Source organism: Mycoplasmopsis lipofaciens ATCC 35015 (genome assembly GCF_000686585.1).
GTDB classification, from domain to species: Bacteria; Bacillota_I; Bacilli_A; order Mycoplasmatales; family Metamycoplasmataceae; genus Mycoplasmopsis; species Mycoplasmopsis lipofaciens.
Genome location: NZ_JMKY01000005.1, coordinates 1 through 57,671 on the forward strand (window position 1 = coordinate 1; position 57,671 = coordinate 57,671).

Here is a 57,671-nt window from a genome sequence, read left to right on the forward strand (position 1 = left end):
GCATCATAGTTTTCGCCGATAATCAATGTATTTTGATCTTCAACATTTGCAAGGTTATCATTAAAACTTAATTTTTCATCTTTTTTTAGTAAAACAACTTGCTTTGAATTTACTTCGGGAGCAATATCAAAAACAAATCCCGTTTTTACTCTTCTCAATAATAGTTGATACACTGATTGCAAATCTTCGTCATCAACTTTATTTAATATTTTTTTAGCTAATTCTTTTTGATCTTTGTTAAATTCAACATCTTGAACTAGGTCAAGTTTAGCTAAATATGTTTCTTTTAATTTACTCATTATTTCTCCTTATAATTTTGAATATACTAATATTTTATAATATTAGAAAATATTTGGAGATATTCAATTGTTTTTATTCATTAATTCTTATCAAATTTGTTAAGTAACATTCCTGTGCCTTTCAATCATAAATGTTTATCAATTTTTTTATATGTGTTATTTGGAAATTTGCTTTTTATATATTTGTCAAATTGATCTTTAAAACAACAATAATTGTTCAAATTATTTGCCTTTATATTATCATTATTATGTTTAATTATTGTTAATAATATACTGTGAATAATAGAATCTTTTATTGGATATTTATCAGGTTGATGTCATGAACAATATTTGCTTGCAAACGATAAACAATTTATTGTTTTATTTTCATTTATTTTTAAACTAGCAATTTTATTAACTAAACAGGTGTTTCCTAATTTGAGATCTTTATCAATATTTAAAGATTCAATATATTTAGCCATTTTATAGTGATTTTTTAAATGAGTATTATACAAGGCATCTAGAGTAATGACTTTTACAAATATTTCATTAAAATTTGTATTATTTTTATATTTGTTTTGAAATAAATCTCGAAGGAAAGATTCTTCAGAAACAAGATTTTCTCTTTTTTCTCATTCGTTTAAACTTTTTATCAATTCTTTTTCATTTAGTCACTCTTTTATATCTTCAATTTTAAATTTCATATTTGTTCCTTTAAGTTTTTTTATTAAATAAATTTTAATTGATTACTTTTTTACAATTAAAAAAATAAAAAACTCTTGCCGAAGCAAGAGTAGCATCTATAAGCCACGTTTTGTACCTTAACGGTGCCAACAATTTATCTAATTGGTAAAACCAATTCTTTTCCTTTGATTCAATTCTCTTAGAAAAGTTCCCCTACCAAAATTTGGGTTTCTAGCTCATGGAGTTTACCGCGTTTCACAATTCTCGTCTCTGTGGCACTAGTCGTCTAAGCCTAGGTTTATTGGACCTAGCATGAACACTACAAGCATCGCAGCTTGTGCTAGCGTGGACTTTCCTCTACTTAAAAAAGCAGCTGTTGGCCAATGCGTAAGAATATTATACATTCATTTTTTTAAATAAAAAATTTTATTAAAAATCTTTCAAAACCTATTTTGGGATTTATTTTACCTTCTTTAATTTCTTCGTCCAATAATGCTAAGGATAAAATAATTTGTTTAATTTTATTTATGCCATATTTATTCAATAAATAACTTACTTTTTTTACTCTAAATTCATGAATTTTCAATTCTTTTGAAATTTCAAATAAGCTTTTGTTAATCATTTTATATCCATAAATTTGATTAGCTAATATAAATATTTGAGATGTTTGCGCAATTAAAATGCTTATATCAACTCCCTCAATGCTTTTTTCTTTATATTTTCTTCAAATGGTATTTAAATCATTAGATTCAAAACTATTTGAAAAACCAAAAACATCTTCTGTATAAATATCACTAACACTCTCTTCAACCATTTTTTCATTTATTTGTTTGTTTTGGTTTAATAATTTATTTATTTCTATATTAATTAAATATAAGTCATTAGGCACTTTGCGACTAAGTAACAGCGCAGCTTGTTGAGTAATAGAACCACCATTTTTTTTAGCTAAGACACATATTTCATTAACCAAATCATTAGCACTTATGCTTTTGGTTTCTACTGATATAACTTTATTTGCAACTTCTTTAAATAAAAAATTAGTTAATTCATTTTTGACAATTTTATTTTTATTAATAAGATCTTGATTAACAAATACAATTGTATCTTTGGTATTATTTTGGAGATATTTAATCAAAATATTTATGTTACCTTTATCATCTTTTGATATTTGTTTTTCAAAAAAAGGCAAATCATAAATTATTATTATTCTTTCAGAACTAAATAAATCATTAGCCATAACAATATCTAATAATTGCATTATTTCATTGTTGTCATCATAATAAAAAGTTACTAATTTTTTATTAGCATTTTTGTTAATTATTTCGTTGATTTTTTGTTTAATAAAATATTTTTCACTACCATAAATAAAATACATATTTTTATTATAAATTACTTTTTGTTTTCTTTATCTTTTAAAACAATTTTATTTAATTTCATAAGTCAATGATTTAAACCACTTTTAGTTATGTTTATATTATTTTGTTTTAATATTTCAACATACTGATCTAAGGTTTCTGGTTCAGAGGTTTGCATAATTTTAAAGAAGGTTATTTGACTTTCATTAAATGCATTCAATAAATTATTTTGATAAATATATTCAATGTTTTTAATATGCTTATTATAAGCGTTTGTTACTTTTTTAATGTTAGCTATGTCAATATTATTTATTCTATTTAATGAATTGTCGAAGTCTCTTTGAATTGATTTATCTTCAAAAATAAATAAACTATCAATAGCAATAATGGCCTTTAAAAAATCTGCAATTTTTTCATGTTTTTTAATATATGCAACATATTTATTTTTATGTTTTAATTTATTAAAACCAAAATGATATTCATTTAATTTGTTAATAAAAATATCAATAAAATGTTCGTAATTACTACTGATTTCAAGATGATAACTACTTTTATTTAAACTGCTTATACTTCCTGAACCTACGAAAAAGCCAGCAAAAAACATAGAAGGATTTGAGAATTGTTCTTTTAAATTAATATCATTTTTTTGAATATATAAAATGCAAGTTCGATTTTGTATGTATTCAATCTCATTAAAAGCTAGGTATTTAATAATTGTGTCAAATATTAAATTATCTTTTATTATTAATTTAATGTTATTTTTTAATAAATATCCCTTAGCAAAAATAAAACCACGTAGAAATTCCATAGTTTCATTCTTATTCTTTTTTCTTTCTATAATTTCTCGTTTTATTTGTTGGCTAAAATTCATGTTGGTCTTTCTTTATTTTTATCTATTTTATTGTTTACAATTTTTTTAGAGTATTGAAATCTTTTAACTTAAATCACTATTAATTTCAATTTAATATTTTGTATAATTTAAAATTACTATTATTTTATATTTAACTATTATATAATTATACATATTTAATATTAATGAGGTGAAAAATGGCACAAGGAATTGATAGAGATCCTGTTCAATGTGAATTAAGAATTCAAAAAAGAAGAGAATTTTTAATTCAACAATATGAAGAAAATAAACAAGAATTACTAAATCCAGCTTTGATAGTTGAAGAACAACCAATTACTGGAGAATGTCAGGAATTAATGTGTTTATTAAAACCAGAAAATAAAGAGCAAAATAAAAGTAAAATTGTTACTAAAATTTTATTGATGACAATAAGTGTATTAATTATTGTTGGAGCAACTTTATTGGCTATTTTAATAGGGAAAATGGGAAATTAATATGAAAGTAGTTGTTGTTTTATTATCAATAATTTTATCTTTAGTAGTTTTAATTCTATTAATTGTAACCACTCCATATATTTTGAATAAAGTAAAGAATAAAATTTTAAAAAACCAATACAACAAATTAGGCAGAAGTAGTCAAATTCGTTTAATTAATCAACTTCGTGAAGCTGTGGAATATTTATCGAAAAATAAAGTAGGAGCATTAATCACTATTGAAAATAACGATAATATTGAAAGTTTAAGAACAGACGGTGTTATTCTAAATGCCAATATTTCTTCAAGTTTATTAATTTCAATTTTTAATAAATATTCACCCCTACATGATGGTGCAGTAATTATTAGAGATAATAAAATTTATTATGCATCTACTTTTTATAAGATTACTAAAAAATCAATCGATAACCAATATGGTGCACGACATAGAGCAGCAATGGGAATTAGCGAGTTATGTGACGCAACCACAATAATTGTAAGTGAAGAAACCGGTAATGTTAAATTTGTTAAAAATGGTACTTTTTATAATATTAGATTGGATCAATTCCAAGAACAATTAATTAAATACTTAAAGGATTAAAATGATAGAAGAACAAGAAAAATTATTAAATAAGAATATTGTTAACATAGTTAAAAATAAAGATATAAATCAAGCACGCCTTTTACTAGATGAGCAACCTAATGCTGATATTGCTGCAATTGTTAATGATTTAACAACAGAAGAACAAATAACATTTTTACGTTTATTAAAAACAAGTGATGCAGCTGAAATATTTAGTTATTTAGATGATGAAATTCAAATAAAATTAGCACAAAGTTTTACTGAAGAATGAGGAATGAAATTGCTTCAAGAATTACAAAGTGATGAATTAGTTGATGTTTTAGAAGAATTGCCTGCTAATGTTACAAGTAAAATTTTAGCATATACTCCTCATGAAAAACGAGCGACATTAAATAGATTATTACACTATGATGAAAATCAAGTGGGTTCAATAATGAGTATTGACATTTCAAGTATTTCAAATTCATATACTTGTGAACAAGCTTTACATAAAATTCGTCGTGATTACAAAAAGAGAAATGCAGAATTAGTACATTATTATTATGTTGTTAATGAAACACAAAAGCTTTTAGGCGTTTTAACTTTGGAAGAAATTATTTTTGCTAATCCACAAGATAAAATTGATGACATTTATTCACCTGTTGCATCAATTAAAGCAAGTGATAAAAAGGAAGAAGCAGCACAATTATTTAGCGAACACGATATGTCTGTTTTACCTGTTACAAACAATGAAAAAAGACTTATAGGTATGATAACAAGTGATGAAGTTATTGATGTTATACAAGAAGAGACAACAGAAGATTTATATAAAATGGCTGGTATTAATGCAGATAAAGCAAATGAGCACGAATATATAAAAACACCATGATATAAACTTGTTCGTTTTCGTTTAGTTTGATTAGTACTTTTATTCTTATTTGCAACGTTGACACAAATAATAATTCATGCGTCATTAAGTGCAGTAATGACAAAAGTTGCTGAAACAGCATCACTAGTTATTGCATTTGCAGCAATTATTCCGGTTATTAATAATACAACCAGCAATAGTGGATTACAAAGTAATATAACTGTTTCACGAGCATTAAGTTTAAATGAGATAGAAAAAGAAAATTATTTAAAAGTTATTGGTAAGGAAACACTTGTTGGTTTTGCATTAGGTTTAATTTTAGCAATTTTAAATGTAGCACGTCTAGGAATTTATTTTTCAATAACTAAGGATTTACTAGGTTCAAATGCAATGCAATATTGAGCAATTATTATTTCTACATCAGTAGCGTTATTGATTGCTTTAACATTATCAAAAACTTTTGGAGCATTATTTCCAATCATATGAGCAACATTTAAAAAAGATCCTTTATCAATTTCTGTTTTAACAATTAATACGATTATAGATATTATTTCATCTTCATTGTTATTTGGTTTCACTTTCTTAGTAATTCAAATAATTTAATTATTATAAAGCACCATTAGGTGTTTTTTATATAAACTTATTTGGCAGTTTTTTAAATATATGTTAAAATTTTTTTGCCTATTGCCCGAGTGGTGAAATTGGCAGACACGCTAGACTAAGGATCTAGTGGAGAAATCCATGCAGGTTCAAGTCCTGTCTCGGGCACCAAATACAAAAAAACTAGTGAAAAACTAGTTTTTTGTTATTTTTTATCTATATTAGTTTTAAGTATATTTAAAAAAGCTTCTTGTGGTACTTCAACACGACCCAACATTTTCATTTTCTTTTTTCCTGCTTTTTGTTTTTCTAATAATTTTTTATATCTCGAAACATCAGCAGCATGAAGTTTAGATGTTACATCCTTACGATATGCTTTAATTGTTTCACGTGCAATTATTTTGCTTCCAATTGTTGCCTGAACTGGAACTTCAAATTGTTGTCTTGGAATACTTTCTTTTAATCTAACACATAAATCTCTTGCTCTAGGATAAGCATTATCACGATGACAAATAATTGAAAATGCATCAATTTTATCACCATTTAACAAAATATCAACTTTAACTAAATCACTTATTTTATAGCCAATAACATCATATTCGAATGAAGCGTAACCTTTTGTAGAACTTTTTAATCTATCAAAAAAATCTAAGACAATTTCAGCTAACGGCATTTCGTAAACTATTTTAGCTCTATTTGCATCAATATATTGCAGATCTTTATAAATACCACGTTTATTTTGACATAATTCCATAACATTACCTATATATTCATTAGGTACTAAAATAGTTGCTTCAATATAAGGTTCTTCAATATGCTCAATAAACGTTCTATCAGGTAACAATGATGGATTAGAAACTAATTCAACTTCTTTATTAGTTCTAAATACTTTATATTCTACACTTGGACTAGTAGCAATTATTCCAATATGGTATTCTCGGTTTAATCTTTCTTGCAATATTTCCATGTGTAACATGCCTAAAAAGCCAACTCTAAAACCAAAACCCAATGCTTTTGATGTTTCTTGTTCTCAAGTTATTGAACTATCACTTAATGAAATTTTTTCAAGGCTTTCTTTTAATTCCATATAATCTCTAGTATCGACTGGATAAAATCCAGTAAAAACTACAGGTTGCTTTTTCTTGTAGCCAGCTAATGGTTTATCAGCAGGATTGTTCACTAAAGTAATTGTATCTCCAACATTAACTTCTTTTGCGTCCCTAATTGTTGCTGCAACTCAACCAACTTCTCCAGCTTCGAGATATTGTTTCTTTGTTTCTTTAGGATTTTTAACTCCTAATTCGCTAACAAAAAATTTTTTATTACTTGCCATGAATTTAAATTCATCATTTACTGCGAGTTTACCTTCGAAAATTCTAATTAACATGATAACTCCACGATATTCGTCAAAATATGAATCAAAAATTAAAGCTTTTAATGGTTTTGTATCATCAGCATTAGTTGGACTAGGAATATATTTTTCAATGGCTTCCAAAACTTCTTCACAATTTAACCCTGTTTTAGCGCTAATACATACTGCATTGTCTGTTGGTAGTCCTATAACCTCTTCAATTTCTTTTTTAGTCATTTCAATATCTGCTGAAGGCAAGTCAATTTTATTAATTATAGGAATGATAGTTAAATTATTTTCTAAAGCTAAATACACGTTAGCTAAGGTTTGTGCTTCAATACCTTGTGTCGCATCTACTAATAATAGTGCTCCTTCGCTCGCCGCAAGCGAACGAGAAACTTCATAAGTAAAATCAACGTGTCCAGGTGTATCAATCAAATGAAAAATATAATCTTTATATTTAATCTGTACAGCATTTAATTTTATTGTAATTCCTCTTTCACGTTCTAGGTCCATTTGATCTAAAAATTGATCATCCATATCATGTTGATTTACTGTGTTAGTTAATTCTAAAATACGATCTGCTAATGTGCTTTTACCATGATCAATATGAGCTATTATTGAAAAATTCCTAATCTTATTTTTTTTCATAAATTATTCCTTATCTAAAATGTGTATATATTTTATAATTTTATAATATTTATATATATAATCAAACGAAAGTAAGTAAATATTTATTAAGAAATGAGGTAAAGATATGAAAGAAATGATTAAAATTGGAATGACTAATGTTTCATATAAAGAAGATGGAGAATTTGTTCAAGAACAAATTTATACAGGGTTTAATCATAAAATTGATTATGAACTTTTAAAAAATTTTTCTTTTGTTCCAAAATTAATAAGTAATAAAGATGATATTTTAAAATGAGAATATGTTAACGGTAAACAACCTGAAATGAATGATGAAAATATTTTAAAAGTTGCAAGACATTTAAAAGTACTTCATAATTCAAATTTGCCTTTTCCAAGTAGTAACCATGCTGCAAGAGTTAAAAAATATCGTAGTATTTTAAAAGAAAAAAATATTAATATTGAAGTTTTAAATGAATTTTATCGTTCTATAAATTTAACATTAAGTAAGATGGATAAAACAACTCCGCTTCATAATGATTTGTGACCATGAAATATGATTGAAAATCAAAATGGAAAAATATTTTTTATTGATTGAGAATATGCAACTCTAGGTGATAAACACTTTGATTTAGCCTATTTTATCGAAAGTTCACAAATGACAAACGAACAACAAAAATTGTTTTTAAATGAATATGGAGAATACAATGCAATTTATTTGCTAAAGCATCGCATTTTAGTGAATTATTTAGTTATTTTGTGAGTGAATGCACAAGAGAAAATTCATTTTTCATATAAACCGTTTAGTGACAAAATTTATCAATTAAATAAAGAATTAGAAGAATTATTAAAAACTATATAAATTAAAATAATGATTTTAAATCATTGTTTTTTTGTTTTTATTACTAAAACCTTAATATTAATAATATAAAATAATAATGTAAATTTTAAGAAATAGTTATTTAAGGAGAGAGTATGAATAATAAAGAAAATGTGGATAATCAATATCAAAGCATATTAAATAATCTTTTAGATGTTTCGCCTAATGATAGTGCTGTATTTACAAGAATAAATAATAAATATGCTTTTGATTTTTATACTCTATTTGGACCCGAGGCTTTTAATTTTATTTATAGAAATAATCACTTTGATATTCCAATTTTAGAAGTTAATTTAATAAGAATTATCAATATTTTAGAAAAAATTGATAATTATGAAGAGATGATGAAATTGTTGGAAGAAAATAATATTGAAATTAGTGAAAATAAAGCTAATCAACTAAAGAAAAATTTTAATTCCACAAAGTTAAAAATTATTGAGGAATTAAAAGTTAATTTTCAAAAACAATCTTTAAAATGAAAATTATTTCTGAATAAATCAAATGAAATTAATACTGAAACTAATATTTGACCAATGCATTTAGGTTTTTTATTTGTTAGACTTCAAATAGAAAATAAATCAGTTTATGCTCCACTATTTTTGAAAGAAGTATATATCGAAATTAGAAATGGGCGTCCTTTTTTGGTTTCAAATGGTGATATCAAAAATAATGAAAAATTATTATTTCTTTTGAATAACGCAGGATTTGACTTAAATGTAAATGAAAATTTTGGCGATTGAAGTATAGAACAATTAATAAAATATTTAAAAAATGAATGAAGAGATTTATTTGATTTTAAAATTAATTTAAATGAGCCATTTAGACGAATGATTCCTGATTTTATTGATAATGAATCAATAGTTTTTGAACCTGGTGTTGTTTTAGGATTATTTCAACCATCTGGTGGTTATGCTAGAAATAGAATGATGGAAATAATCGAAAATAACGAATTGAACAATATTTTAGATATTGAATTTAATAAAAATATTTATAAAAATAGAGTTAAAGAAACAATTTTTAATCCTAGAACAAGTATTTTTAAAATAACTCCAACTAATTATAGTCAAGATAAAGCTATTGCTAGTAGCTTGAATCAAAATACAATCATTTGAGGCCCACCTGGAACAGGTAAAAGCCAAACCATTGTAAATATATTGACTAATTTGTTGGTGTATAAAAAAACTTCACTTGTTTGTTCACAAAAAAAAGCTGCTCTAGAAGTAATTAAGAATAGAATGAATTCTTTAAAAATGTTTTGTCTATTTATGTTAAATTCTAAAAATATGAATCGTAAAAGTTTTTATTTACCATTAAAAAAATATTTGGATTATTTAGAAAATTATGATGAAACTTCTAATTTGAAACCTCAAAGAATAATAAATGCTAAAGATATAAAATTTGTTAACAATATTAAAAAATTTGCTGATGATAAACGTTTTGATATTGCCACAAAATTAATTCCATTAATTAATAGTAACTGACATAACTTTAGTCAAGAATTATGGGATTTCCTTTTAACATTGCCCTCTGATTTAGTTTATCCTCAATCTTTAAAATTCAAATCACAAAAAGAATTAGTAAATAAATTTTTAAGACTTAATAAAGTATATGGAAAATTTTGAAAAGTTAAAAATATCACAATTAAAAAAATAAGTAAAAGTATTTTTAATACATTAAATAATTTTGACTTAAATATTGACAAAATAATTAAATTAATTAATGGTTATCAAAAAGAAGATTTTATTTTTATTAATGATTTAATTAACATTCTTCCTATATATCAAAATAATGATATTAGCGATGAAAATGAACTTAAAAAATTTATTGCTAAAAATATCATTGATATGATAACAAAATTTAATGATGAAGAAAAAAAAGAATATAAAGACTTTGCCGCAACTATTAGATTAGCATCATTGGAACCTTATAAATTTATTAAGCGTTTTGCCAATATGATTAAAAAAATTTTTCCTATTGTAATAGTTACACCTGAAGCCGATTTATCAGCTTGGAATAAAGAAGAATTTGATTATGCGATTTTAGATGAATCAAGTCAAATTTTTTTAGAAAAAGGCTTACCAATTTTATATTTAGCAAAAATTAAAATTCTAGCTGGTGATGATCAACAAATGAAGCCAAGTAATTGATTCGGAACAAGAGTCACTGATGATGATAGTATTTATGGAAAGGTAGAAAGTTTATTAGATTTTGCCAAAAGTTTAGGTGTTTATAATGTTCTTTTAGATAAAAACTATCGTTCAAATTTTGCTTCTTTAATGACTTTCAGTAGTAAATACTTTTACAATAAATCGCTAGATGTAATTGATTCAGCATGAAAGGATAATAATTATCAACCAATTGAAGTTTATGAAGTAGATGGTGTTTGAGAAAATAATCAAAATGAGTTTGAAGCCAAATTAGCTATTAAATTGTTACAGGATAATATTGATATTTATAAAAAAATTATTTTATTATGCTTTAATTCAAAACAACAAGACGCAATAACAACAACTATTTTTAAAAATTATCCAGAACTAGAGAAAAAAATTAATACAGGGCATTTATTATTAAGAAATATTGAAAATATTCAAGGTGATGAAGCTGATTTAGTTATTGTTTCTATTGCATATGATAAAAATACAGCAATTCATTCTACATATGTGGGTCGACCAGGTGGAATGAATGCCTTGAATGTAGCAATAAGTAGAGCAAAAGATAAAATGATTGTTATCAAATCTCTTAAGTCACAAGATTTAACAATATTAACTAATAATGAGGATGCTTTAATATTCAAACGTTGATTAGAATTTTTAGAATTAAATTCTAAAGACAAACAAAATTTTTTAACTTTGGAAGATGAACAAAATGAAGATAAAAGTAATAATGATATAAAACCAATTGAACATAATGAATTAAAAAATTTAATTAAAAATGAACTATTAAAAAATATTGAAAATAAACCATTTTTATCATTGTGTGATAATGAATCGTTGGGAACTATAAATGTAGACTTAGTATTGAAACGCCATGATGAAATTTTATTGACATTTATAATTGATAATTATAAATATGCTAATGATGTTGAAAACTTTGTTAAGTTAAATGATTTATGTAAATTTATTAGAAGCAAAAATTACACATTATATAAATTAGATAAATTTTTATGAGAAAGTAAAAAACAAGAAATTTTTGATTTAATTAATTCATATAAAGACATTACTCAAAAAGAAATTGTGAATGAATTTACTGAAATACCTATTTCACAAATTGAAAATAAAAAAAATAAAGAATTAGAACTATTAAAAACATCTGAATATATCGTAAATATTGAAGATATAGAAGATATTGAAATAGTAAGTGATGATAAGTTAGATTTAAATAAAAAACAAATTCAATTGATTAGTGATGAAGAAACAGCTGAAATATTACTAGATGAAAATCTTTATGAATCTGAATTATTATTACAAACTGATAATCAAATAAATGTAAACGATTCAATGACTATTGAAGAAATTCTTGATAATGAATCTAACAATGATGACTTTGTAGCACGTGAAGTAGTTCCAGTGAAAAAAAATTTTGAAGAAAATACAAAAGAATGAAAAATTATTTTGGATTCTAAATAATTTAATTAAAAACACAAATGATTATTTTGTGTTTTTTTATTTTTAATTTTTTATATAAAAAAATGAGCTCATGCTCATTTAATTATTTAGCTTCTTTGGCTAAAGATACAAGTTGTGCAAATACTTTAGGTTCATTAATAGCTAATTCTGATAACATTTTTCTGTTAATTGAAATATTTGCTTTCTTTAAGCCATTTATAAACATTGAATATGACATATCATGAGCTCTAGTTGCTGCATTAATACGTGCAATTCATAATTTTCTATATTCACGTTTAACTTGTTTTCTATCTCTAAATGCATAGGTTCATGATTTAACAACTGCTTGTTTAGCAACTTTGTAACCTATTGATTTGTGTCCAAAATATCCTTTAGCAAGTTTTATTCATTTTTTACGTCTTGCTCTTGTAATTGTTCCGCCTTTAACTCTCATTGTTGATTCCTTTCAAAATTAATAAAAATTGTTTTTTAATAATAAAACATTAAAATAATGCTTTGAATCTTTTGATGTCAGATGGATGCATTTGTGTAGCTTTACGTGCTTGACGTTTTTGTTTTGTGGTTTTATTTTGGGCGAGGTGTGAACGATATGCTTGTTCACGCATAACTTTTCCTGTTGCTGTGATCTTAATACGTTTTTTAAGAGCACTCTTAGTCTTCATTTTAGGCATTTTTGCTCCTTTATTTACTCTTTTTTAGAGTTATCTTGACTATCTGTAGTATTTTTATTATCTACTAAGTTATGTTCTTTTTTATATTTAGCAACTTTGTTTTTATTTGGTTGTAAATACATATCTAAGAAACGATTATTATTTAAAACTGGCTCTTTAGTAATATCAGCTATATCTTCTAAAGTTTTAAAAAATTTGTCTAATGTGTCATAACCTAAATCTTGACGTGCCAATTCGCGACCACGAAATTTTAAACTAACTTTAATTCTATCGCCATCAAGTAAAAACTCTTTTGCTTTACGACTTTTTACCATTAAATCATGTTCACCAATCATAGGGGTTAATCTGATTTGACGATTTTGAATAGTCGTTTGTTTTTCTTTTGCAATTTTTTGTTTTTTCTTTCTTTCGTATTTAAATTTTCCATAATCTAAAATACGGGCTATTGGTTTTGGTTCGACACTAATAAGAACTAAGTCTAATCTTTGTTCCTTAGCAATTTCGATAGCTTCCCTTGTAGGTTTAACTCCGATTTTTTCACCATTTGCATCAAGCAAAAAGACTTTTGAAAATGGTATATTTTCATTAATCATGTGCTCTGCAGTAGGTTTTTTCATTCTTCTGTTTTGTTGAATAATATAACTCCTTATAGATAAAATTTTTGAATAATAAAAAGTAAAAGTGGTTTCCCACTCTAACTACATTCTAAAAATAAAATTAATATTTTTAATTGTAGCGAGAACCCAAGGCTATTACCATCAGGTGAGAAATTAATCTACTTTCTGCAATTAAATATTGCTTTATTATTTTAACATAGTTAATTTTTTAAAAAAGAAATATTTTAAATAAAAAAATAGCTTTTTTGAATTGCAAAAATTAGCTATTTTTTGGGTCTATATTCCTGATTTGTTTTACTTAAATTATAAATATAGTTTTTTGTTAAAGAATTATTTTTAGTTTCACTACCTAAATGATTATGATCAATACCATAACTTATAAAACCTGTTATTTCAATGGTTCTAGTGTCTTCAAATATAAAATGTCCTTTATTATCTGTTTTAACGATTTTGTATGTTATTTTAGTATTATTTGTATTATCAAAAACACCATTATTTTTTGTAATTATTATTTGATATTTATCTTTAAATTTACTATTTTCACGCCATTCAAATTTAATTAAATGTCTTGCTCACAAATATTCAGATGTGAAACTACCTTTAACTGGTAAAGTAGGTATTCTATTATCAATATCATTTAGAGTTGATTCGTTTAATTCTAAATTATTTTTAACTTTTTTAATATCATTAATTTCTTTTGTAAATAGTTTATTAGAAAGTGTTTCATCTTCAACATTAAGTATGTAGTCTTTGTTATATTTAATTTCTGAAATATCTTTTTTAAATTCAATATAACTATTATTGTTTTTAACGCAACCAGCCGAAACTACAATGGGTAATGGCAATGATAAAGTTGATGAAATTAATGAATATTTTAAATATTTTCTATTCATCATCCCTCTTTTCTATCTTTGTTAATCTCTACTAAATTATATACATAATTATTTTTTTCTATATTTTCATTTTTTATTTAAAATTCATGCAATTATTCTTTTAATTCTTGATGAAGTATATCTTTTAGATGTACAAGCTTCAACAAATAAATCATAGCTAGGTATATTAATATTTTTTTTAAATAAATTTTCAATTCCTTCACTTACTAATGGAATTTTTTTAAGTTTGGAAACACTAGTTTTTTTTACAATTTTTTGAAATTTAGAATATTTATCTTGAATTTTTTTAGGTTTTTTATTAAAAACCATTGGGCTATATTTATCAATTGCTTCATTATTAAAAATCATTTTTCTAATTAAAGATGCTGAAGCATAAATATCATTTGTTTCTTCGGAATGGAAATCAATATTTCTTTTTATTGTATAAATGTCAATCGGTAAATTTTTTTCAACTATCACTTTAATGTATTCAAAACCCAAAATATCATTAGGTTTGGTAAATTCTTTACCACCTAATTCAGATATAGTTTCGGCCATAGCTCTAGGATAACTAGTTTTGCCCTTTTTTAATTTAGCATGTAAAATATTATGAAATTCTACTTGTTTTTCTTTCATTAATTGGGCTGTTTTAATCATTGTTTGTGGATCATCATCTTCAGAGCCAAAAACAATTTTATCAACTCCGTGTTTATATAGTTTTAATATTGCACTATAGGCAAAAATATGTGCAGCTTGTACAGTTTCTTCAAATTTTAATTTCAAAATTTTATCAACTCCATATTTCATAGCAATGGCTTTTCTTTGTTTAAAAGAAGCAATTGCTAATTCGCCACGTTGAGTGTATTTATCACTCATTACAACTATTATTTTCTCATTAGGGAATTTTTCTTTTATTCAATTTAATTGTCTTATATGCCCATTATGAAATGGGTTATATTCTGCAACAATACCAATAGCCATATGCAATCTCCTTAAACTTATTATCAAGTTATATAAATATACCAAATTTTAATTTTATTAAAAAACTATCTTTTTCCTTACAATGTTCAGATTTTTATATCTTTAAAACATTTACTATTTGATATACTAGTTAATATGAATGATTTAAATGTTTATGTAAAGTCTGTTTTATCAGCAATTGTTTTAATATGTTTTTTAATTCAATGCTATGTTTTAATTTCACTAAGACGTAAAAATGAATATCAGCCAGATGAAATAAAAAAATATTGAATTAACATTTATCTATCAATTTTTACAATGGTAATAAATGTTGCTATTATTTATCCAATATTTATGTTTTATGCATTTAGAGGACAAAATTTAGTTAATTTAAAATCCAATATTGTTCCTTTAAAAATAAAAAGTATTGCTCTAATAATTTTTTACCAAATATTACCAGCGATGATATTTGTCTATATTATTAAATTTTTAATTTTAAAAAAATATTTAATAATTGAAGAAAAAACATATTCAAATAAAGAATTTTAGAATATAATAAATTGTGCATATTCTAAAAGCCCAAGTGGTGGAATGGTAGACGCTGTGGACTCAAAATCCACTGGAGCAATCCGTGCAGGTTCAAGTCCTGTCTTGGGCACCATATATTAAAAACCAGCCAAAAAACTGGTTTTTACTTTTCAATTATTTCGATTTTTTTAGTGTCAAAATTGTAAGCTAAATATTGATTTTGTTCTAATTTATGTTCATAGTTATATATTTCAGGAAATTTATCAGCTACAAATTTCATAATGAAATCATAAGTCATTAACATTGCCTTAACATCATTAGCACAATATTTTTTTAAATGTTTTTCTTTTTCTTTTCATTCATTATCACCGGTATAACCTAAAAATCTGTTCATTGCTACTTGCAAAGCCATTCCACCATTTTTAACATTTAATTCTTTATAAGGAATAATATTATTTTTTAATTTAATATTATGAGTTGTAATCAAATTTTCAATTTTTTTAATACTACTTTTACCTAACAGCTCATAAATAAAAATATTCTTTGTTTTATTATTTTCATAAAAATATTTAGTAGAAATTTTTTTCAATTCATCTTTATCTTTTTGAAAAGCGATCTCTAACTCGTTTGAAATTTCATTTTCTCTAAAATTAAATACTGGTACTAAGTTTGATTGAAAACAAGCTATTCCTTTGTAAGGTGTTTCATTATATTTATCTTTTTGAAATTCTTCATTAACGACATTTCTTTTTAAGAAATCTAATAAATCTAATGTATTTTTATTAATATGCTCAACAATTTTTGCAAATTCATTAACAGAATTAATGTTTCTTTTTTTCATTTCTAAAATAAAATCGATATTATTTTTTTGATAGTATTTTTTAACATAATTTACAATATCTTTATTTTTAGAGTTTTCATAACTTTTATTGTAAACTATGTATTTGTCAGCTTTATTAGAATAAACAGTTATTATGTTGTCAACAATATCAATTAATTTAATATTCTTAGGGTCTTTCACAATGTCTATTTTATTTGTTATTTCTCCATTAATTGTTTCTAATAATGAGACCTGATTTGTAACTTGCAAATAGGGTTCATTTCCATCAAATAAAGGTATCAATGATGTTAAACCTTCATAGTCATATCAAATAATTCTTTCATCGCGTTTATTGTACTCTGAAAGCATAAAAATAGTGTTATTAGTAAAAAAATTAGGAATAGATTTCAATTTAGAAACTTCTTCTTTAAATATTTGAACATATTCTTCATCAATTACATTTTTTTTGGATACTAAACCTGGAGAATATACAAATTCATAGCCCAAATATTTTAATAATATTTCATTTATTAATGAATTTTTGCCAAAATTAGTATTATCTTTATCTAGATAAAATTCAAAACCATAATCTTTTTCTATTGAAAAATTAGGTTTTTTAATGAAATAATAATTTATAGCATTTTTTATCGCTAAATCAAAGTTTATAAATGAACATGATTCATTTAATGGTAAATCTTTTTTTAATTTTATTTCGGTTGAATTGTTATTCTTGTCTATTTTAAGTATTAATCCACCTAATACACAATTATTTTCAATACTATACATAAAATTTAAATCTCTTTGATATAAATTTTTATTGTTATATGCTAAGCCATTATTTAATTTGTTTAATTGTTCTTTAATATTTTCTTTTTCATTTTCAGTAAGGTGTAAATTATTTAGATTTTTACTAGCTTGAGATTTTGAAGAACGCGCTGCTGTAGTTTCAATTCATTCAATTTTTTTGGTTTTCATCCATGTTTTGTTAATTAAAATAATCTTTATATTTTTTATTTTTTTGTCTTTTTTAGCATTAATGAAATTTTTGTTTAAAAATCTTGTAGCACATTCATAATGAAATTTTGCGTCTAAATAATCTAAGATATTTGTTTTAGAAACAAATTTACTTAAATATAAAGTTTTATTAATTTTGTCATACAAAAAAGGAGTTGATTTAAAATAGAAATCAATATTATTTTGTGTATCTATTTTTTCAGCGAATGTAGGATAAAAAATAAATCGATTATTAGAATTTATACTATTGATAGTTTCATATATAGCTTCATCCACTTTTTTTGCAACATTTAATATTTCATAACTATTATTTTGAATAATATTTTTGATAGCATATTCTTGTAATTGTTTTTGAGCAATTAAAAACATATTTTGATTTTCTTTTTCATAATTTCAAGAGATATATTCAGCTTTTTTTAATTGTTCTTCGAAAAACATTTTGTAATTTTCTAAATTATCTTCCTGTTCTTCATTATCAGAAAGTATCTCATTTATCATGAATTTTCACTTTTCATTTTTTGAATCACTTTCATGATTTTTTTCATCATACAATTTAAATCCATTAATGTCAATATAAGGTATTTCTTTTTCACCTCTTGAAAAAACATAATATGGTTGACAATAATGCATTTTTTTATAAACATTATTGTTTATCATAACTTGTTTTTTTTGCATATTATCACCAATTAAATTCTATGTCTTTATCAACTTTACCAATTGATTTTCACTCTTCAAACAATTGTTTTCATTCGTCTATATTTTTACATCTTAAAAAAGCTACTAAATCTGCATCTTCGGGTAAAGAGTATTTTGGGCTAATTCCATCTTGTGAATATTTTTTTCAAAATGCAATAACTTTATTTGCATCATCTTTAGCTTTTTCTCGATCAACTTTAAATACATATTGACCGATATTTCTTTCATTTAAATTTACTTTTTGCGGCTCTTTATAATCTTCTTCATGTAAATATGTTGCTACTATTGAATAGTAATCATAATTAAGTAAATAAGCATAAAGTTGTGCTTGCTTTTTATAATCATTAGGAATTCCAGAATTTTTATCTTTTTCTCATTCTTCTTGTTTTTTAGCACCAACGGCTTTCATTTCTAATACCATTTTTTTACTTGGTATTAATCCATCAGGAACACCACCAAGTATTTCTAATTTTGGAAAATAGTCATAATTCACATCTTTAGCTTCAATATGTTGAATATCTAAATTAGGCAAGGCTTTTTTCATTACTTCAAATGTTTTGGGTTCAATAGCAACACCAGCATTTATGTATTTCATTTGTAATGGTGGTAAGTTTAATCTTGACATAAAGCAAAAAGCAGCAAATTCGCTTTTATATTTTTCATCTGCACATAAAATATTTCCAATTGATGATCCACCAAATTTTTTAAAACCTTTTTTGTTTTTTATATTATTTAATAAAAAATTATGAAATTCAGGTCTTAGTTTAAGTATTTGTTTTTTTTCATCTAATATGTAGTCTTGTTCATTAAAATATCTCTTTGGCATCTTATTTTCTCCTGTTGATTTATAAATTAATCATTATTATAGATAAATAATTAAAAATATAAAGTTAAAAGACCAATTCCCAATTTTATTTTCGTTTTTAAAACAATGTTTTGTATTTAAACTATAGAAAACTTTTTCATTTAATTTAACAAAATTGTTGAGATAAATGTATAATTATTTAATAATAATTAAAGTAAAAAATAAGGAGAAAATATGGCAATAAAAAGTAGTAAATCTGTTGTTGTGTTAACAGGATTAATTGCAGCAACATTTACATCTGGTAGTATTTTGGTTTCATTAATTTATTTGAAAAACAGTAATGAAAAAAATAGAAAGCAAACTATTAAAGAATATGCTGATTCAATCAAAGTTCATGTTGATGGAAATACTAATGAATTATATGCTAGTTATATTTCAGAACAAAGTTTTGTTAAAGAAAATGAAGAAGATGAAAATTATTCATATTCATTAAGTGTTGACAAAGATAAAGTGAATGATAAAACTGGTCAATTAGTTCTTGATATTATTGTAAAAAATAAGAAAAAACCTAGCGAAACATTAAAAGTTTCTAGAATAGTATCAGGTTTTAAATGCTTTGATAAAAATGAAGTAATTAGAGAAGGCAAAGGTTTAGAAAATAAATTTGATAATGTAAATGAATTACGTAATTTTTTAAATTCATTAAGTAAAAGTTATTATGGTTTACAAAAATTAGAAGATAATGGTTATATTAAAGTTGAACTTTTACCACAGAGTTTAGGTGTAACATTTAGTAATTATGAATTAACTACAGTTACAGAAAATTCAGTGGCTAAATACGTTTTTAAAATTAATTATAAAGTTCTAGGAGAATTAAAAACCTATGAAAATGAAAATTCTTTGAATAATAAAACAATTTTAAAAGATAATAAAGAGAATAAAACTGCTAGCTTGTTTTTAGATATTTCAAAATTTGTAAAAAATGTTTCAGCAAGTGAAACAGCTAAAACTATTCATGAATTAGAATTGCTAAAATCTAAATTTGACAATTTATTGAATGAAATTCAAAATTCGAAAGAAAAATATAAAAATGATTCATATGACGAATTAATTAGAAAAATTAATAATCAAAGATCACAAATTGATTCTTTTCTTGCTAAACCTGAATTAACTAAAAACACTGACTTAAATTCATTTAATGATAAATTTGATGAGTATTCTAATGAGAAAAACATGATTGATTTACAAAACGCAATTGAAGAAGCGCAAGCAATATTAGATAAATATGAAAACAAATTTTCAACTGATACAATGAATTTAAAGAAAGCAATTCAAGAAGCAAACCAAGCTATTACAAATCATAGTGTAAATGAATTTTTCAATCATATAACTAGTGTTAATGAAAATAAGATTGAATATATTAATTCTATTGAAAATGAATTAGAAAATTCTAAAAAACCGTTTAAGAATTGAAAGACTGAAAATGAAGATTTTATTAATTTCATAATTAATAAAAATCCTATGAATACTGAAGAAAGTCAATTAGTTGATAAGTTAAATCATTTAAATGAATTATTAAATAAAAATATTGATCAAACTACACCATTAGAAGTCAAAACAACTTATACTGATTTTTTGGCTACAGTAGTTTCTTTAAAAGAAATGATTAGTAATGCTATTAAAAGTGAATTAAATTTTATTGAGCAATTTAAATTAACATATCCTAATGATAATTCAGCACTCAATTTAAATTGAAATTATCAATTAGTTAATATTAATGATAAAGAAAAAACATTAGGAAGTTGAATTGATTATTTTAGTTTTCTTGAGAAAGATTCATATCAATTGTTAAATACAAAATTAAATCAAGTTAAACAATTAAAAGATCTAGTTAAACAAATTAGACAAAATGCATTAAAAGATGTTGTTGATAAAATCAAAGATGAAGTTTTATTAATCAAACCATTAGTTGAAAAATTAAAAGATTCAAAATATGACACCATTAGTGATGATATTAAAAATGCGTTTGATATTAATACAACAGAAGGAGAAAATTATAAAAACGCTTTAGATTTTGTTAATAATACAAAAAATTATTTAGATTACAAAAAGCCTGAATTAAATAATGTTCTTACAAAATTAATCAACGATAAAAATAATTTAATAGATGCGATGTCTCGTATCGATGATAGAGATGAATTTTATAAACATGCATTCGAAAAGGCAAAAAACAAAATTGAAACTTTTGAACTCGCGTTACAAAATGATTATAAATTAATTCCTATTTCTTCTGATATTCAAGATGATATTAATACAGCTAAAAATAATTTAGTAGATCAAAATAATATTGCTGCAATTGATGATAATTCTTTGGATATCAAATTGAAAAATATTGAGGATTCTTTGAAAGCGGCAAAGACTAAAGCTGATAATTTAGTTGATAGTTCTAGAAGTTTGGCATTAGAAGAATTAAATAAAATTAAAGAAATTAAAAAATATGTTGCAAAAAATCCAATGTCATTGAATAAAAATGATTTTGATTTTGATGTTGACTCAATAGAAAAAATATTAGTTTCTGGTTCAAAAGATATTCAAAATTACCAACAAAAAACAACGGAATTGCAAACTATTGTTCAAGATTATAATAGTAAGATTAACTCTAAATTAGATGAATTAGTAAATTCTATTACTGCATCTTTAACTGAAATAGATAATTTTAAAGTTGATGAAGTTATTTTGAGTGATGTAAAAAATATTATTTTAAATAAATTAAATAGTTCGGAAACTCAAAATATTATTGCTGAATTAACAAATGTAAAAAATCAAAAAGAAAGTTTTAAAAATGATTACACATCAACTTCAACATTTAGTCTAGATGATACAAAAACTAAATTGGATAATTTAAATAATGTTTTCATGACAACTCAAGAAAACAAACAAGACGCACTAAACGCTGTTGAATTGAAAAAAGAAAGTGTTGTTGATTTACAAACAAAATTAAATGAATTAATAACAAAAGCTAAAACAGAATATAAATTACCTAATGACTCATTGATATTTAAAAATATTAATGATTATTTCACAAATAATTTAAATAATTTAGAAGATAAAAATTTAACTCAACTAACTCAAATAGAAATCAAATTAAAAGAATTTAAGAGTCAATTAATTTCTAAAATGGAAATGAAATTAAATACTGATAGAGAAACTTTAAACAATAAAATAAATGAAGCTAAACAGTTAAAAGAAAACAATTCTAATGATAATGATATTGTTAATGTTTTAGAACAACCTATAATCGATGCAGAAATAATTAAAAATAATCCTAATAGCAACATAAAAGAAATTAATGATGAATTTAATAAGTTGCAAATGGTATTAGATAAAGTTGAATCTATAATAAAAGCCAAAAAAGCAATAGAAGACGCTAACGATGTAATATCAAAAGGGAATATAAAACCTGAAGATGAAAATGATATTAATTCTAAAAAAGATGAAATAAACAACGCAATTACAGATCCAAGTAAAACTAAAGAAGATATTGATAAATTAACTGATGAATTAAATAAAAAAGTAGAAAAAGCTAAATTAAATAAACTTATTGAAGAGGCTAAAGAATTTAGAGACAAGCATAAAAATAGTGAAAAAATTATAGGCAATTTAACTATTCAAATTCAAGAAGCGGAAAATACCTTGCAAAATGAAAATTCAACAGTGGAAGAATTTAACAGTGAATTAAATAATTTAAATGAAGAATTAAATAAGGCTAGATCTAGAAATAAATTTTATGATATTAAAATAAAATATCTTGAATATAAATCTAAAATTAAAAATTATAATTCTGATCATCTTGGAATCATAGAAGAAAAAGAATATGATGAAGATGAGATAAATAAAATGTTAAATCAAATAGATGAAAATATTTCAACAAAAGAAATACAAATCGATTTTAATACAGATAGTAAACGAATTGATGAGTTGGCAAATAACTTGAATATTAATGTAGCTGAAAGTTATGCATCGTATATACAAAGATATTTTTCTGGCATGGAGACTTTTGGAATTTTTTATTTAACACCATTTAGATATTTAATTTCTACCAGTAAGAATGAGAAAATTGAATATGATTCTACAAAAGTGTTTATTCAAATAGATAATATTGGTGATGTATCTGAATTTATTGCTCGCGATGCTGATAAAGCAATAGATATTTTGGAAACATTTATGTTGTATTTATGAAAAACCAATTTTTATTATTACATAAAAGAAGACTTGCTTAAGGAACAAATTAATCAATTCCCAAATTTAAATCAACGTCCAAATCTATTTTCAATGGAACCATTTAATTTTCCAATTATTGCTTATAATGAAGCATATCCAGAAATTATTGCAAAAGCCAATGAATGTTTAGAATTAATAGAAGACGATTCTGTAACCACAGAACAACTTGCTAGTGCATATTTTAATCTTCGAATTATGGAGAAAAAAGCGATTGTTAAAACATTTATAAAACAATATGAATCGTCAAATAATAATCCGACTCTAGATGACGAAATAAATGCTGAATTTGTTCAATTGATTAATGAAGCAACAAATCTATTAAATATTGATATTTTTGATAGAAAACATTTAGACAAAATTAAGGCATTTTTAGATAAAGTTCAAAAAATTAAAAAGAGAGCATATCTTAAATATATATCTTCAGTGTTTAAAAGATATGTTTCTAAATTTAAAACTAAATACGATAACTATGATAAATCTGATTTAGATCGTTGAAATTATGCTAGAAATTCATATGATAAAATTAAGGAAATTATAGAAAAAATTGATAATTACGTTCCAACAGATAATATATATAATACAATAGAAGCCCTCATGTATTCTGCAATTGATCCATGAAAAAATTTTCTAGATAGTTTTTCAATAGATTCCAAAAACGGAAAAGATAATTATGAAGCGTTTACTTTAATATCAAATATTAATGTGCTTATTAATAGTTCAACTGAACTCATAAACAATGAATCATATTATTTACATAAAAACATTTCATTTATGTATTCAAAATTCCCAGATAAAAAACTTATTGAATTTGCAAATGTAATTGACAGAAAAAGTAAGGAACTTTGAGAACGAATAAATCAATCATTCGAAGAAAAAGAAGTTTTTGATTATAATGGACTTACCTCAAAAGAAGCAGCGGAATATTTATACTATGGAAGCGCTGCTAAATTAGAACAACTATTTTTGGAAAATGAATTATTTAATAATATAAAAAATAGAGATTTTCTTAACAAAGTAATGACTAGATTAAATATTGGCAATTATGAATCATTATTACAAAAAAATCAAAGTTTTAGTGATACAATTCAAAAACTTGAAAGAATGGAAAAAATTTCTAATGATTTTTCTCCAAAAGAATTTTTTGAAAAAGTTAGAACATTGTCCGTTGTCGCTCATTTGGTAAATAAAATGGCTATTTATTTTGAATTTGAAGACTCAATGTTAGAAAACGAAGATTTTGCTAATATTTGAATGACAAATTCAAAACAATTTAATTTTGGTGGTAACATAATGAAATTAACTTTCAAAGAAGCTAAAGAAAAAATAATTAATTTATTAACAACTAAATTTGCAGAGTTTACTAATGATGATAAATACACATCTAGTGAAATGTATATTTATCATCAATACTTATTAGATAGATATGATTTTTTAGTAAAAGAATTTACAAACTTATGTAAGGGACATCTTTATGATAAATATGAACAATTAAAAGAATTGTATGAATCTAATCAAGGTGGCGCTCATCCAGAAGAAGGACTTAAAATTTTATTAAATGAAAATGCTGTAAATACGTGAAATTGAACAAATTTATTTTCTCTTTCTTCAATATCTTATTCTAATTTTTCAGAGATTGAAAAAAGAATAATAGAATTTGTAGGAATATTGAAACAAGCTGAAGATGCAGCAAAATAAATATTTTAAGAATAAAACAGATTATAAAAACACACCTAAATTTTAATAAAGGTGTGTTTTTATATTTTCGTTATTTTTATAAATCAACAAAAAATAAGGTTATTTTTTTAAATTCTTTTTTGGTAATTTTATTTTCTGTTTTATTTCTCAAATTAGCGATTATTTTTCAACTATATAAATCTAAATAAATATAAAAAGTATTAGATTTATATTTTCATATAAATTGCGATTGATTACTATTTATTTTTTGAAGTCAATTACATACTTTTATATAACTAATAATTATTCCATTGCAAATTACAAGAAGTAATAAAAAGACATAAATTAGTAATGTTCAATAAATTGGTAAATTTCATTTGTTTTGTAAAGAAAAAATAATGTATAAGGAAGTAAAAATAATTACTGCTAATAGTAAAATGATTTCAAAAAAATAAAAATAATATTTATTTTTTGTAGTTAATTTAGAACTTAATGTGTTTTCTAGCTTTGAATTTGAAATGTTTAAATTTTGGAATTTTTGATATAAGTTATCCAATAGTTACCTCCTCACTAATGTATTCATATTTATACGAAAAGTTATGTTTTGAACCTCAAATTAGAATGGTACTACTAATTCCAAATTGACCAATAAACATTAAGATACTAATAAATATTTTACTTGCAATATTATAATGAGCAGTTATACCCGATGATAATCCCGTAGTACCAAAAGCTGAAACTGTTTCAAATAAAACATGTATGTATGACATTTTTTTACTATCAATTGAACCATAATAATAATCCATACTTGACATTGTTATAAAACTTATTACAAGCACAATAAATAAACTAATTGAAAAGACTATTGCACTCATTCTTACTGTTTGATCTTCAATTTTTCTTTTAAATGATCTTACAGATGGTTTACCGATCATTTTAGAAATAATAGATAATATAAGAATAGCAAAAGTTGTAGTTCTAATTCCTCCACCCGTTGAAGCAGGAGCTGCTCCTATAAACATTAATATTATATTTGTCATAATGCTACCATGTGTCAAATCGGCCATATTTATTGTCGCAAAACCGGCACTACGAGTAGAAGCTGTTGTAAAAATTAAAGCTCAAATTTTATATCCTTTATTTCCATAATAACCATCTTGTTTTCAAAAATTAGTTAAACCTGTTCCTTTGTTAGAAGCTTCAAAACTAATTAAAAGGATAAATCCAACAATTGAAACAATTAAATATGTTAAAGCACTAATTTTAGATAAAAGAGCTCAATAATATTTACGTTTAGGATATTTCATTTTAAAACGTATAAAATTTAAAAAATCATGGATTACAGGATATCCAAGTCCGCCAACAATAAAAAGAAATAAAAAGATAATTTGTAAATCAATATTTTTATAATATGGTATCAATGAATTTTGACCAATAATATCAAAACCGGCATTATTTAATGCACTAATACAATGGAAAAAACCATATCTAAAACTTAGGGCTCAATTATTTTGTGGAGAAACATATTCACCTATTATTTTATTACTATCATTATAGACATTATTGGTATTTGTAACAGTTGGAAAACTATTTGCGCTAGGTGTTGCAAAAAAGAAATAGAAACTAAGCAATATGCTAAATACTAAAAATATTATTAATAAAAGCCCAATTGAATCAATAACCACTTTTTTTGTTTGTCTTGAATTTGTAGAGCCTCTTTCAAAATTAACTAGTTCCACTTCACTTAAACTACTTTTATTATTGAAAAATAATAAACTTATCAAAAATATTTTAAGCGCAAAAATACCTAAACCACCGCTAAAAATTAATATTGCTATTATGGTCTGACCAAACATATTTCATGTATCATATGTTGTTTTTGTCACTAAACCAGTATCACTAAAAGCTGAACATGTTGTGAAAAAAGCATCTCAAAAACTTATACTATTTCAATTAGAATATTTTGCACTATGAGTTATTGGACTATATAACAAGAATGTTCCAATAATAACTACCAGTAGATATATTAAGAATATAAATCTAACTTTTGTTATATTCTTTTTTCATTTTAAATAATTAAGAAAAAAATTTCTTAGTTTGCTATTTCTTCATAAATAGCCAATTTTTAAATTTTTCATAGCATAATTTTAATATAATATTTAAAAAATAATAATCATTTATAATTGTAAGTATTAATATAGTAAAGTGAGGAAAAATGAGAAAGAAAAATAATGAAGATATTTGTGTTATTGGTGCTAATCGTTTTGGTGGAGCAGTAATTGGACAATTAAGTAAAATGAATCGTTCTTTATTAATTATTGATAAAGATGAAGAAGTATTAAAAACATATACTGATATAGCACAAAAAATTGTGATTGCAGATGCTGCAGATATGCGAGCATTAAAAGCTTTAAATATTCAAGATATGGACACTGTAGTAGTTACAGTTCCTAATAATATTGAGATAGTAGCTGCCTTACTTGAATTAAAAGTTAAAAACATAATTGCTCGTGCCACATCACGTCGTCATGCTCGCGTTTTGGAACAAATTGGTGTTAACGTTATTGTTCGTCCTGAATATGAAGCTGGTGTTCGAACAGCATTAATAGCTGCAAATCCAAACTTTATTAAGTATTCAAAAAATTTACAAGAAATTGGGGATGATTTCGTTATGGGTACAACATTGATAACTAATCAAACCTTAGTAAATAAATCTATAAAGGATGTTAATTTTCATGAATATGGTATTTCTGTTGTTTTAATTAAAAGAGGTGTTGAAATAATTCTTCCAAACGGTTTAACAACTTTAAAATACAATGATTTATTAACCATTTTGGGTAAAGTTGAAGATGTAACACATGCTTTTGGAATATTAAACAAACAATAATTTGGGATTTTCTTCCACATTTTTTAAAAAAATAATAAAAAACAAAAAAGCGAATTTTAGTATTTTTTTTATAAAAATTTGCTTTTTTGTTTTTTTCTAATTTAATCTATTCAATAAATATGAAAATTAGTTATTTTTTTCATATTTTTTCTTACCTAATAATATATATTATTGTAAAATTGTGGTGAATAGTGGAGGAAAGTGGAAATGTATGGACAATATTCTAGAAATATAGATGCCAAAAATAGATTATCTTTACCTACCAAGTTGAGAGATCAATTAGGAAGTAAATTTTATCTTACAATTGGCATGGAAAATGTTGTAGAAATACGTTCGATTGCTGAATTTGAAAAACTTACTAGTGAATTAACTAGTCAAGGTTCATTTAATAGTGATGCTCGTAAGTTAAAACGCTATTGATTAGGTAGAAGTCAAGAAATAGAACTTGATAGTCAAAATCGTTTTATTTTGCCTAAACAATTCCTCGCAAAAGCCAATATTCAAAAAGAAGTTATATTTGTTGGTTTAGGCGACCTTGTTGAATTATGAGGAGCTGAAAAATACAATGAATATAATGAAAATATCAGCATTGAAGAAATATCGAGAGCTGCAGAAAATCTTATGAATAGGAACAAGAATTAATATGTTAGATAAACATTATTCTGTACTTTTAAACGAATCTATTGATGCACTAAAAATTAAAGAAGACGGTATATACGTTGATTTAACATTAGGCATGGGTGGTCATTCGAGTTTGATATTAAGCCAATTAACTAAAGGACAACTTATTGGTTTTGACAAAGACAATTTTGCGATAGAAAAGAGTCGTGAACGTTTAAGTAAAATTAATAGTAATTTTCATTTAATTCATTCTGATTTTGAAAATATAACAAATGAATTACAAAAAATGAAAATACTTAAAGTTGATGGCATAATAGCAGATCTTGGGATCTCTTCACCACAAGTTGATAACACAGAGCGTGGTTTCTCTTACAATAAAAACTCGCGTTTAGATATGCGTATGAATATGGATCAAGAACTTGATGCATATAAAGTGGTTAATGAATATAGTGAAAGTGATTTGATTAAAATTTTCATTGATAACGCTGAGGTAAAACTTGCAAAGCGAGTTGCGAAAGCCATCGTCGAAAATCGACCAATTACTTATACTATTGAATTAGCAGACGTTATAAGAAATAGTTTGCCAGCTAAACTTGTGAAATTAAAAAATCCTTGTAAAGCAATTTTTCAAGCTATTCGTATTGAGGTTAATCATGAACTAGATTCTTTACGCAATATGCTAAATCAAGCTATTAATTTATTAAAAATAAATGGTAGTTTGGCAATTATTACATTTCATTCGATTGAAGATAGAATTGTAAAACGTTTTTTTGGTAATTTAATAAAAAATAAAATGCCAGATAAAATGCCAATAAATGAAATTAAACAATATAGTGTAAAAACTATTAATCCATCTAGAAATGAATTAGAGGAAAATAGGCGTTCACGTAGTGCAAAGTTAAGAGTATTGACTAAACACTTTTAAAATCATTATTATGAAAGGGTAGTTATGAATAAGAAATATTTCGTTAATTTTCTATTAAAAAGAAATAAAATTAAAGTAAATATACTTGAAGATATTGAATCTCAATATGTTCCTATTTTTCATAAAACCTTTAATTATAAATATAATGATTTTGAACGTTTAAATAAAAGTCTTGAAGAACTTCAAATTTACATCAAAAAAGAACTTTTAAGTTCTAAGTTCAATAAAATCAAAAAAGAAGTATTTTATTCATTAATAGTAAATGATAGTTTATTTGATGATATCAATTTTGTAAGTTTAGATACAAATATAAAATTAAATAATAATATTGTTGATGAACATGCAAAAAATGAATTGTTTAAATTGTTAAAAAATAAAACATCAAGTTCAAATTATTTTGTTATTAATCAAGAAGTATATTTATATGAATTATTTTCAGCAAATAATTCGAAAAAGTATGAATCTTTTCCTTTAAATAAAAAAGGTGAAGAACTAAAAGCATATCAAGGAATATTTACATCTGTTAAAGATTCAAATCTTATTAAGATAATTGATTCTTTTGCATCATCAGGAGTAAATTTGAATCAAGTTTTACTTGAAAGTCAAACTTTATTGGCTAATGTTAAAAAAAGTGATAAATATTCATTGTTAGTAAATTTTGATTGAAATAACATCATAATAAATGGTTTTTTAAATGCAAAAAATTTTTATTATAAAAAAATAAAATTTGATGTCAGAAAGCTAACAAATTATTTTCAAAATAACTTAAATTTATCAAATCATGAAATAGATTTATATTGTCAATCAATAGTTAATAGCTGAGAATTTTGCAAAAGCAATAATTTAGATGCTGTTACAAAATCAATCTATACAGTTTTAAATCAAGTATTTTCGCAGGTTTGCGACGAGATACAAAAGATTATCAATGATGAATTAAATTTACCATTAGATATAATTATCTACGGTTCTAATTCACAATGTCTATTAACAAAAATGATAGATTTAAATCCAAATTTATCAATTGACATTTTTGATAATAAGGAATCACAAATTTTAAATATCGATGCTTCTTCACTAGGAGCAACATATATTATTGATAATTTCAGTAAAAAAGAAAGTTTAATTAATACATTAAATAACTTACCTGATATTACGAAAAAAGGAAACAAGGTTAACAAAATGATTAACTTTGTTGCAAGCAAATTTTCAAAATTTTTTACTAAAAATTCTTAATCGGAGGCAGATATGGAACATGAATCAAAAAGATTAAAGCTAAAAGTAATTGGTATTGGTGGTGCTGGAAATAATGCTATCAATTTATTACTAAATGAAAATTTATCAGATATTAGTTTATATATTGCAAACACCGATTCTCAAGATTTAGATAAAAGTATTTGTGAAAATAAAATTCTTTTAGGAAAAAATAATAACGGCATGGGTGCAGGGGGAAACCCTGAAATTGGTGCCAAATGTGCTAGTGAGAGCGAACAAGATATATACGAAAGTATTAAAGATGCTGACATTGTTATAATAGCAGCAGGATTAGGTGGAGGAACAGGAACTGGAGCGGCACCAGTTATTGCAAATATTGCTAAAAAAGCAAATAAATTAACACTTGCAATTGTTACAACACCATTCGCTATTGAAGGTGATATCCGTGCTAATGTGGCAAACGAAGGTTTTAAAAAATTAAAAACAGTTGTTGATTCTTATGTTCTTGTTTCTAATCAAAAAATATCAGATTCATATAATAAATTGCCAGTTTCTGAAATGTTTAAATTTTCAAATACTGTTTTAAAAAATATGATTAAGATAATTAAAGAAATTGTATTTGAAACTGGTGCTATTAATTTAGATTTTAATGATTTGAGAGAAGTTTTAGTAAACGGACAAGATACTATTATTGGTTTAGGTAGAGCTGTTGGTAAGGAACGCTATAAAAAAGCAGTTGAAAATGCCTTAGCTCCTCTTATGTTAGATGAAAATACAAGAAAATGTGAAAAAATTTTAATTCATATTATTTGTGATAAAAATACAAATTTTGATGAAATTGAACAAGCTAAAAAAATAATTGATGGAAAATTAAAAAATGAAGAAAACAAGGCTCAAACATTTTTTGGTTTAAGATATTCAGAAACAACAGAAAAAGAAGAATTGTTCCAAGTCAATATTATTGCAACAGGATTAAAAGATTGTTTATTAGATAATAACGATGATAATTCTTTCTCTAATATGTCAACAAATATCAATACTGTTAACACTTCTAAAAACAATAATGAAACAAATGAAAGTTCTAAAGATCAAATACCAAATTTTTTTAGTTAATAATAGTAACACTAAAAAGCTATATGCTATCTATTTATAGCATGTGGCTTTTTTTATATTTTTAAGATTAATATATAGTAAAATACTATAAAATAGTTATTTTGGAAAATATGGAGGCTTTACATGCATAGATTTTTTGTTGAAAATAAAATTAATCAAGATTATTTTGAATTGTCTAAGGAAAATTTAAAACATATTAAAGTAGCTCGTCTAGAAAATGAATTTTTTTTATGTAATTATTTAGGATGTTTTTATAAGTGTATTTTAGAAAATAATTTGGCTAAAATAATTGAAACAACCAATATTAATAATGAGGCTAAATATCAAATTATTTTAGCGTGTCCAATTATAAAAATTAAACGTTTTGAATGAATATTACAAAAAGCAACAGAATTAGGCGTTACCAAAATTATTCCAATTATTACTCGCTATACAGACAATAATATTGTTAAATATGATTTAAAGAAAAAATATAATAGATTTTTAGATATTATAAAAAATGCAGCACAACAAAGTTTTCGCAATATTATTCCAGAATTATTAAATCCAATGCAATTAGAAAAATTTTTGAGTTTTTACAAAGATTTAAAAAAATATATTGCATATGAAAATGAAACAGTAGATTCGCAAGTAAATTATATTGAATTATTGAATGATACAATTTTAATTGTTGGTCCTGAAGGTGGGTTTAGTGAAGAAGAAATTAAAATGTGTCAAAATTATGAAGCTCAGGTTGTTTCATTAGGAAAAAGAATTTTACGAGCTGAAACAGCTTGTTTATATATGTTGAGCAATTTAAAAGAAGCGTAACAAAAAATAATTAGTTATTTATGTAAAATGAGATATTATAAAGTTATAAAAAACTAAGGAGAAATATGAATAAAGAAATACTTAAAAATGATTTTTATGAAGCAGTTAACGATTCATGATTAAAAAAAGCAAAAATTCCTAATGACAAAAGTTCTGTAGGAGCATTTTTAGAAATTTTTTTAAAAAATGAAAAATTACTAAAAACTATGACAAAAGAATTAGTAGAAAAAAATGAAAATCAAAAATTAGAGAATAAAATTTTAATTAATTATGTTGAATTATATAAATTATTATCTGATTTTAAAACAAGAAATGAATTAAAAGGAACTATTTTAAAACAAGAATTACAAGCAATTATGAATTTAAATACTATTGATGATTTTATTGAAAATTATAATGAGTTTGTTTTGAAAGATTTTACAGTTCCGTTTAATTTTTCAGTTGGGCAAGATTTTAAAAACACTGAAGTTCAATTTTTAGAATTTTATGGACCAGAATTAATTTTGCCTGAGAAATCATATTATGATGATAAACACCCTTTAAAAGACGAGTTATTAAAAACTTTTAAAGAAATGTCAATTAAACTTTTATCACGTGGTTATTTTAGTAAAAAAGAAGCTAAAAAAATTGTTGAGCAAGCTTTAGAGTTTGATCAACAATTGGTTGAATTTTCTTTAAGTGCGCAACAAAAAAATGATTATGTGGGCTTATATAATCCAAAAATGATTAGTGATTTAAATGAATATAGTAAAAATATTGATTTCAAAAAACTTGCACAGGGATTAGTAAATAAAGAAGTAACAAAAATTAATGATATTTACCCTCATTTTAGCCAAAATATCGATAAATTAGTCAATGATAAAAACTTAAATATTATAAAATCATGAATGTATTTAATGACTCTTTTACATTATGCAATTTATACAGATGACAAATCAAGAGTAATAAGTGGTGAATATGAAAGAAAACAAAGCGGAATAGCAAAACCAATGAATAAAAATAAACATGCATTGCATGTAGCATATTCTTTATTTAAAATGCCAGTTGGATTATATTATGCTCAAAAATATTTTGGCAATGATGCTAAATTAGATGTTTTAAACAAAGTAAAAAATATGATTAATGTTTATGAAAATCGTTTAAAGAATAATAATTGATTGTCTGAAGCAACAAAAACAAAAGCTATTATTAAGTTGAAATCATTATCTGTTCACATCGGTTTTCCAAATCAAATAAGACCTTATTATAGCAAGATTGAAATTCAAAAAGATGAACAAGGTGGTAATTTAATAGAAAATATTATAAACATTGCCAAAATAAAAAATCAATTTATGTTTTCAACATATATGGAACCGGTTAATAAGGAATATTGAAGTATGAGTCCAATGGAAGTTAATGCTTACTATAATCCTTTATTAAATCAAATAGTTTTTCCTGCTGGAATATTAAATAAACCATTTTATTCAATGAGCCAGTCTTCATCTCAAAATTATGGTGGTATAGGAGCGGTTATTGCTCATGAAATTTCTCATGCTTTTGATAATAACGGCGCAAACTTTGATGAAAATGGAAATTTAAATTCTTGATGAACACCGGAAGATTATAAAAAATTTGAACAATTGGGTCAAGATATGGTTGAATTGTTTGACGGGGTTGATACTGAATTTGGTAAATGTAATGGACGTTTAACAGTTTCAGAAAATATTGCTGATGCAGGCGGTATTAGTTGTGCTTTAGAAGCTTCAATGAAAGAACCAAATCATAATTCTAAACAATTTTTTAAACATTGAGCAATTATTTGAAGATCAAAATATAAAGAAGGTAGAGCTAAAACATTATTGGCTACAGATCCACATGCACCAACTAAATTAAGAGCTAATCAACAAGTTAAAAATCTTGATGAATTCTATAAAGCTTTTAAAATTAAAAAAGGTGACAAAATGTATTTAGAACCTGAAAAAAGAGTAAAAATTTGATAATTAACTTCTCCTAATTAAGGAGATGTTTTTATTTTATAGATATGTTTCCATACTTTTTTGATAACTAAAAAAGACAAAACCCTGTATTACAATTATCAATTTATAATTTAAATATTGATATTTAACATATTTAGTTAAAAATATTATAAAAAGGAGTAAATGTGAATATAAAAGGTATTGGTGCAAGTAAAGGTATTGCAATTGCTAAAGTATTTAAAATTGAAGAATTACCAGTAGAAGTTACTAAAGAGGCAAAAAATGTTGAACATGAAATAGAATTATTTAATAATGCAGTAAAAGTTGTTTCTAATAAAATTCAAAAAACTATTGATATAGCAAAAAATGAAGATCAAAAAGCAATTTTTGAAGCTCATATGCAAATAGCGAATGACCCATTTGCAATTGAGTCAATTATAAATAAGATTAAAGACAACAATGAAAGTGCTGAATATGCAACAAAATCATTTTTTGAAGAGCAAGCAGCAATGTTTGCTTCTATTGATGATGAATATATGAAAGAAAGAGCTGCCGATGTAAAAGATATTATGAAAAAATATCTTTATGTTTTAAATGACATTGAAGAACCTGATTTAACTTCAATTAAAGAAGAAGTTGTTGTTGTAGCTTATGATTTAAGTCCAAGTCAAACTGTACAATTGGATAAAAAATATGTTAAAGGTTTTGCTACAAATATTGGTGGTCCAACAAGTCATACTGCAATTATGGCAAGAAGTTTAATGATTCCTTCTGTTGTAGGTACAAATAGTATTTTAGAAAAAACTAAAAATGGTGAAACTATTATTATTGATGGTATAAAAGGTGAAGTAATAATTGAACCAAATGCTGATGAAATAGAAAAATATAGAGAAGAATTGTTAAAATATGAAAAATATTTAGAAACCATTGCACAATTTAAAGGAAAACAATCAATTACTAAAGATAAACATCATGTTGAATTAGCGGCAAATATCGGTAGTCCAAAAGATGTTGATTCAGTTATTGAAAATGATGCCGAAGCAGTAGGTTTATTTAGATCAGAATTTCTTTACATGGATAATGATCACTGACCAACTGAGGAAGAACAATTTGCAGCATATAAAGAAGTTGTTGAAAGAATGAATAATAAGAGAGTTGTAATTAGAACCCTTGATATAGGTGGAGATAAAACTCTTAAATATTTTGAATTTCCACATGAATTAAATCCATTTTTAGGTTATCGTGCAATAAGATTTTGTTTAAAAAATCATGATATTTTTAAAACTCAATTAAGATCTTTAGTTAGAGCAAGCGCTTATGGAAAAGTTGCTATAATGTTTCCAATGATAACTAATGTACCAGAATTTTTAGATGCTAAGAAAATTTTTGATGAGGCCTATGATGAAGTTGTGAAAGCAGGACATAAAGTTGCAGATAAAAAAGATATAGAAGTCGGATTAATGATGGAAACACCTGCAGCAGCTGTTTTATCAGATCAATTTTGTAAATATGCTGATTTCGTTTCAATCGGAACTAATGATTTAATTCAATACTCAATGGCAGCGGATAGAATGAGTGAATCTATTTCTTATTTATATCAACCTCTTAATCCATCTATATTAAGATTAATTAAAATGGTTATCGATGGTGCTCATGTAAATGGAAAATGAGCTGGTATGTGTGGTGAAATGGCTGGAGATAGCAGAGCATTACCATTATTGCTTGGTCTTGGATTAGATGAATTTTCAATGGGAGCTGGTAACATTTTAGTTGCAAGAGAATTAGTGTCAAAACTAAATAAAAAGGAAATGGAAAATATTGCTAATCAAGCAATAAAATTAGATACTGAGGAAGAAGTAATTAATTTATTAAATCAAAAACTTCAATAAAAAGACAAATTTGTCTTTTTTATTTTTTTAATTTTAAATTTATTATAGAATTTTTTATATTTAATTAATTTCTACAATTAAAAATTAAGGATGAAAATGAAAAAAAATAGAATTTTGTTTTTACTTTCAAATTTGACGATAATACCATCATTTTTTGTTAGTTGTGTAAATGCTAAAAATAATGCTAAACATGAAGTAATACCAGCAACAAAAATTAACCCCAACACTATTATTCCAAACAAAAAAGTAATACCTGCTACAAAAATAAATGTTGATACCGTAATTAAAAATAAAAAAGTAATACCTGCTACAAAAATAAATAATAATGCAATAAAAAAGTTGAAATATTATAAATTGGTTAATCCTAAAACGTTTAGCGTTGATTCAAATCAACAATATGGCAACAATTTTAATTATGGTGATGTACCTTTAAGAGAAGTTAGAGATGAATTTATCACATCTGATGATATTGTTCAAATGATTGATTACATAGTTTGAAGTAAATTATCGGTTAACTATAATTTTGGTGATAGAAACATAGATACTAATATTGTTGCAAACGGTTATTCAAAATGATTAATAAATAATTGAAGAGATTATCCATTGTATAGTTTATCAGCTGGAGCATTAGATTTTACTTTAAAAAGTGGTAGTAATTTTGTGGGTATAATACATAATCCTGTTTATTCAAATGAATGAGAATATTCTAATGATTTACATAATTCATTTATTGAATTTATAACAAATGGCTTAATTAATCTAGATTCTTCAATGACTGATGTAGATAGAGCTTTTTTTCTATGACGTTATGTTGCGGAGTGATTTGATTATTCTTATGACTATTCAACTAAAACATTACCAAGAGCAGTCAATGATCATAAGGCAGTTTGTTCATTGTATTCAACAGCATATACTTTACTTTTGAATTTAGCTGGTGTTAAAGCTATTCCAATGTTAACTGGTAATGATGGCGGAGAGTCTGAATTGCATCAAGTAACTTGAGTTAATTTAGATTTAAATAATGATGGCAATTTTAAATGATATTTATCAGATGCAACATGAGGAAGAGTAAATGGTTCTAAATTAAATAGTAAATTTTTATCCTATTTAGATCCTACTATTATGAATTTATCTGAATTCTTAAAGCCTGTTTCGCTTGATCCAGATACTGCAAATATTAAAACCCAATATTTTAATAAACGTTTTTGGTGATTAAAATGAGATGATTTTTTCTTGGATAAATCAAAAATTGCTTATGGTAAGAATTTAGAAGAATTGATTAATAAAAAAATTATGACTACGAGATATTCTAGAGAAAGAGATAAACGAAGTAGATCTGTTTTTTATAATGGTTATTGATACACTTTAGTTAAAACAAAAAACCAAAGAAAAACTATATATAAATTAATGAAACAAAAAATTAATGAATATGATGGTGAAGAGGTTGATTTAAAACAATTAATTGGTGAAGAAAATTATAATGGAATAGAATCATCATTTAAAGATTTTTATCCTCATTTATTTTCATACAAAAATAACTTAATATTTTTAAAAAATGATTATAGATTTGCAAATAAAACTTTTTTTATTTATAATATGAAGACTAATAAAAGTATAAATATTGCAATTCCTTCAGATGGAATTGATAATGAAATGAATACATATTATGTTTTTAATAATCAAATATATTATCAATTGAAAAATTCGGAATTAAAGGTTTTAAATTTAACTGAAGAACAAAGGGAATTTATTTTTGGCGAAAATAATTACGACATAAGTGATTTGGAAAATCAATTATTAATTAGTAAAACAATTTTATCTTCAATTTTAATTGGCCACGAATTTGGAAATATCACAAGTGAAGAGAAACTATTAATTGATAAAAAGATAGCTGAGTTTGAGAATTTTATAAAAAATAACACTTCTTTGACTCATAAACAAATATTAAATAAAATTAATGAAATTAAAGAGTTTGAAATTAACATTTATGATTTAGTTAACAAAAAACCTTCATCTACAATTGCAAATAAAACAATGGATGATATTTATTTTGTCAATTCAGAAAATATTGAAAAATATGGTTTTAATTTCGATGGTTTTTTAGCGATGAAAAAATTATCAAGTACCACTAATCTCGGTTTAGGATTAAGATATAACGTTTACTATGGTAAAACAAAAAATTCAGTTACAAATTTGATTTTGAACAATGTAACTAAGTCAAATTTGTTTATTAAAGATAAGAATTTATTAAAAAATGGTTTCTATTATATCGAAGCATTTTTACCTTCAAAATCTAGCGAGATATATCAAAGTAAAATATTTGAAGTTAAATATTCAAACAATAATTTTGAAAGTCCTTATGTAAATTCATTGTTATATAAATTTTATAATTCTAATTTTAATTCATTAAATGATAATGTTGTTTTATCAACAACTATTAATAATTGAAACAGTGATTTATTTAATGTAAATGCTAAATTAATATATTACAATCCTTTTACAAAAATAAAAACAGTCTTAAAAGAAATTAACAATATTAAAAGTTATTATAAATTAAATTACAATATTGGTCAAATTAATAACTCTAATACAGGCTTATATTATGTTGAATTAGATGTAAATAAAACAAATATAGATTTATCTTATAAAGTCTATTCAACATTTTATTGAGCGTTTACTAAAGATAATAATTCGGATAATTTTAGTGAGTGGAGTGAAGCAATTAAATTTATTAATCAAAATTAAATAAAAAGCAAGAAAACAAAAGGTAAATTTCTTTGTTTTCTTGCTTTTTATAGTAGAATAAAAAAGAATTTATTAAATAAATTCAATTTGATCAAATTTAATTTAAAAAACACTATTATGGATTCACTTGGGTGTGCCTTGAGAAAAGGTGCTAGGTGTTAGAAATAATAGGAAGTATAAAACAAACTAAAGGAAACAAAACATGTCAGATAAAAATATTAAAAACACAAATGAAGTTGCAAACAATAGCAACGATAAACAAGAAAAAAACCAAGATAAAGAAGCTAAAAAATTAATAGTTTCAAAAGATAAATTATTAGAAGCTGGTACTTATTTTGGTCACAAGAAAAGTCAATGAAATCCTAAAATGAAGGAATTTTTATTTCCTCAAACTAAAAGAGGAATTCATATTATTAATTCAAACGTAACATTACAACGTTTAGATTTTGCATACAATTTACTATTAAAATATGTATCAAAAAATCCTCGTACTTCATTTATTTTTGTAGGTACTAAAAAGCAAGCTAAAGAAACAATTAAGGAAAATGCTTTAAGAACAAATAGTTTTTATGTTGCAGATCGTTGATTAGGCGGAACATTAACTAACTCACAAACTATTTTTAAAAGAGTTAAATATATGGAAGAACTTGAAGCTTTAGCTGCTAAGGGTTTTCAAGGTAGAACTAAAAAAGAAGGTTTATTACTTCAAAAAGAATTAGATAAATTACACAAAAACCTTAATGGTATTCGTAAAATGCAAGGACTACCTAATTTTATGATTATTGCAGATCCAAATGAAGATGAAATTGCAGTTAAAGAAGCACGTAAAAAAGGTGTTAAAATAATTGGTATCTTAGATTCAAACACAAATCCAGATTTAGTTGATTTTGGTATTCCTGCAAATGATGATTCAGCTAAAAGTATTACATTAATAATGACAGTGTTAGCTGATGCTATAGCTGTTGCAAGAGGTGGAAAAGCATTATTTGCTTATCAACCAGATGAAAATATTGAATTTCCAAAATTTGAAGTAGAGCAAAATAATAAAAAACCAATTTACAATAGAAAACCTTTTCAAAAAAATAGTGATTTTAAAAAAGTAGACTCTTCTGAAAAAAATGAAAATAGTAAAGAAGAAAAAGGAGAATAATATGGCTGTAGATAAAATGTCATTAATCAAAGAACTTCGTGAACGTACAGGCGGAGGAATGGTTGATTGTAAAAAAGCACTTGAAGAAAGTGAATGAGATATTGAAAAAGCAATTATTCAACTTAAAAGCAGTGGAAAAATAAAAGCTGCTAAAAAAGCTGGAAGAGTATCTGCAGAAGGTCTTGTTGCAATAGCTAAAAACAACAGTAAAGCTGTTATTGTTGAAGTTAATTGTGAAACAGACTTTGTTGCTAAAAACGAAAAATTTAAAGAAGCAGTTGAAAAAATAGCTAATGCAATTTTAACTTCAAATGCAACTTCAATTGAGGAAGCATTAACTGTTAAAGTAGAAAACGAAACAATTGGCGAATATTGTGAAAATCTAACCGCAACAATTGGTGAAAAAATTTCATTCCGCCGTTTTAATAAAGTAGAAGCAACAGAAGGTCAAACATTAGGAGCATTTGTTCACATTAATGGTAAAATTGCTGCTATTACTAGAGTTGAAGGTTCAAAAGAGGAACCAGCAAGAAACGTTGCAATGCATGCAGCAGCTATGAAACCAGAATTTATTTTTGAGAACGAAGTTCCTCAAGAAAGAATTGAAATATTTAAAAAAGAATTTGTTGTTCCTGCTAATTTTGATAAAAAACCTGCAAATATTCAAGAAATGATTATTAAGGGTTCATTAGACAAAAAAATTGCTGAAGTTGTTTTAGTTAAACAATCATTTATGATGGATGACAGTGTTTCAATTGAAAAATATTTAGCAAACAATGGTGAAACATTATTAGAAGCTATTCGTTATGGTGTTGGTGATGGAATTGAAAAAGTTGAAACAGACTTTGCAGAAGAAGTTGCAGCACAAATGAAACAATAATTATTTCTAATCTAAGCGCTTTTGCGCTTTTTTCTTTTTCTTTATAAAAAGTAAAAACAAATTATTCATTGTGTATTTTAAGTTAAAAGTTATTTTTTATAAGTGATAAGAGCAAAAAAACTACTTTTTAATAGTTATCAACAATTTGTTTTTTATTAAAAAAATGCAAATGAGGATTTTCAACTTTTTTAAAATAAATGTATGACAAATTTACAAAATACAAATACAATAACAGCTTTGCCTGTTTTAAAACCAATTATTTTAACACCAAATTTCGTCCAAAAAATTAAAGGAGAATGTATAAAATCGGACGTGATGATGTTAATTGCTGAAGATGAGGAATATGTTTTCTTTGTTTCTTGTTTAAAAGAATTTGATGAGAAATGTTCTAATTCCGATGTTATTAAAATAAATACAACTGAGGGGGTTAGTGAAAAAGGTGATACAGAAAATATTACTATTGCAAAAGCTATAGATCTTTCAATAATTTATAAGATGGATTATTTTGAATTGAAGAAAAAGTTGCAAAATGAAAACAATGAAGTTGAAAAATTGCCCTATTTAGGTATTAAAAACCAATTAGAGGTTGTTAACAAAATAACTGAAAAATTAAGCAGCACTGACGATTTACCAAAATTAGTCATTATTAAAAAATCGAAACAGAAAAATAAGAATAAAAAATAAAAAATATTGGAATTCATCATTAAAAAATTCCAATATTTTTTTATATCTCTTTATTTTTTAATTTAGGTATTATACTAAAACAAATAGCTTCTGGACCTGTATGAATTGCAATTGTTGATGTATTTAGAGTTTGAGAATCAAATTTAACACCATGTTTCTCGCACAAATCAATTACTTGCTTTGTAAATTCTTTGTCAATACCATAAATAAAATCGACATTATAATATTTATTTAAATCCTTTATTTCTACATTAGCAAATTCGGCTGTTTTGGTTAGCATTTGGTTAATAGCGCTTTTAACACCTCTTGCAATTCCTCCCGTACTACCTGAACCATTATAGAATTTAATATATGGTTTTAATTTTAGTTTTGCTACAGTTTTTAATAAAACTTTTTTAAAACTAGAAATCCTTCCGCCATTTATTACGTAATTAATATTTAAAGGAAGGACAAATAAAATAGATTTATTTTTAATTTCTACTAATTTTTCTATAACAACATTTATATCTTGATATTTTTCATATATTCTTCTTGCATAATCTACAACATAATTATATTGATTTCCAACTCAACCATTATCAAACACATGAAAGTTAGAAAATTCTCTTTTAAATGTTTGCGCTGTTGAACTAGATGAAGATAAATTTTGACCAATTGGGAGGTATAAAACATCATCGTATTCTTTAGTCATTTTTGAAATAACTTCCTCCATTGTTGAATATCTAGCTAATGAAGTCTTAACGTCTTTTGATTTATCAATTTTATGTAGTAATTCCTCTTTTTCTAAATCAATACCATCTTCATATTCTACTTCATCTAAAATACATCTAAACGGAAAATATCCAAAACCCTTTTTGTCTAATTCTGTTTTTTGCTCACTAATAAATGAATCAAAAATAAAACCTATTTTTTTCATTCTTTGTCCTCCTTTTAATTATTCTAATAATTATACTCAATGTTTAGTTTTTTAATAAAGTAATCATCTAATTTTTCATCTAACCCTTCATAGATAACTAAGGAATTTTTGATATTTTTAATTATTTTTATTAAATTAAATAATTTTAAATAAGTATAAGAGTCATATTGAAATTTACTTGAAATGTTTTTACCGATTATAAACGTATTAATTTTGTTATTACTAATATAATTAATTAATTTTTCATCTATTTTTTCAATGTAAAAACCTATTTTAATGCTTTTGTCAATAATGTTGTCGAGTGCATCATCAATATTATGATAGTCAAAATCTATTTCATTTACATTTACCATTAAAATAGTGTTTTTTCGGGTGTAATTTTGTATATTATTATACAAGTCGTATTCATTCGAAATTAAAATAATTTGTTCTTTTGTTCCACAACTCTCGATTAAGAAATTATTTCATTTTTTTGTATAAATTAACTTATATCAAGGAATATTTTTAAAAAAATTAAAATCTTCATCAGTTAAACCCGATATTATATTTTTTAAAATTTTTATATTTGAAGGTTTATTTTTTTTAAACAAATTAATGTCAATAGTTTCTTTTATAAATTTTTGAAAATTATTTTTATTTTCATAATCATTAACTTTAATTAAATATTTTTCAAAATTTTCTAGGTGAACATTATTGTCTAAAAATCAAGTGGAATATAATGCTGAATCTTTATTGTTTTCTAAATTGTGAATTAAATATTTACATTTATCATTGTATTCTTGAATAAATTTCTTTTTTTCAAAACCTTTAGAAGTTAAAATAGAATATTTATTGAAAAATGGATTAATGATATTGTTTTTACAGATATATTCCATAATATCTAATGAATGTTTAATATATTTTTTTAATCTGTTCTGTGATTTTACGATTATTAAAATATTTAAAATTCCATTTTTTACATATAAAAAACCTTTATATTTTTGAATATCAAGAATTTTTGTAATTTTTTTTAAATCACTTTCTGTAATTTTATCAACATAAAATAAAGAATTAATTGATAATGCATAACCCAAAAAAAATTTGCCCTTGGTCTTTTTAACAATTTCGTTTTCAGATTTAATAGTTTTAAATCTATGAATTCTATTAGTTTTGTTTTTAAATTTTCAATGTATCACACAAACATAGTTATTTGGTTGTTCGTCCAATAAATAAAATTTTAATTTTAGATTAACATCTTTGAAATTTATAAATTTATTTTTAAAAATTCGTTGTAATGAATTAGTTTTAATACCTTTATCACTCATTTTACAAATAATTTCAGCATTGTTTTTTTTATCATCTAAAAATTTTATTATTTCTTTTTGAGAATTTTTATCAAAGTATGAAAGAAAATCATTAAAATCAACATAATCATTTATTTTAATACCTTCTCTAAGTGAATCAAAATTTAGACTTCCGCTCATTTTTTTATTGCTTAATCTAACAACAATTTTTTGGTTATAATCAATTTTAAAAATAGCTAAACCATTTGTGCTAAATGCTCTAATGGTATACATCCTTTTAAATATATATGATAAGTAGAAAATAAGAGATAAACTAAAAATTGATAAAAGTATTATTAAAATAATTGTGTATATATTCATTAGTTGATTCCTTTATCTTTTAATAGTCTTATTGAATCATGGTTTTTAGCAAGAGTTCTAATTTGTGGAGAATTTACAAATCTAACATCTATGGTATCATCATTAACTTGTAATACTGTACCTTCACCGAAATAGGTATGACTTATTACATCTCCTACTAAAATGTTTTTATTTATAGCTCTTAATTTTTTTTCATCTGTAATTTCAGAATAATCAATATTTATTGTCTCTTCTTTGATTATATAATTTTTTAAATCAATTCCCATTTCGCTAATAAAACGAGATGGATTTTTTTTATGATTAGTTCCAATTAAAAATCCTCTACTATCACTAATGAATAGTCTATCTCTTGCTCTTGTTAAAGCAACATATGCTAACCGTCTTTCTTCTTCTAATGCTTCTTCATTATCAGATTTTAATGCATGTGTGTTTGGAAAAATGTAATCACTCATGCCTACTAAAAAAATGTTATCAAATTCTAACCCTTTGGCTGAATGAACAGTCATTAGCGTAACATAATTTGTTGCATTATCGTATTCATCTCCTGCTGAAAGTAGCGAAACAGCTTCTAGATATTCTTTAATTCCCTTATCTTTATTATTTTTTTCTCAGTTCTCTATCGAACGTAATAATTCATAAATATTGTCACTGCCCGTGCCACGTAATGTTACATCATCTTCTATATATTTAAAATATTTAACTTCTTCTAAGAATTTTTCTAATACTAAGGCTATAGAATTTGTATCTAAAGCTTTTCTATATTTTAAGAATAAATTAAATAATGAAACTAATTTTTTCTTAGTTTCAATTGGAATTGGAATAGTTTTAATATGTTTAAGAATAGCATTATGTAAAGTCATAGATTTTTCTTTAGCAAATGCATTCAATTTGTCAAGTGTTTTTTCGCCTATTTTTCGTGTTGGGATATTAATAATTCTATTTAATGATATATCAGAACCATCATAGATAACTCTTAAAAAAGATAAAGCATCTTTAACTTCGCGACGTTGAAAGAATTTTTGTCCATTAAAAATTTTATGATTAATGTTTTCTTTAATCAATTCTTCTTCAAATGGACGTGAATAATAATTTGAACGATAAAATATTGCAATATTTTTCAATTGTATTTTTTTCTTTTTTAATTCATTAATTTTTTGAACAACTCATCTTGCTTCAGCTTCAGCACTAAAAGCATGAGTGAATTCAATTTCTTCTCCAACATCGTTTAAAGTAACTAAGTCCTTACTAAAACGTTTTTTATTGTATTTAATTAGTTTATTAGCAGCATCTAAGATGGTTTGTGATGAACGGTAATTTGTTTTTAAAATTACAGTCTTGCAATTTTTAAAATCTTTAGCAAAGTTTAATATTAAATTAACATCTGCTCCTCTTCAACTATAAATTGTTTGGTCGGGATCTCCAACAATTGTTAGCTGCGCATTATTTGAGGTCAAATATTTAACAATTTCATATTGCATTTTTGATGTGTCTTGAAATTCATCAACTAAAATAAATGAATATTTAGAACTTCAAATCTTAACAACTTCAGGAAAATTATCAAACAATTCTTTTACTTTAATAATAAGATCGTCAAAATCTAATGTTTTATGATTAATTAAATATTTGTTATATTCTTCATATATTAATCCAATACGTTCATTGGGTATTTTACCTTCAGGGTCATTTTTATCTAATTCTTTTATTAATTCATTTTTATCTAAATTATTGTTTTTAGCAGAAGAAATAATTTTAATTAAATTTTTATATGACATTTCTTGTGAAACAATGCCATAGTGTTTATAAATATTTTTTAAGATAGTTTTTTTATCTGTTTCGTCAATAATTTGGAAATCATTGCTTAAATTTAAGTGCAGAGCCTCTTTACGTAAAATTTTGGCACACAAAGAGTGAAAAGTACATATTTCTATATTATCTGTTTCATCTCCGGTATATTGACGTACACGCTCACTCATTTCGTTAGCTGCTTTATTGGTAAAGGTAACAGCTAAAATACGATTAGAAGGTATTCCTAATTCGCTAACTAAATAGGCAACTTTCCGAGTTAAAACACGTGTTTTACCACTACCAGCACCAGCAATAATACGCAATGGTCCATCAAAATACAATAGCGCTTCTTTTTGATCAGCATTAAGTTCTAATAATATTTGTTGTACTTTATTCATAATTCTCCTTTTGTTTATTTTAACTATCTATAAATTCATATTTATTGTTATTGTGACGAAATGGCATTAATTTTTGTTTATTTATAATTTTTTTAATTTCAAAGTGTTTAAGATAAACAATTCTACTATCAGAAATAAAATCGAATAATGATCTATTATCTTTTCGAACTATTAACATTCCATAATGAATTGCTATTAATAGAAATCAAATACTTGATAATGTGTAAATTAATCTATTTGTCATTATTAATTTAAAATTCTTACTTGAACGAATATTATTTGTTATTTGTTTAAATTCATCTATATCTTTTGGTCATATTAATATAATTAAAATTATTATTATAAAAATGTAATAAAAACAAGTAATAATACTTTTTTTGAGTATTGTTTTGTAAAAATTATTTTTATTTTTTATGTCATAAAGAAGTTGTGTCTGTAAAACAATCATACCAATTGTTCTTCCTTGAAAAACCAACGGTATTAATAAAAATAAAACTAAACAAATAGTTATACTTATTAAATTAAAAGTTATAAATTCCTTATAATGATTGTTAGCGTTTTTAACAAACAAAAACCAATAATTAATAGTAATTAAGATTAAAAATAAACTAAAATCAATTAAATTCAATAAAAAACGATATCAAAAAGATATATTTTTATGTATAAATTTGTTATAAATCATTAATAATGTCTTTTCATTCCGATTTAGGCGGTAAATATATTAATTTTTTAGTTTCTTGATTATCTTTGTGAATGTAAATATTTGTATTAAAAAATAATTGCTCTTCGTTATGCGCTTTTTCTAAATATTTATATAAATCATTAATAAATTTTTCTGTTCTTTTTTCATTGTAATTAATACGATCCTTTATTACGCCGAAACCACCTAAAATTCTAAATTTTCAGGAATCTAATAGGCTTGTTAAAAATATTTGTAAGAAATAAATTCGTGCATAATCTAACTCTTGATTTAGTTTAATATTATTTACATTTAGAAAGTTTTCAATAATTTTAAACTCTCCAATAAAATTAATTGGATTTAATCATGTTGTTGATGATATAAACTCTCTAACGATTCTTCTGTCATCATAAACATATGTTTGAGCGTTGATTAATAAAAAATATGTTAATTCTAAACAAAATTTGGTGTCAGTTGTTTCTTTAGGTTTGTGTTTTATAAATTGTGAAATTAATGATTTTTTAAATATTTTATTAAAAATAAATGGGAAACTATAAGCGATAAACTCTGGATTTTTATCTTTTTTATATAATTTCATAGACTCTAATCTAGCATGAGGTTTTCATCTAAAAGTACCTACAAGACGAGGTTTAAATTCAAATACATCAGGTTTATGTTCGTCAAGATTTTTAATTAATTCTTGAACAAAATATGGTCTGAGTGTATTATTAGAAAACATTATATGTACATAAGAAGCTTTAACCATATGAAAAGCACAAACAATATCGCTTTGAGTACTTTTACGTTTATCATTTATTATAAATTTTAATCTTGAGCCAAAGAATTGAAGATTTTTTTCAAGAATAGAATACATTTTTTTAGATGCTGATGATAAAACCAAAATTACTTCAAAATCTTGATTATTTTGAATTTTTAATCCTTCTAGCAAATTAGATAAATTTTTTGAAGAATTTATTGAAGGTGAAATAATTGAAATTTTCATATCTACTCCTTACATTTTTATATTTCCACTTGTTCTTGGATATGGTATAACATCACGAATGTTATCAATGCCTGTAACATACATAACTAATCTTTCAAATCCAATCCCAAATCCAGCTGAACCACTATCACCAAATCTACGTAAATCTAAATATCACTGTAATTCTTCTTGACTAATACCTATTTCTTTAGATCTTTGTAATAATTTTTCATATCTAACTTCACGTTGGCTACCACCAATTAGTTCACCAATACCTGGAACTAATAAATCAAATGCTGCAACTGTTTCATTATCATCATTTTGATGCATATAGAAGGCTTTGAAAGATTTGGGGAAATTAATAACGGCAACAGGACCATTAAATATTTTTTCAGATAAATAACGTTCGTGTTCAGTGCCTAAGTCAAGACCAAATTTAATATCTTGTTCTTCAAAATTTTCTTTAACTTCAGCAAGCATCTTAATAGCATCACGATAGTCAACAATTTTAAGACCACTATTTATAAAATTATTTAATCTATTAAGTAAATTTTTATCTACATTTTCAACTAAATATTTAAATTCTTGGGGGTGTTTTTCAATTGTATTTTTAATAACATTTTTTAATAAGTCATTAGCAAGATTTATATCATCATTTAAATCATAAAATGCTACTTCAGGTTCTACCATTCAAAATTCAGCAGCATGTTTTTTAGTGTTTGAATGTTCAGCTCTAAATGTTGGTGCAAATGTATAGACTTTTTTAAATCCAAGTGCATAACTTTCCGCATGTAGTTGTCCGGTTACTCCTAATGTAACTTTTTTTGAACCGAAAAATGGATTTTTTGTTCCATCATTTACAAAGAATGTTTCTCCTGCACCTTCACCATCATTTGAAGTTATTATAGGCGCATTAAAATATAAAAAACCATTTTTATTAAAATAATTGTGAATTTCTAATGCTAATGTTGAACGAATTAACATTGCGCAACGTAATAAATTTGTTCTATGTCTAACATGAGGAATTTCTCTTAATGTTTCTAAATTAATGGCTTGTTTTTGAATTGGATAGTCCAAGTCAGCATCTTTTAATAATTTAAAATCATTAGCTAATAATTCAGCAGGTTGTTTTGCTTGTGGAGTTAAAACAATTGTTCCTTTAACATAAAGTGCTGCGCCCAAGTGAATTTGATCTAATAAGTCAAAATCAAAGTTACCTTTAAATGTTATTTGTAAGTGTTCAACAGTAGATCCATCATTTATAGCAATAAAACGAATTTTTTTATTTCCTCTATTCGCGGTTACTCAGCCTTTTATTTCTAACTCTTGATTTTCAAATTTTTCTATCTGTTTAAAAATTTTTTTAATTTCAATTTCTTTCATATTCACCTCTATAAAAACATAAAAAATTTTAATAACATTATCTTTGAAAAAAGTAATCAAAATTGATAATTATTATTAAAAAGTAATAATAATAATTTTAACATATATATAGATATAAATGTCTAATATATATAGAAAAGTTCTTAATTGAATTCAATTTACCTTATTGTATTTTTAAAAAATAAAATAGACCAAAATAAATTGGTCTAAATTTAATGAGGATTTTTATTATTTAATTTTATTTAATTTATTAAATTTGTTAGCAAGTTCTGCGGCTTTTTTTATTCTTGATTCCCTATTAATTGATAAAGCCTCAAGAATAGGCAAAGTAGTTATTTCATTATTTAAAATTCCAATTACAATTCCCGATTCATTTTTTAATAAGCATTCAACAGCCTTCATTCCAAACATGCTAGATAACACTCTTTCTTGTGCACTTGGATTTCCGCCTCTTTGAATATGGCCTAACACATTTGCTCTTGTATCGAAACCTTCGATAGTTGATAATTTGTCGACTAATTCTTTTAAGTCATACATCTTTTCGCTCACAGCTATAATTATACTTCTAATATCTTTGTTTTTTGTTTGTGTGATTTTTTTAGCATCTTCATAAATTTGTTCAATTGACAATTTGTTTTCACTAGTTGAAATTATTTCAGCACCTGCTGCTAAACCTCCATATAGTGTTAAATCTCCACATTTATTTCCCATAATTTCAACAACCACAATTCTTTTTTGACTTGATGCTGTATCACGAATCTTATCCATAGCATCAACAACAACATTTAATGCGGTATCAAAACCGATAGTTAAGTCACTTGAAGTGATATCATTATCTATTGTTCCGGGTAGCCCTATTGTTTTAATTCCTGCTTCATGAAGCAATTGAGCTCCTCTAAAACTACCATCACCTCCAATTACAACCAAAGCATCTATTTCTCTTTTTTTAAGATTATTTATTGCAACTTCTCTAACTTTTGGATCTTTAAATTCAGGAAATCTTGATGAATAAATACATGTCCCGCCACGTGAGTTTTGATAGTCTAAATCAATTTCAGTAGAATTTATAAATTTATCATAATATAAGCCTTTGTATCCTTCAAAAACCAAGTATGCTTCTAAACCTTCGCTTCTTGCTGATTTTGCAATAGCTCTGATAGCACTATTCATTCCCGGCGCATCGCCACCAGAAGTTAAAATAGCAATTTTTTTAATCATTTCAAACCTCATTTCTAATTTGATTTTTAATATAAGTTTTATTAATCTTTAACTTTATTGTATTTTAATTTAAAAATTAAAAATTTTAATTAAATACTTTACTTTTATTAATCTGATGACGAGACGATATAGTTTTTATGATAAAATTATCATATAGTTTTTATTAATAAAAAAACTTAAAACTAATATTACCTAAATCTCACCTTATCAGATTTCTATTAGTATTTTTATAAAAATTAGGAGGTAAATTTATGACACCACACATTAGTGCCAAAAAAGAAGATATTGCAAAAGTAGTTTTAATGCCAGGAGATCCTTTAAGAGCAAAATTTATTGCTGAAACTTTTTTAGATCCTGGATATAAAAAAGTTAATAGTGTTAGAAATATGTTTATGTATACTGGAACATATAAAGGTAAAGCAATTACAATAGCTGGAAGCGGTATGGGTTGTCCATCAATTGGAATATATTCGTATGAATTATTTAATTTTTATGATGTAGACAAAATTATTAGAATAGGTACAACAGGTTCTTATGATAAAGATTTAGCATTATATGAAACTTTTTTAGTTACTGAGTCATATTCAGATTCTGCATCATACCGAAAATTAGTCTTAAATGATGAAAATGCAAGCAATTTAGCTTATCCTTCAAAAGAATTAAATGCTGAATTAGAAGAAAAAGCAAAAGAGTTGAATATTAATTTAAAAAAGGGTAGAACTCATTCATCAGATGTATTTTATTCAGCTATTCCATTAGAGCAAAGAATTAAAGAAACACAAGCAAAATGTGTTGAAATGGAAACTTACGCTTTATTTACAAATGCTGAGAAACTTAATAAACAAGCAGCGTGTTTATTAACAGTTAGTGACAATTTAATTACGCATGAAGAAACAAGTCCTGAACAAAGACAAACTGCATTTACAAATATGATGAAAATAGCTTTAGCTATGGCAAAGTAGGCAAAAATGCGTATAGTAGATTTAATTGAAAAAAAGAGATTAAAACAATCTTTGACTAATGAAGAAATTGAATTTCTTATAAATAGTTATGTACAAGGAAAAACACCTGATTATCAAATGTCAGCATTTTTAATGGCTGTTATGTTTAATGGCATGAAAAATGATGAATTAGCATTTTTTACAAAAACAATGATGTATTCAGGAGATATTATCAATTTAGATGAAATACCGGGAATAAAAGTAGATAAACATTCTACTGGAGGAGTTGGAGATAAAACAACATTAGCTATTGCGCCAATTGTTGCGGCATGCAATGCACCTGTAGCTAAAATGTCGGGTCGAGGTTTAGGACATACAGGGGGTACAATTGATAAATTGGAATCTATTCCTGGTTTTCGCGTTGAATTGAGTGAAAAACAATTTAAAGAGCAAGTGAAAAATTATAAAATAGCGGTTATGGGACAAAGTGATAAACTAGTTCCCGCTGATAAAAAATTATATGCTTTACGTGATGTGATAAATTGTGTTCAATCTATTCCTCTAATTGCTTCAAGTATTATGAGTAAAAAATTAGCAACAGGAGCAGATGCAATTTTATTAGATGTAAAATGCGGTAATGGTGCTTTTATGAAAAATGAAATAGAAGCTAAAGAATTAGCACAAACAATGATAAATATTGGTAAGGAATTAAATGTGGATGTTCGTGCTGAAATTACTAATATGAATCGTCCAATAGGTAAAGAAATTGGCAATAAAAATGAAGTTTTAGAAGCTATTCGTACATTGCAAGGTAAAGGACCAAAAGATTTTACAGAATTGGTTTATTCATCTAGTGCCACAATGTTGATGCAAGCTAAAATTGTTGATAGTTATGAGGATGGCATAAAAAAAGTTAAAGAAGTTATTGACAATGGTTTAGCATTAGATAAATTTTATGAATTTATTCATTTACAAGGTGGAGATGTTAAAAAATTAAAATCTGAAGATTTTTGAAATCCTAAATATAAATTAGAAATTTTTGCTGAAAATGATGGTTATTTAGAAATTTTTGATAGTCTATCATTTGGTATAGTTGCAATGAAATTAGGAGCAGGTCGCGAAACCAAAGAAGCAAATATTGATTTTGAGGCTGGAATTACTTTAAATAAAAAAACTAATGATAAAGTTCAAAAAGGAGATTTATTATTTACCTTGTTTTCATCTAAACAAATAGATGTAAATCTTGTAAATGAATTAAAGAATGCATATAAAATAAATAAAAATGAAATAGAAAATAAAATCATTTTAGCTAAAATGAGTTAAAAAAGGAGAAAAAATGAAAATTGATTATAATCAAATGATAGATCATACATATTTAAAACCAGAAGCTACACATAAAGAAATTGATAAATTGATAGATGAAGCTAAAAAATACAATTTTAAAACTATTTGTGTAAATAGTTCTTGAGTAAGTTATTGTAAAGAAAAATTAACAGGAACTAACATAGGGATTACTTCTGTTGTTGGCTTTCCATTAGGTGCTTGCACCTCAGAAACTAAGGCTTTTGAAGCACAAGAAGCAATTAAATTAGGTGCCAATGAAATTGATATGGTTATTCAAATTGGAAAAATGAAAGAAGGCGATTATACATATGTTTTAAATGATATTAAAACAGTTAAAAAGGCCTGTGGTAATACTACTCTAAAAGTTATTGTTGAAACTGCATTATTAACTACTGAAGAAGTACAAAAAGTTACAGAAATTGTAATGCAATCAGGAGCTGAATTTATCAAAACATCAACTGGATTTTCAACTCGTGGAGCTTCATTAGAAGATGTTAAAATTATGAAATTAGTTTGTGGTGATGCATTATTAATTAAAGCTGCCGGTGGAATTAGCAATAAACAAGATATGATTAATATGACGAAGGCGGGAGCTAATCGTTTTGGTACATCAAGATCAGTTGCAATTGTTGAGGATAAGCAAGCTACTGAGGGTTATTAATTTAATAAAATATTAAAAAAGAACACATCATATCATTAGCATGTGTTCTTTTTTTGTAATTGTTTTAAAATGAATTTAAATAAAATTAAACAATATCATGTATTTTGTAAACTAATTCTGTAAAAATATATGTTTTTAAAAAAATTGAAAATTGATTAATTGTATATAACAAGGGTTGTATACCAATTTCAACACGTTTTTTTAGTTCATTTTCTTGATCTGTTGTTAAGTTGTATTTATTTTTTAGTTTTAAAATTGTATTTTTTAGATTTTCATTATAAATATCTGTACTCATAACTTTTTCTAAATTAGTTGCTAAATATCTTCTTCCAAAAGTCCCTCCACCTATAGGTTTATTTGAATTAGGTTCAACAATATGTCTATCAATTAATCCTTTTTGATTTGGGCGAAATGAAGGAGATCCATTAATTAAAAGATTTCAATCTAAATTTTGATAATAATCTAAAACTTCATCAGAAATTAAGTTTAATTCTTTTTTAGTATCATCTACTAGTAAATTAGTATTAGAAAAATTAGAAAAAAACTCAGAATTTTTTATTTTATCAATTTCTAGATTCATTAATTTTCTATAGTTATTTTGTTGAGAAATTACTGTTTGAAATAATTCTTGTGAATAAGGTTTTACTAGATTTGGAATTAGTATTCTTTTTCCAACTTCTATAGTTCCTAGAATTCATCAAGTTCATGGTGATTTGCTATATGTTGAATTGATTCCTGTTTTAAAAAAATCAAAAAGTTTTTCTTCAGTATTAACAAAAATCAAATCTAAACTATTAGCAATTTCTTCAGTTGTAGAATTTAAACCAAAATATTTAAAATAAGCATTTTTTAAAATACTTTCCTTAAATTTAACAAAATCGTCATATGCTTTTTTGTAATATTCTTTTATTTTTTGTTTTGATATTTCTTTTAAATCGTTTTTTTGAATTTTGGTTGAGACTCAATTATCAATTTTTTCATCTATATCACTTAAAAAAAGTGTTTTTTGTTTAGAAATTATACTATCAATTTTTTCATTTATCATTTTTGTATTATTTTTAGAATTTCTTAGATTTACTGTAGCTGAATCTGAAAATACATTTTTAAATCTAGGATTCGTACTTTCTAAAATAAAATTAACTTTTAAAACAAAATTAGAATTTTCTTCATTAGAATTTTCTATTGATGTTGAAATAATTTTTATTTTCGCTTGTTTTTCAGGACCTAAATCTTTTTTAACTTTTAATTCCTCTTGAACTACAATATTTTCATCCAAAGGAACATTTGTTTCAGGATCTTTTAAAATTTTAGCTTCATCTAGAAGAGAATTTAAGCGGTTTTTTTCTTCATTAACATCTTTTTCATATTTTGCATATGATGATGTTGTTCTAAATCCCTCAATTATTTGTTCTCCTGATACTGAAACGTTTTCACCATTTACTTGTTTAGACAATACTACAGTTGAATTAACTGTCCCTTCATCTCTATTTGTGCTATTAACTGTAAAAATAGCATTAATATCATTATCTAATCCGGTTACAAATATAAAATCATTAACATTACCATTGTTTATTTCATCAGCAAACGTCAATTCTTTGTCTGTTAATTTAGAATTTTTAAATTGTCATTGCAATGAATTTAAAAATTCTTTCAATTGATTTGTTACTATAACTCTACTTAAATCAATGGTCTTATTTAGTATTTGTGATGAATTAGATTCTTTTCCATGTTTTGTAGATTTTAATTTATAAGAAAACTCTAATTTATAGTTTGATTTTGAAATTTTAGATGCTTGAAAACTAACAATTTCAATAAGACTATCGTTAGGTAAATTTTCAAAAATTACAAATTGTTCAGTTTTGTTATTATTATAATAATTGTTGAATTTTATATGATCTGAAATTGATTCTGGGATTTCATCCACTAATTTATATGTAATTAAATTAACAGATTCATTAAGTCTTTTTGTTTCATTATTTAATAATTTGTTGAAAACAAAATCTTTATATACGCTAGTATCCTTACTATTATCATTTTTAGTAGAAGTTAATGTGATACGAATTGTTAATGAACCGTTTTCGTTATCAGTTGATATTATATTTTTAGTTATTGAAGCATTTTGTACATTTTGCACTGCGAAATTATTTGCTTGATATTCATTTGGTAATAAAATGTTTGCTTGAGAATTATCAATTGTTACAAATTCATTCTCTGATAATATTCCATTAAGTCTTTCTGTTTCTAATTTAATTTCATTTTGAGCAGTTGTTTCAAACTGATTCATTGTCAATGATTTTTGAATACTTTCAATATCTTCATTAATTAAATCATTATGTTTTTTTAGATTAAAAAGAATTAAAAGTTGTCCTAAATCATCATTAGATTGTATTTTGTATATAACATCATACTCTTGGCCTAAACCATGATTAAAAGTTATATTATTTTTTTGAATTGAACTTGGTAAGGATGATGATTTGTCAATAGAAGCATCCAATTGAATATTTGATAAATTCATTTGATTTATCAAATCATTTAAATTATTTTTTTCACTTTGTCTTATTTTTTCTTTTCATTGACTATTAGTTTGAAAACCTTCAATTAAAATTGTTTTTTCTCTAGTGACAATATCTGCTAATTCTCCCGATTTAGAAGATTGTATATGGAACAATAATGAAATGGTACCATTTTCATTATTTATTTCATGGCTATTTATTACGATATTATAATTATTTTTTTGAGTACTAAAATCATTGTCGATATCTATTTCAGATGGTCTAACAGAATTCTTTGTTTTATTTTTTAAAAGAATTGTATTAGTTTCATCTAAAATTTTATTTAAACGTTCTTGTTCCACTTCCCTATCATGTTCTAATTTAGTTTTAAGTCCTTCCAAGACAAACTCTTTATTTTTACTATTTATTACTCCTAATTCAGAATCATTTTTAGTAAATTTTAAATTTATTATTAGTTTACCCAGTTCGTCATTTGGTTGAAATTCAACAATTGTTTCTTCATCTATGTTTGTTGTTTCAAATTGTGAAAGACTGTTATAAAATGAAGGTAATTGATTTTTAAGGTTTTGTAGAGTAATTGTTACATTTTCAAGCTTAGTATCTAATTGATTTTTAGCTTCTTCTTTTAATTGATTGATTCTTTGATTAGTTGTTAAGAATCCATTTAAAATTATTTCTTTTGCATTATTGGTTTTTAAATTAGCTAAATGATTTTCATTTTTAGTAGTAATTAAGTGATATTTTATTTTGATTTGACCTTTTTCATCATTAGGATTCATTTCTTCAACAACTATTTTTGCATCATTTAAATTTAAATTAAAATCTTCTTCTACAATTTCTGATGGAAGAAATTCGTTAGCGTTTTTACTAATTAAATTAATTGTTTGCAAATCATTTTGTAAATTAATTAAACGGTTTTGTTCAAGATTAATTTCATTTTCAATAGTTGTTAAAAAACCATTTATTGTACATTGATGATTATCACTAATTATTGTACCTAATTCACTATTGTCTTTTTTTATTAAAAATGTGACTATGATATTACCTTGATCATTATTTTTTGTTAATTCCACTATTTCATAAATAGTATCGCTAGGTAATAAAGCTAAATTTGTTAATGATATATCATTTTTTGAAACTAATGAAGGCAAGATACTATTTTTATTGTTTCTGTCACGATAATCAAAATTTAATTGATTTGAAAATGCATTTAACATATTTTTTATTTCTTCTCGTCTTCTT

General features: G+C 24.4%; 44 protein-coding genes, 2 tRNA genes and 1 other RNA gene (1 of these 47 running past the window's edge). 24 read left to right on the plus strand and 23 right to left on the minus strand.

The features are described from left to right. From T388_RS0101635 to whiA, 5 genes are all read right to left on the minus strand, one after another. Nucleotides 1–299, minus strand: a 299-nt coding sequence (locus T388_RS0101635; protein ID WP_027120593.1) for a hypothetical protein, incomplete at its 3' end; no start/stop codon positions are given. 80 nt (nt 300–379) lie between these two features. Then, nucleotides 380–982 carry a hypothetical protein gene (locus T388_RS03690; protein WP_051586189.1) on the minus strand — a complete coding sequence of 201 codons (603 nt, stop codon included), beginning with the start codon at nt 980–982 and terminating at the stop codon, nt 380–382. 94 nt (nt 983–1,076) lie between these two features. Further along, nucleotides 1,077–1,350: RNase P RNA component class B (gene rnpB, locus T388_RS03845), an RNA gene on the minus strand. A gap of 24 nt (nt 1,351–1,374) precedes the next feature. Beyond that, nucleotides 1,375–2,337, minus strand: a complete 963-nt coding sequence (holA, locus tag T388_RS0101645) for a DNA polymerase III subunit delta (RefSeq protein ID WP_027120594.1) — start codon at nt 2,335–2,337, stop codon at nt 1,375–1,377. A gap of 14 nt (nt 2,338–2,351) precedes the next feature. Then, complete coding sequence (whiA, locus tag T388_RS0101650) at nt 2,352–3,188, minus strand: DNA-binding protein WhiA (RefSeq protein WP_027120595.1); 837 nt, start codon at nt 3,186–3,188, stop codon at nt 2,352–2,354. 176 nt (nt 3,189–3,364) lie between these two features. On the opposite strand from whiA, the gene T388_RS0101655 reads away from it, so the two are divergent. The 4 genes from T388_RS0101655 (at nt 3,365) to T388_RS0101670 (ending at nt 5,841) form a co-directional block, all read left to right on the plus strand. Continuing rightward, a complete protein-coding gene (locus tag T388_RS0101655; protein ID WP_027120596.1) occupies nt 3,365–3,661 on the plus strand; it encodes a hypothetical protein in 297 nt (98 codons plus the stop codon). A gap of 1 nt (nt 3,662) precedes the next feature. Further along, nucleotides 3,663–4,241 carry a diadenylate cyclase gene (locus T388_RS0101660; protein WP_027120597.1) on the plus strand — a complete coding sequence of 193 codons (579 nt, stop codon included), beginning with the start codon at nt 3,663–3,665 and terminating at the stop codon, nt 4,239–4,241. Between the two features lies 1 nt (nt 4,242). Next, nucleotides 4,243–5,673, plus strand: coding sequence for a magnesium transporter (mgtE, locus tag T388_RS0101665; protein ID WP_027120598.1), 1,431 nt, complete (start codon nt 4,243–4,245; stop codon nt 5,671–5,673). An 83-nt stretch (nt 5,674–5,756) separates the two neighbouring features. Next, nucleotides 5,757–5,841, plus strand: a tRNA-Leu gene (locus tag T388_RS0101670). Nucleotides 5,842–5,875: 34 nt separating this feature from the next. Here the strand turns inward: T388_RS0101670 and lepA are convergent. Further along, on the minus strand, nt 5,876–7,672 hold the full coding sequence (gene lepA / locus T388_RS0101675; RefSeq protein ID WP_027120599.1) for a translation elongation factor 4: 1,797 nt from the start codon (nt 7,670–7,672) through the stop codon (nt 5,876–5,878). A gap of 106 nt (nt 7,673–7,778) precedes the next feature. Here lepA and T388_RS0101680 point away from each other — a divergent pair, with 106 nt between their 5' ends. Further along, nucleotides 7,779–8,513, plus strand: coding sequence for a phosphotransferase (locus tag T388_RS0101680; RefSeq protein WP_027120600.1), 735 nt, complete (start codon nt 7,779–7,781; stop codon nt 8,511–8,513). Between the two features lie 113 nt (nt 8,514–8,626). Then, nucleotides 8,627–12,157 (plus strand): AAA domain-containing protein, encoded by a 3,531-nt coding sequence (locus T388_RS0101685; RefSeq protein WP_027120601.1) that lies wholly within the window; start codon nt 8,627–8,629, stop codon nt 12,155–12,157. Nucleotides 12,158–12,239: 82 nt separating this feature from the next. Here T388_RS0101685 and rplT read toward each other — a convergent pair whose 3' ends face one another. From rplT to T388_RS0101710, 5 genes are all read right to left on the minus strand, one after another. Further along, entirely contained in the window at nt 12,240–12,590 is a 351-nt protein-coding gene (gene rplT, locus T388_RS0101690; protein WP_027120602.1) for a 50S ribosomal protein L20, read from the minus strand. Between the two features lie 49 nt (nt 12,591–12,639). Next, nucleotides 12,640–12,828, minus strand: coding sequence for a 50S ribosomal protein L35 (rpmI, locus tag T388_RS0101695; protein WP_027120603.1), 189 nt, complete (start codon nt 12,826–12,828; stop codon nt 12,640–12,642). A 14-nt stretch (nt 12,829–12,842) separates the two neighbouring features. Next, nucleotides 12,843–13,421 (minus strand): translation initiation factor IF-3, encoded by a 579-nt coding sequence (gene infC, locus T388_RS0101700; RefSeq protein ID WP_027120604.1) that lies wholly within the window; start codon nt 13,419–13,421, stop codon nt 12,843–12,845. Nucleotides 13,422–13,708: 287 nt separating this feature from the next. Beyond that, nucleotides 13,709–14,338 (minus strand): hypothetical protein, encoded by a 630-nt coding sequence (locus T388_RS0101705; protein WP_027120605.1) that lies wholly within the window; start codon nt 14,336–14,338, stop codon nt 13,709–13,711. A 48-nt stretch (nt 14,339–14,386) separates the two neighbouring features. Next, on the minus strand, nt 14,387–15,298 hold the full coding sequence (locus tag T388_RS0101710; RefSeq protein WP_027120606.1) for a nucleotidyltransferase: 912 nt from the start codon (nt 15,296–15,298) through the stop codon (nt 14,387–14,389). 135 nt (nt 15,299–15,433) lie between these two features. On the opposite strand from T388_RS0101710, the gene T388_RS0101715 reads away from it, so the two are divergent. Both T388_RS0101715 and T388_RS0101720 read left to right on the plus strand, forming a co-directional pair. Further along, entirely contained in the window at nt 15,434–15,826 is a 393-nt protein-coding gene (locus tag T388_RS0101715; RefSeq protein ID WP_027120607.1) for a hypothetical protein, read from the plus strand. 28 nt (nt 15,827–15,854) lie between these two features. Then, nucleotides 15,855–15,938, plus strand: a tRNA-Leu gene (locus T388_RS0101720). Nucleotides 15,939–15,968: 30 nt separating this feature from the next. On the opposite strand, the gene T388_RS0101725 is transcribed toward T388_RS0101720, so the two are convergent. Then, on the minus strand, nt 15,969–18,314 hold the full coding sequence (locus T388_RS0101725; protein WP_027120608.1) for a UU173 family protein: 2,346 nt from the start codon (nt 18,312–18,314) through the stop codon (nt 15,969–15,971). 1 nt (nt 18,315) lies between these two features. Beyond that, a complete protein-coding gene (locus tag T388_RS0101730; RefSeq protein WP_027120609.1) occupies nt 18,316–19,161 on the minus strand; it encodes an MAGa7180 family putative nuclease in 846 nt (281 codons plus the stop codon). 213 nt (nt 19,162–19,374) lie between these two features. On the opposite strand from T388_RS0101730, the gene T388_RS0101735 reads away from it, so the two are divergent. Then, nucleotides 19,375–25,116, plus strand: coding sequence for a rhoptry family protein (locus T388_RS0101735; protein WP_027120610.1), 5,742 nt, complete (start codon nt 19,375–19,377; stop codon nt 25,114–25,116). Between the two features lie 76 nt (nt 25,117–25,192). On the opposite strand, the gene T388_RS0101740 is transcribed toward T388_RS0101735, so the two are convergent. Further along, nucleotides 25,193–25,651, minus strand: coding sequence for an MAG0130/MAG3770 family membrane protein (locus T388_RS0101740; RefSeq protein WP_027120611.1), 459 nt, complete (start codon nt 25,649–25,651; stop codon nt 25,193–25,195). Further along, entirely contained in the window at nt 25,644–27,233 is a 1,590-nt protein-coding gene (locus tag T388_RS0101745) for a TrkH family potassium uptake protein (protein ID WP_027120612.1), read from the minus strand. Before T388_RS0101745 ends, T388_RS0101740 begins: the two co-directional genes overlap by 8 nt. 77 nt (nt 27,234–27,310) lie before the next feature. On the opposite strand from T388_RS0101745, the gene T388_RS0101750 reads away from it, so the two are divergent. From T388_RS0101750 to T388_RS0101805, 12 genes are all read left to right on the plus strand, one after another. Beyond that, nucleotides 27,311–27,982: a potassium channel family protein gene (locus T388_RS0101750; RefSeq protein ID WP_027120613.1), complete on the plus strand. Its 672-nt coding sequence runs from the start codon at nt 27,311–27,313 to the stop codon at nt 27,980–27,982. Nucleotides 27,983–28,189: 207 nt separating this feature from the next. Beyond that, nucleotides 28,190–28,624 (plus strand): division/cell wall cluster transcriptional repressor MraZ, encoded by a 435-nt coding sequence (gene mraZ, locus T388_RS0101755; protein WP_027120614.1) that lies wholly within the window; start codon nt 28,190–28,192, stop codon nt 28,622–28,624. A gap of 1 nt (nt 28,625) precedes the next feature. After that, a complete protein-coding gene (rsmH, locus tag T388_RS0101760) occupies nt 28,626–29,528 on the plus strand; it encodes a 16S rRNA (cytosine(1402)-N(4))-methyltransferase RsmH (protein WP_027120615.1) in 903 nt (300 codons plus the stop codon). 24 nt (nt 29,529–29,552) lie between these two features. Continuing rightward, a complete protein-coding gene (locus T388_RS0101765) occupies nt 29,553–30,761 on the plus strand; it encodes an MAG3720 family protein (RefSeq protein WP_027120616.1) in 1,209 nt (402 codons plus the stop codon). A gap of 12 nt (nt 30,762–30,773) precedes the next feature. Then, nucleotides 30,774–31,853 carry a cell division protein FtsZ gene (locus T388_RS0101770; RefSeq protein WP_027120617.1) on the plus strand — a complete coding sequence of 360 codons (1,080 nt, stop codon included), beginning with the start codon at nt 30,774–30,776 and terminating at the stop codon, nt 31,851–31,853. Between the two features lie 123 nt (nt 31,854–31,976). Continuing rightward, on the plus strand, nt 31,977–32,663 hold the full coding sequence (locus T388_RS0101775) for a 16S rRNA (uracil(1498)-N(3))-methyltransferase (RefSeq protein WP_027120618.1): 687 nt from the start codon (nt 31,977–31,979) through the stop codon (nt 32,661–32,663). A gap of 65 nt (nt 32,664–32,728) precedes the next feature. Then, the gene (locus T388_RS0101780; protein ID WP_027120619.1) at nt 32,729–34,642 is read left to right on the plus strand and encodes a M13-type metalloendopeptidase; all 1,914 of its coding nucleotides are present in this window, start codon (nt 32,729–32,731) and stop codon (nt 34,640–34,642) included. Nucleotides 34,643–34,803: 161 nt separating this feature from the next. Beyond that, complete coding sequence (ptsP, locus tag T388_RS0101785; protein ID WP_027120620.1) at nt 34,804–36,507, plus strand: phosphoenolpyruvate--protein phosphotransferase; 1,704 nt, start codon at nt 34,804–34,806, stop codon at nt 36,505–36,507. A 96-nt stretch (nt 36,508–36,603) separates the two neighbouring features. Then, entirely contained in the window at nt 36,604–39,252 is a 2,649-nt protein-coding gene (locus T388_RS0101790) for a transglutaminase domain-containing protein (protein WP_027120621.1), read from the plus strand. A 202-nt stretch (nt 39,253–39,454) separates the two neighbouring features. Beyond that, complete coding sequence (gene rpsB / locus T388_RS0101795; protein ID WP_027120622.1) at nt 39,455–40,402, plus strand: 30S ribosomal protein S2; 948 nt, start codon at nt 39,455–39,457, stop codon at nt 40,400–40,402. 1 nt (nt 40,403) lies between these two features. Further along, a complete protein-coding gene (gene tsf / locus T388_RS0101800; RefSeq protein WP_027120623.1) occupies nt 40,404–41,282 on the plus strand; it encodes a translation elongation factor Ts in 879 nt (292 codons plus the stop codon). Nucleotides 41,283–41,483: 201 nt separating this feature from the next. After that, nucleotides 41,484–41,966, plus strand: coding sequence for a hypothetical protein (locus T388_RS0101805; protein ID WP_027120624.1), 483 nt, complete (start codon nt 41,484–41,486; stop codon nt 41,964–41,966). Nucleotides 41,967–42,006: 40 nt separating this feature from the next. On the opposite strand, the gene T388_RS0101810 is transcribed toward T388_RS0101805, so the two are convergent. The 7 genes from T388_RS0101810 to pfkA all read right to left on the minus strand — a co-directional run bounded on the left by T388_RS0101810 (nt 42,007) and on the right by pfkA (nt 50,970). Next, nucleotides 42,007–42,882, minus strand: coding sequence for a DegV family protein (locus T388_RS0101810; RefSeq protein ID WP_027120625.1), 876 nt, complete (start codon nt 42,880–42,882; stop codon nt 42,007–42,009). A gap of 23 nt (nt 42,883–42,905) precedes the next feature. Beyond that, on the minus strand, nt 42,906–44,525 hold the full coding sequence (locus tag T388_RS0101815) for an MHO_4530 family protein (RefSeq protein WP_027120626.1): 1,620 nt from the start codon (nt 44,523–44,525) through the stop codon (nt 42,906–42,908). Continuing rightward, a complete protein-coding gene (locus T388_RS0101820) occupies nt 44,525–46,708 on the minus strand; it encodes an ATP-dependent helicase (RefSeq protein ID WP_027120627.1) in 2,184 nt (727 codons plus the stop codon). The genes T388_RS0101815 and T388_RS0101820 overlap by 1 nt, the downstream gene beginning before the upstream one ends. Before the next feature lie 19 nt (nt 46,709–46,727). After that, nucleotides 46,728–47,390, minus strand: a complete 663-nt coding sequence (locus T388_RS0101825; protein WP_027120628.1) for an RDD family protein — start codon at nt 47,388–47,390, stop codon at nt 46,728–46,730. Next, entirely contained in the window at nt 47,380–48,390 is a 1,011-nt protein-coding gene (locus T388_RS0101830; RefSeq protein WP_027120629.1) for a glycosyltransferase, read from the minus strand. Before T388_RS0101830 ends, T388_RS0101825 begins: the two co-directional genes overlap by 11 nt. A 9-nt stretch (nt 48,391–48,399) precedes the next feature. Next, nucleotides 48,400–49,752 carry an asparagine--tRNA ligase gene (gene asnS, locus T388_RS0101835; RefSeq protein ID WP_027120630.1) on the minus strand — a complete coding sequence of 451 codons (1,353 nt, stop codon included), beginning with the start codon at nt 49,750–49,752 and terminating at the stop codon, nt 48,400–48,402. A gap of 228 nt (nt 49,753–49,980) precedes the next feature. Continuing rightward, on the minus strand, nt 49,981–50,970 hold the full coding sequence (gene pfkA, locus T388_RS0101840; protein WP_156930247.1) for a 6-phosphofructokinase: 990 nt from the start codon (nt 50,968–50,970) through the stop codon (nt 49,981–49,983). Between the two features lie 251 nt (nt 50,971–51,221). On the opposite strand from pfkA, the gene deoD reads away from it, so the two are divergent. From deoD to deoC, 3 genes are read left to right on the plus strand one after another with little or no spacing between them, the layout of a single operon-like run. Continuing rightward, nucleotides 51,222–51,932 (plus strand): purine-nucleoside phosphorylase, encoded by a 711-nt coding sequence (deoD, locus tag T388_RS0101845; protein WP_027120632.1) that lies wholly within the window; start codon nt 51,222–51,224, stop codon nt 51,930–51,932. Nucleotides 51,933–51,938: 6 nt separating this feature from the next. Further along, nucleotides 51,939–53,234, plus strand: coding sequence for a pyrimidine-nucleoside phosphorylase (locus T388_RS0101850; protein ID WP_027120633.1), 1,296 nt, complete (start codon nt 51,939–51,941; stop codon nt 53,232–53,234). 13 nt (nt 53,235–53,247) lie between these two features. Beyond that, nucleotides 53,248–53,916, plus strand: a complete 669-nt coding sequence (gene deoC, locus T388_RS0101855; RefSeq protein ID WP_036456856.1) for a deoxyribose-phosphate aldolase — start codon at nt 53,248–53,250, stop codon at nt 53,914–53,916. A gap of 85 nt (nt 53,917–54,001) precedes the next feature. Here the strand turns inward: deoC and T388_RS0101860 are convergent, their stop codons facing one another. Continuing rightward, on the minus strand, nt 54,002–57,671 hold the 3' portion of the coding sequence (locus tag T388_RS0101860; protein WP_027120635.1) for a lipoprotein 17-related variable surface protein. The gene runs 1,016 nt beyond the window's last position; 3,670 of the gene's 4,686 nt are visible here — the last part of the coding sequence; its start codon lies off the right edge, out of view; its stop codon occupies nt 54,002–54,004.